The 50,986-nt window shown below is 42.5% G+C and carries 45 protein-coding genes and 1 pseudogene; 6 read left to right on the forward strand and 40 right to left on the reverse strand.

The genetic code is table 11. The annotated features are described in order from the left end of the window. Positions 1-67 precede the first annotated feature (67 nt). From G5B11_RS12590 to G5B11_RS12670, 17 genes are all read right to left on the reverse strand, one after another. Positions 68-466: an AAA family ATPase gene (locus G5B11_RS12590; RefSeq protein WP_244093009.1), complete on the reverse strand. Its 399-nt coding sequence runs from the start codon at positions 464-466 to the stop codon at positions 68-70. Between the two features lie 11 nt (positions 467-477). Beyond that, entirely contained in the window at positions 478-645 is a 168-nt protein-coding gene (locus tag G5B11_RS12595) for a DUF3970 family protein (RefSeq protein WP_118608518.1), read from the reverse strand. A gap of 19 nt (positions 646-664) precedes the next feature. Further along, positions 665-1,099 carry a DUF6075 family protein gene (locus tag G5B11_RS12600; RefSeq protein ID WP_118608517.1) on the reverse strand — a complete coding sequence of 145 codons (435 nt, stop codon included), beginning with the start codon at positions 1,097-1,099 and terminating at the stop codon, positions 665-667. Positions 1,100-1,438: 339 nt separating this feature from the next. After that, positions 1,439-2,377: a translation elongation factor Ts gene (gene tsf, locus G5B11_RS12605; RefSeq protein WP_173728454.1), complete on the reverse strand. Its 939-nt coding sequence runs from the start codon at positions 2,375-2,377 to the stop codon at positions 1,439-1,441. Between the two features lie 55 nt (positions 2,378-2,432). After that, entirely contained in the window at positions 2,433-3,188 is a 756-nt protein-coding gene (gene rpsB / locus G5B11_RS12610; RefSeq protein WP_158422230.1) for a 30S ribosomal protein S2, read from the reverse strand. A gap of 181 nt (positions 3,189-3,369) precedes the next feature. Further along, on the reverse strand, positions 3,370-4,116 hold the full coding sequence (locus tag G5B11_RS12615) for a pseudouridine synthase (protein WP_173728456.1): 747 nt from the start codon (positions 4,114-4,116) through the stop codon (positions 3,370-3,372). Then, positions 4,109-6,307: a DUF6449 domain-containing protein gene (locus tag G5B11_RS12620; RefSeq protein ID WP_173728458.1), complete on the reverse strand. Its 2,199-nt coding sequence runs from the start codon at positions 6,305-6,307 to the stop codon at positions 4,109-4,111. The genes G5B11_RS12615 and G5B11_RS12620 overlap by 8 nt, the downstream gene beginning before the upstream one ends. Further along, positions 6,282-7,184 carry an ABC transporter ATP-binding protein gene (locus tag G5B11_RS12625; RefSeq protein ID WP_158422234.1) on the reverse strand — a complete coding sequence of 301 codons (903 nt, stop codon included), beginning with the start codon at positions 7,182-7,184 and terminating at the stop codon, positions 6,282-6,284. The genes G5B11_RS12620 and G5B11_RS12625 overlap by 26 nt, the downstream gene beginning before the upstream one ends. Next, complete coding sequence (locus G5B11_RS12630) at positions 7,181-7,552, reverse strand: GntR family transcriptional regulator (protein ID WP_158422235.1); 372 nt, start codon at positions 7,550-7,552, stop codon at positions 7,181-7,183. Before G5B11_RS12630 ends, G5B11_RS12625 begins: the two co-directional genes overlap by 4 nt. A gap of 16 nt (positions 7,553-7,568) precedes the next feature. Further along, positions 7,569-7,823, reverse strand: a complete 255-nt coding sequence (locus tag G5B11_RS12635) for a hypothetical protein (RefSeq protein WP_158422236.1) — start codon at positions 7,821-7,823, stop codon at positions 7,569-7,571. Positions 7,824-7,896: 73 nt separating this feature from the next. Continuing rightward, positions 7,897-8,718 (reverse strand): CPBP family intramembrane glutamic endopeptidase, encoded by an 822-nt coding sequence (locus G5B11_RS12640; RefSeq protein ID WP_244093010.1) that lies wholly within the window; start codon positions 8,716-8,718, stop codon positions 7,897-7,899. Between the two features lie 20 nt (positions 8,719-8,738). Next, positions 8,739-9,386: an HAD hydrolase-like protein gene (locus tag G5B11_RS12645; protein ID WP_173728459.1), complete on the reverse strand. Its 648-nt coding sequence runs from the start codon at positions 9,384-9,386 to the stop codon at positions 8,739-8,741. A gap of 135 nt (positions 9,387-9,521) precedes the next feature. After that, positions 9,522-10,514 carry a hypothetical protein gene (locus tag G5B11_RS12650; protein WP_173728461.1) on the reverse strand — a complete coding sequence of 331 codons (993 nt, stop codon included), beginning with the start codon at positions 10,512-10,514 and terminating at the stop codon, positions 9,522-9,524. Then, positions 10,511-11,569, reverse strand: coding sequence for a serine/threonine protein kinase (locus G5B11_RS12655; RefSeq protein WP_173728463.1), 1,059 nt, complete (start codon positions 11,567-11,569; stop codon positions 10,511-10,513). Before G5B11_RS12655 ends, G5B11_RS12650 begins: the two co-directional genes overlap by 4 nt. A gap of 547 nt (positions 11,570-12,116) precedes the next feature. Continuing rightward, entirely contained in the window at positions 12,117-13,883 is a 1,767-nt protein-coding gene (argS, locus tag G5B11_RS12660; protein WP_158422240.1) for an arginine--tRNA ligase, read from the reverse strand. Positions 13,884-13,894: 11 nt separating this feature from the next. Further along, positions 13,895-14,707 carry a transglutaminase domain-containing protein gene (locus tag G5B11_RS12665; RefSeq protein ID WP_173728465.1) on the reverse strand — a complete coding sequence of 271 codons (813 nt, stop codon included), beginning with the start codon at positions 14,705-14,707 and terminating at the stop codon, positions 13,895-13,897. A gap of 34 nt (positions 14,708-14,741) precedes the next feature. Beyond that, positions 14,742-15,551, reverse strand: a complete 810-nt coding sequence (locus G5B11_RS12670) for a hypothetical protein (protein ID WP_173728467.1) — start codon at positions 15,549-15,551, stop codon at positions 14,742-14,744. A gap of 370 nt (positions 15,552-15,921) precedes the next feature. Here G5B11_RS12670 and G5B11_RS12675 point away from each other — a divergent pair, with 370 nt between their 5' ends. Beyond that, the gene (locus tag G5B11_RS12675) at positions 15,922-16,557 is read left to right on the forward strand and encodes a lactate utilization protein (protein ID WP_173728469.1); all 636 of its coding nucleotides are present in this window, start codon (positions 15,922-15,924) and stop codon (positions 16,555-16,557) included. A gap of 5 nt (positions 16,558-16,562) precedes the next feature. Here G5B11_RS12675 and ptsP read toward each other — a convergent pair whose 3' ends face one another. From ptsP to G5B11_RS12700, 5 genes are all read right to left on the reverse strand, one after another. Then, entirely contained in the window at positions 16,563-18,182 is a 1,620-nt protein-coding gene (gene ptsP, locus G5B11_RS12680; RefSeq protein ID WP_173728472.1) for a phosphoenolpyruvate--protein phosphotransferase, read from the reverse strand. Positions 18,183-18,327: 145 nt separating this feature from the next. Further along, positions 18,328-19,587, reverse strand: a complete 1,260-nt coding sequence (locus tag G5B11_RS12685; RefSeq protein ID WP_173728473.1) for an ABC transporter permease — start codon at positions 19,585-19,587, stop codon at positions 18,328-18,330. Beyond that, positions 19,584-21,638, reverse strand: a complete 2,055-nt coding sequence (locus G5B11_RS12690; protein ID WP_173728475.1) for a hypothetical protein — start codon at positions 21,636-21,638, stop codon at positions 19,584-19,586. Before G5B11_RS12690 ends, G5B11_RS12685 begins: the two co-directional genes overlap by 4 nt. 4 nt (positions 21,639-21,642) lie before the next feature. Beyond that, positions 21,643-22,314: an ABC transporter ATP-binding protein gene (locus G5B11_RS12695; RefSeq protein ID WP_158422247.1), complete on the reverse strand. Its 672-nt coding sequence runs from the start codon at positions 22,312-22,314 to the stop codon at positions 21,643-21,645. Further along, entirely contained in the window at positions 22,311-23,876 is a 1,566-nt protein-coding gene (locus tag G5B11_RS12700; protein WP_173728477.1) for an efflux RND transporter periplasmic adaptor subunit, read from the reverse strand. Before G5B11_RS12700 ends, G5B11_RS12695 begins: the two co-directional genes overlap by 4 nt. 239 nt (positions 23,877-24,115) lie before the next feature. On the opposite strand from G5B11_RS12700, the gene G5B11_RS12705 reads away from it, so the two are divergent. Then, positions 24,116-25,240: a hypothetical protein gene (locus G5B11_RS12705; protein ID WP_173728479.1), complete on the forward strand. Its 1,125-nt coding sequence runs from the start codon at positions 24,116-24,118 to the stop codon at positions 25,238-25,240. Positions 25,241-25,336: 96 nt separating this feature from the next. Here the strand turns inward: G5B11_RS12705 and aspS are convergent, their stop codons facing one another. The 13 genes from aspS to G5B11_RS12770 all read right to left on the reverse strand — a co-directional run bounded on the left by aspS (position 25,337) and on the right by G5B11_RS12770 (position 42,282). Further along, positions 25,337-27,127, reverse strand: coding sequence for an aspartate--tRNA ligase (gene aspS, locus G5B11_RS12710; protein WP_158422250.1), 1,791 nt, complete (start codon positions 27,125-27,127; stop codon positions 25,337-25,339). Positions 27,128-27,148: 21 nt separating this feature from the next. After that, positions 27,149-28,405 carry a histidine--tRNA ligase gene (hisS, locus tag G5B11_RS12715; protein ID WP_158422251.1) on the reverse strand — a complete coding sequence of 419 codons (1,257 nt, stop codon included), beginning with the start codon at positions 28,403-28,405 and terminating at the stop codon, positions 27,149-27,151. Continuing rightward, positions 28,314-28,973: an HD-GYP domain-containing protein gene (locus G5B11_RS12720; RefSeq protein ID WP_173728481.1), complete on the reverse strand. Its 660-nt coding sequence runs from the start codon at positions 28,971-28,973 to the stop codon at positions 28,314-28,316. Before G5B11_RS12720 ends, hisS begins: the two co-directional genes overlap by 92 nt. Next, on the reverse strand, positions 28,970-30,475 hold the full coding sequence (gene hemZ, locus G5B11_RS12725; protein WP_158422253.1) for a coproporphyrinogen dehydrogenase HemZ: 1,506 nt from the start codon (positions 30,473-30,475) through the stop codon (positions 28,970-28,972). The genes G5B11_RS12720 and hemZ overlap by 4 nt, the downstream gene beginning before the upstream one ends. Further along, entirely contained in the window at positions 30,447-31,076 is a 630-nt protein-coding gene (locus tag G5B11_RS12730; RefSeq protein ID WP_158422254.1) for an MBL fold metallo-hydrolase, read from the reverse strand. Before G5B11_RS12730 ends, hemZ begins: the two co-directional genes overlap by 29 nt. A 30-nt stretch (positions 31,077-31,106) precedes the next feature. Beyond that, a complete protein-coding gene (locus tag G5B11_RS12735; RefSeq protein WP_173728483.1) occupies positions 31,107-33,434 on the reverse strand; it encodes a RelA/SpoT family protein in 2,328 nt (775 codons plus the stop codon). A 35-nt stretch (positions 33,435-33,469) separates the two neighbouring features. Then, a complete protein-coding gene (locus G5B11_RS12740; protein WP_158422255.1) occupies positions 33,470-33,994 on the reverse strand; it encodes an adenine phosphoribosyltransferase in 525 nt (174 codons plus the stop codon). A gap of 159 nt (positions 33,995-34,153) precedes the next feature. Further along, the gene (gene recJ / locus G5B11_RS12745; RefSeq protein ID WP_173728485.1) at positions 34,154-35,866 is read right to left on the reverse strand and encodes a single-stranded-DNA-specific exonuclease RecJ; all 1,713 of its coding nucleotides are present in this window, start codon (positions 35,864-35,866) and stop codon (positions 34,154-34,156) included. Positions 35,867-35,929: 63 nt separating this feature from the next. Beyond that, positions 35,930-38,353: a protein translocase subunit SecD gene (gene secD, locus G5B11_RS12750; RefSeq protein ID WP_173728487.1), complete on the reverse strand. Its 2,424-nt coding sequence runs from the start codon at positions 38,351-38,353 to the stop codon at positions 35,930-35,932. A 55-nt stretch (positions 38,354-38,408) separates the two neighbouring features. Beyond that, complete coding sequence (gene scfB / locus G5B11_RS12755; protein WP_173728489.1) at positions 38,409-39,776, reverse strand: thioether cross-link-forming SCIFF peptide maturase; 1,368 nt, start codon at positions 39,774-39,776, stop codon at positions 38,409-38,411. A gap of 157 nt (positions 39,777-39,933) precedes the next feature. Then, the gene (gene scfA, locus G5B11_RS12760; protein ID WP_015524633.1) at positions 39,934-40,074 is read right to left on the reverse strand and encodes a six-cysteine ranthipeptide SCIFF; all 141 of its coding nucleotides are present in this window, start codon (positions 40,072-40,074) and stop codon (positions 39,934-39,936) included. Between the two features lie 99 nt (positions 40,075-40,173). After that, positions 40,174-40,524, reverse strand: coding sequence for a TIGR04086 family membrane protein (locus tag G5B11_RS12765; protein ID WP_173728490.1), 351 nt, complete (start codon positions 40,522-40,524; stop codon positions 40,174-40,176). A 51-nt stretch (positions 40,525-40,575) separates the two neighbouring features. Next, positions 40,576-42,282, reverse strand: a complete 1,707-nt coding sequence (locus tag G5B11_RS12770) for a hypothetical protein (RefSeq protein WP_173728492.1) — start codon at positions 42,280-42,282, stop codon at positions 40,576-40,578. A gap of 416 nt (positions 42,283-42,698) precedes the next feature. On the opposite strand from G5B11_RS12770, the gene G5B11_RS12775 reads away from it, so the two are divergent. Beyond that, the gene (locus G5B11_RS12775) at positions 42,699-44,003 is read left to right on the forward strand and encodes an HlyC/CorC family transporter (protein ID WP_173728494.1); all 1,305 of its coding nucleotides are present in this window, start codon (positions 42,699-42,701) and stop codon (positions 44,001-44,003) included. 64 nt (positions 44,004-44,067) lie between these two features. Here the strand turns inward: G5B11_RS12775 and G5B11_RS12780 are convergent, their stop codons facing one another. After that, positions 44,068-44,691 (reverse strand): YdcF family protein, encoded by a 624-nt coding sequence (locus tag G5B11_RS12780; RefSeq protein WP_330603135.1) that lies wholly within the window; start codon positions 44,689-44,691, stop codon positions 44,068-44,070. Between the two features lie 53 nt (positions 44,692-44,744). Then, the gene (locus G5B11_RS12785) at positions 44,745-45,509 is read right to left on the reverse strand and encodes an N-acetylmuramoyl-L-alanine amidase (RefSeq protein ID WP_173728496.1); all 765 of its coding nucleotides are present in this window, start codon (positions 45,507-45,509) and stop codon (positions 44,745-44,747) included. 353 nt (positions 45,510-45,862) lie between these two features. Between G5B11_RS12785 and G5B11_RS12790 the strand changes: the two genes are divergently transcribed. From G5B11_RS12790 to G5B11_RS12800, 3 genes are all read left to right on the forward strand, one after another. Beyond that, positions 45,863-46,834 carry an ABC transporter substrate-binding protein gene (locus G5B11_RS12790; protein WP_173728498.1) on the forward strand — a complete coding sequence of 324 codons (972 nt, stop codon included), beginning with the start codon at positions 45,863-45,865 and terminating at the stop codon, positions 46,832-46,834. A gap of 113 nt (positions 46,835-46,947) precedes the next feature. Continuing rightward, entirely contained in the window at positions 46,948-47,871 is a 924-nt protein-coding gene (locus G5B11_RS12795) for an ABC transporter permease (RefSeq protein ID WP_173728500.1), read from the forward strand. Continuing rightward, positions 47,864-48,658 (forward strand): ABC transporter ATP-binding protein, encoded by a 795-nt coding sequence (locus G5B11_RS12800; protein WP_158422788.1) that lies wholly within the window; start codon positions 47,864-47,866, stop codon positions 48,656-48,658. The genes G5B11_RS12795 and G5B11_RS12800 overlap by 8 nt, the downstream gene beginning before the upstream one ends. A 112-nt stretch (positions 48,659-48,770) precedes the next feature. On the opposite strand, the gene G5B11_RS12805 is transcribed toward G5B11_RS12800, so the two are convergent. From G5B11_RS12805 to G5B11_RS12815, 3 genes and pseudogenes are all read right to left on the reverse strand, one after another. After that, positions 48,771-49,715 (reverse strand): DUF5688 family protein, encoded by a 945-nt coding sequence (locus tag G5B11_RS12805; RefSeq protein WP_173728502.1) that lies wholly within the window; start codon positions 49,713-49,715, stop codon positions 48,771-48,773. A 207-nt stretch (positions 49,716-49,922) separates the two neighbouring features. After that, positions 49,923-50,405: a low molecular weight protein-tyrosine-phosphatase gene (locus G5B11_RS12810; protein ID WP_173728504.1), complete on the reverse strand. Its 483-nt coding sequence runs from the start codon at positions 50,403-50,405 to the stop codon at positions 49,923-49,925. A 163-nt stretch (positions 50,406-50,568) separates the two neighbouring features. Continuing rightward, positions 50,569-50,742 (reverse strand): annotated as a pseudogene (locus G5B11_RS12815) (tyrosine-type recombinase/integrase); the annotation flags it as partial. Positions 50,743-50,986 lie beyond the last annotated feature (244 nt).

Below are 50,986 nucleotides of genomic sequence, written 5' to 3' on the forward strand. Positions count from 1 at the left end.
ATAAATATGGGGTATTTCAAAAGTTAATCAGCATAATAATTTACTCCGCATTAGATTGTTTATGTGGTTAACCACATAAACAGTCAATTAAAATATAGTCATACTCCTGTTCCAGAAGTTCCAAATACTCCTTTAAAACTTTTTCTCTGTCCTCTACTGTGAACAATGACATATCCATTCCCGAAAGTAGTTTGTTAGATGGAATCACATCTATTCCTTCCGCATGATGTAAAACGGCCTCCTTGGGATCAAACTCTAATCCCATGATAATATTTTCCATCATTGTTTTCAGTGTCACTCTCAAATTCTTTGGAAATCCAAGCCCCATTGTCAAATGCCCCTGTGGATCTGCGTCAACCAGTACAACTTTCTTTCCTTCCTTGGCCAGTCCTACTCCAAGATTGATAGTGGTAGTGGTCTTTGCCACTCCACCTTTCTGATTTGCGATTGCGATTACTCTGCACATAACTTTTCCTCCTAATGTCTGATTCTTTCGACGTCTACATACACACGAAAATATTTGTTTGTTCCCTTATTTGCATAAGGCTCTGATATACTTAAAATTTCAAAGTTACTATTCTTTTCCAATATTTTTCGAAACCATTTCAGTTCATTTGTTGTTCCCTGTAATCTGATTTTCAGCATTTTTGACCTCCAATCATTTTTAGGAGCAATACTCCGGATAACGTATCTTTATTGCCTCCCAAAAGAATTTTGCATACCCACAGCAAAACAGATCTTCTACTGTATAACAGCTGCACTCCGATAACTGCTTTTCCGCATCTTCATAGTCATAGACACTGGGTGTACCGTTGCAGTAGAGATTAAATGCCATGCGTACAACTCTGACACTACCACTTGTCTGCCATCCTTCCTGCAGACATTCTGGCTTCACACTGCCATTTTTAAAATCATAAATTCTGTTAACGTGTTTTCGTGTATCTCTGTCGATTCCAAGACAATATACCAATGCTTTGTGATATACATCTTTCCATCTGCATTTTGGCAGATATTCCAAATAGAACTCCTTATGTTCTTTGTTCATAAAAGTTATTGTGCGAGCATCCTCGCCAGCTGCGCCTATCGCTGTACTTGCCATACTGATCTCCTCCTTATAAAATTGGTTTTTAAGTTTATAATTTGTTTTTTGAAAATTATGGTGATCTGATGAAACCGCTGATAATTTGAGTAACTTCGCTGAAGATTGCAAGCCTTTGCTTTTACTCAGTTTTTCCTTACTCAATACTCAATTTTAGAAGATTCTTGGTGATTTCCAGCGATGCTTGGCGGTATTTAGGACTTTTTTAGAAAAATATAGAAAAAAGCCCCGAAAACCTTATAATCACTGTGAAACGTAGTGTTTATAAGGCTTTCAGGGCCTTTAAATACTTAAATTTAGACTTATTAAAATAATATAATGAAAACTTAAGCTAATGGATTACTTACCCATCTGTTTTGCAACTTCCTCTGCAAAGTTCTCTTCTTTCTTCTCGATACCTTCACCAGTCTCGTAACGAACAAAGCTCTTGATTGTGATCTTAGCGCCGTTCTCTTTAGCAACCTGTGCTACATAATTGCCAACAGTCTGCTTTCCATCCTCTGCTTTTACGTATACCTGGTCAAGAAGGCAGATTTCTTTCAGCTCTTTCTTGATACGTCCCTGGATCATACCCTGGATAACCTTCTCAGGCTTCTGGGATTCCTTCGGGTCGTTCTGGATCTGAGCCAGAAGAATCTCTTTTTCATGCTCGATATAGTCAGCGCTTACTTCGCTGTCGCTTGTGTAAAGCGGTTTAAGAGCTGCAACCTGCATTGCAACATTTTTAGCCATTTCTTTGATGGCATCGTTAACAACATCTGTCTCAACATCAACAAGAACTCCGATCTTACCACCCATGTGAATGTAGGAAGCAACGAAACCATTGTCCTCTTTTACCTGAGCGAATCTACGGATGTTCATGTTCTCACCAATAACAGCGATCTGAGCTGCAAGAGCTTCTTTTACAGATTTTGTGGTATCAAGTGTCCATGGCTCTGCCAGGAAAGCATCAATATCAGCAGCTTCTGTATTCAGTGCCTGTGCTGCAACATCAGCAACGTAGCCCTGGAATTTCTCATTCTTTGCAACAAAGTCTGTCTCAGCATTAACCTCAACAACAACTGCTTTCTTGCCATCCTCTGCAACAAGAGCCTTGCAAAGACCCTCTGCTGCAACACGGCTTGCCTTTTTCTGAGCGGTAGCAAGACCTTTCTCGCGAAGGAACTCTACTGCTTTATCCATATCGCCTTCTGTAGCTGTAAGAGCTTTCTTACAATCCATCATTCCGGCGCCGGTCATTTCTCTTAACTCTTTTACCTGTGCTGCTGTAATAGCCATTGTATTTTCCTCCTGTTATTCGATCATCTGTCTTTGCCGTTCCCCGGCCTGACAATTATTCCTCTGTTGCTGCTTCCTCAGCTGCAAACTCCTCAGACTCTGCCTGGATCTCTCCGTCAACATCTGCCTGTCCCTGATTAGCCTCGATAACAGCGTCTGCCATCTTGGAAACGATTAATTTGACAGCACGGATAGCATCATCATTACCTGGAATTACATAGTCAAGTTCTTCCGGATCACAGTTTGTATCGCAGATACCGATCAGCGGGATTCCTAATGTATGTGCTTCCTGAATGCAGATTCTTTCTTTCTTCGGGTCAACTACGAAGATTGCATCCGGGATTCTCTTCATCTCTTTGATACCGCCAAGGTTCTTCTGTAATTTATCAAGTTCTTTTCTTAAAGCGATAACTTCTTTCTTTGGAAGAACATCAAATGTTCCGTCAGACTCCATTGTCTCGATCTCTTTCAGTCTTGCAATACGGCTCTGGATAGTCTTGAAGTTGGTAAGCATACCACCTAACCATCTCTCGTTTACATAGAACTGTCCGCAACGCTCAGCCTCAGTCTTGATCGCATCCTGAGCCTGTTTCTTTGTACCAACGAACAGAATGTTTCCGCCATTAGCTACGATATCAGCAACTGCATTGTATGCATCATCAACCATGCCTACAGACTGCTGTAAGTCAATGATATAGATACCGTTTCTCTCTGTGTAGATGTACGGAGCCATTTTAGGGTTCCATCTTCTTGTCTGATGTCCGAAATGAACACCTGCTTCCAAAAGCTGTTTCATTGAAATAACGCTCATTGTTGTAATCTCCTTTTTTGGTTTTTTCTTCCGCACAGGTCGCCTTCCGTCCGGACCCAACCACACACCGTAGGGCACCATCCATGAGAATCACCGTGCGTGTTTAATTTTAACAACCGTTGTATTATAACATAAGAAAAACGCTGGTGTAAAGAGGATTTTTCAAAATTTTATGCTGTTTTTACAGTCTTTTGAGGATTTTGCGTTCTTCTGTAGTAAGCATACGCCACTGGCCGATGGGAAGATCTTCTGGAAGAACCAGTCCACCCATGGAAAGACGTTTCAGGTATACCACTGTTTTGCCTACTGCTTCCATCATCCGCTTTACCTGATGAAACTTCCCTTCACGGATAGTCAGAAGAATCTCTGAGTATTCCCCGTCTGTATTCAGGATTTCCAGTTTTGCCGGCATGGTAAGCTTTGCTTCCCCAATGTCCACACCATTTTTTACAGCCTCCTGATCCTCTTTTGTGACCACTCCTTTCACTTTTGCATAATAGGTTTTATCCACGTGTTTTGCCGGAGAAAGCAACTCATGTGCCAGCGCTCCGTCATCTGTGATCAGAAGCAGGCCTTCTGTATCCTTGTCCAGTCGTCCTACTGGAAAAAGATTTCTCCTTGCGATCTTCGGAAGCAGATCCATAACGGTTTTATCTTTTGAATCTTCTGTAGCGCTGATATAACCAGCCGGTTTATTCAGAATGTAATATAAGAAATTCGGTGCTTCCGTCTGCTCCTTTCCATCCAGCAAAACTCTGTCCAGATCCGGGCTGATTTTCTGTTCCGGACCGGATGCTGGCTGATCATTCACCAGCACCCTGCCTTTTTGTATCATTTTTTTGACTTCACTGCGGGTTCCTGCCCCTGCATCTGCAAGGAAACGATCCAAACGTACTTGTGTTTTTTCAGACTTTTTACTTTTACTCATAAATATCCATTACCTCAGTATCTGTTGTATCTTCCAGATTCGTTGTCAGATCAGTACTGTCCTCGCTTTCATTCTCCCCCAGGATACCCTCCTGGGCACGCTCCTGATCTAATAAGATAAATTCCGGAGTCTTCTCTCCTGGACGGATAGCCCATCCCTCCACAGCCTCTTTACCGCGAATGTTTAGTGTAAGGTCTGCCCATGGAGAATTAAAGGTTTCCCATTCCGGAACCAGTTCTGGTGGAATCAGTATATTCTTTAATTCTGTCAATTCTTCTTTTCCTGTATACTGTACCGGATCAGATAAAACGGTGGCATCTTCTGAAAGGTCAAATACCACATCGGCACTTTCAACATCAACATCCTGAAGGGATATGGAAAGATCCTCCTCTTCTTCAAGAAGCGCCAGACTACGGCTGAACTGGGGGAACATATAGACCATGCCTCCTGCACCGCTTAAAAATTCTCTTCCATCCGGCACCATATTATCAGGGGTTCTCTCCTGGGGAATCTGTCCAAAGCTCAGATAAAGTTTTCCGCAAGGCTGTCCTGTCAGAATTTCTGCATCTGCCTCCAGGATGTCCTGCCGCAATGCCTCCAGAAACTCTGTTCTTTTTTCTTTATCCCTTTCCCAAAGGGTAGTATAAACACCATCTCCGAATATACCGGTAATACTGAACAGATACTTAGAATCAATGTTCAAAATGGAATACCTGTCCTTTTTATAGTCGCCTTCCCGGTATGCCGCCTGTAAAATATCCTTAAGGATCTGACTGTCTACAATATAATTCCGGTAAATGGTTGTACCGGACTTCATGGTAAACCCGAAAGTTACCATTCTTCCTGACTCTTCCAGGTCTTCTTTACCAACATTATTCTTTATATTTTTATAAGTACGATCTGCTGCTTTTTTCACTGCCTGCAGCAGATCCTCAGAATTCCCCAGATCAATCATGGCCTCCACGTTATTAGTACCAATCACATAACGACCATCTGCTTTTTCTTCCGCATAATCGCTGGACTCCATATTAACACCATTCCAGCTGATCATTTCTACCTGTCCGCTTTTCGGAAAATACCTGTCATACCTGATTACATCTGTTTTAAATCCTGCTGCCATCAGAATCGCCAAAACCCCACACAGGATCAATTGTACCCAATGGACATATATTTTCCGAAAATCCATCTGATAAACGATTTCAAGAAGACTGTAGGACAATATTACTCCTACCAGCAATCCAAAAATCTCCCAGGCATCCCTGGATGAAGTGTTTTCCGGAAACAGGGAAAAGAACAGTCCGGTGCCAAGACCAGTGGGGATCACCACCAGAATACGGATCACCACCTGTGTAAAAGGATAGATCAAAGCTTCACCAGTACGTTCAGACGGTCTTTTTATGTAAGCAAAAAAGGACGCAGCTGTCAAAACCAGTACCACGCACAAAACAGGAAACAGAAATCCTTTCAGTTCACCCTGGCTGTATTTATCTACCAGTTCATTTCCCAGAAAAAGTGGCGATACATCTCTTTTTAAAACCTTGCACACTCCGTATAACATTCGGGCATAGGTTCTGAAATAGGTTTCTTCATATCCCGTGATCAGACTTGAAAGCACAGTTCCATACAGAAAAACTCCAACAAAGCAAAGCCCGCCCATAAGAAAATTACCAGTAATACAGATCACCAGTACAATAGCAAAATATATCAGCAGATAACAGATCAAATGTATCAGGAACATATAAAATGCCAGCTTCATTAAATGTAAGCTGAAACACCCTCGCATTGCGCCAATACATACTGTAAGAAATTCCATCAGCAAATATGGTCCTGCAAAGAATATGATCCCTGTAAACATTCTAGAAAAGAACATCCTGGATCTTTTCACAGGAATGGAATGGTAAAAATCCACTTTCTTTGATGAATAAAGATACCAGAATTCACTGACGCTGTTCAGCAATGCAGCAATCACCGTAATTGCAAAGCCTGTCCTGAGGAACCCGTCTTTCCACAGGTTTTCATAAAGGATCTGGAGCTGATCATAAGTGTAATTCATACCAAACCAATTACCCATCATCAGAAGTTCGGCTACAGGAAAAGCCAGAAAAAAACCGATCAGCAGGATCACTGGGATCCATACTTGCTCTTTTATATTCATTTTAATCTGTTTACCAGAATATATTTTTAATTTCATAGCCTGCAACCTCCGTTTCACTGATAAAAATCTCTTCCAGGGTTAAAGGCAAAATCTCACAGAAAAGCGGTTTTTTTGCCTGGATCCTTTCCATAATTTCTGTGCGTGTTCCCCTTGCTGTGATCAGAAGAAGCGATCCCTGATGCTGGATACTCAATACGTCCAGTTCTTTCGCCAGTTCTTTTTCTTTCTGCGAATCGGAAAGGACACATTGAACTTTATGTATATGGAATTTCAGTTCTTCAAGATCCTGTGACAAAAGAATCCCTCCCTGGTGCAGAAGCCCTACATGATCACAGATATCTTCTAATTCCCGTAAATTATGGGAAGCAATCACCGGTGAAAAATCCCGGTTCATGATTTCTGCTGCAAATAGGCTTTTGACAGCCTGCCGCATCACCGGATCCAGTCCATCGAAGGTCTCATCACACAACATGTACTTAGTGCCTGCAGCAATCCCCAGGATCACAAGCAATTGTTTCTTCATTCCTTTTGAAAACCTGTTGATCTTTCCTCTTTCATCCAGATGAAACTGCTTCATCAACTTCTCATACTTCTGCATCCGGAATGAAGGATAGACATTTTTGTAATAAACAGCCATCTCCCTTGGTGTAAAATTAGCCGGAAAATAACTGTCATCTGCAATATAAAATATGCTGCTTTTGGCTTTCTCATTTTCGTAAACGTCTGTACCATCTACCAGAATATTCCCTTCATCCCCACGTATGATCCCTGCCATCATACGCAGCAAGGTACTTTTCCCGGCTCCATTGCTTCCCACCAGACCAAAGACCTCTCTGTTTCCGATCTGAAGGGATACCTTATTGACAGCCTGAAGCATGCCAAATTTCTTGCTGCATTGATTCACTTCTATCATTTTATTCCCTCCTTGTAACAGACCCGAACTAATTCTGTCAATTCTTCTTCGTCATAGCCCAGCGTCTGTCCTTTATAGATCAGTTCACGCATCTCCTGGGTGTAAGCCTTCTTGCTGATCCGCTTGATACTGGTACTGTCTGCAATAAAGTTCCCCTTTCCTTTTACTGGATAGACCAGCCCTTCCTGCTCCAGCTGCATGTAAGCCCTCTGGATCGTATTAGGATTAATGGACAATTCCATAGCAAGCTGCCGCACGGATGGAAGACGGCTTCCTGCTGTCAGCGCCCCACTTAAAATGAGCTGTCTGAATCTTTCTGTGACCTGTTCATAGATTGGCCGCCGGTCATGATAATCAAGTACGATCATAGGCAACTCCTTTCTACTACAAATTAACTCCCATCACTGATATTGATTCTATTGCTAGTGTGTTAATCGTCTTAATACACTTATGATACCATTCTGCCATTCCTAACACAAGGCTTCGCCTTATTAAAATTTTATAAAAAAAATCTAAAAAAACGTTTCCAGAAGGAACACCTCTATCATCAGGTTCTTTCTGCAAAAAGATCTCCAGAGAAAAACTGCTGCCAGATATGTACTCTAAAACATACCTGACAGCAGTTCTATTACCTGTCAATCTGGAAATCTCCTTCTCTTTTGCAAGTCAATTTCGCTTTCCTTTTCACATTCCTTCAGCTTTCGGATATTCCCTATATCTCTCTTATCCTATTTCGTCCTGTATACTTCTTATAAAAATATCGCATTCCAAAAACAGTCAGAATCAACAATCCTAAAGCCAGCATGCCCCATGCCATGATTCTTTCCTCATTTTCCATAATATAGGCTGCTGCAGTTCCACTTATAAGACTCCAGATATTGGCTCCCATATGAAGGAGTACACTTCCCCATAAGCTGCCGCTCCACTCCAGTAGAAGTGCAAACACAGTACCAAGAATGCTGGCATAAATCCCCTGTACCAGATTGCCATGATAAATTCCAAACATAACACCTGATAATATAGCAGCTGTGATCAACCGTAGATTATCACGAAATCTTAAGAATACCAGCCATCGGAAAATAGCCTCCTCTGCCAAAGGAGCCACAATACCAATCCACAGGATCATTGAAAGTAAAGTCTTTCCACCTGTCATCCTTTCCACTGTATTTTGATATTTCATACTGGCATCAGACCCCATAAGGAGAATATTTACAATCATGTTAATGTATTGAGCAAGGGCACCTCCCATGAAGAACAATAAAATGCCTTCCCAAAATCCAAGCTTTCTTGTTCTTTTTTCCTTAAGGATTCCTCCATACTTTCTCGCTGCCAGGTCTTTTTTATAAAAAAACAAAGTAGGAATCAAAGCCAGAAGACCGGTAAGGCCGGTAAGCATCATTACCTGTCCATAATAAGCATCTTTATTTCCCCCGTTTCGTAATACAAGGAAATACAAGCCTGCATAAGCCACGATCTGTGATATTCCAAAATGAATCCCCATGGGATAAATTGCTCTCCAGATCTGCATCGGCATTTTTAGTTTCCTGCGGGGGCTTATTCGAAAAAATCCAGCACCTCTTCTGCAGAGCCTGCAATTTTCAAAGGTCCTGCTTTTGTCAGTTCTTCCACGGAACCATAGCCATAAGATACTGCAAGGCAGTCAAGCCCTGCCTCTCTTGCTCCTAACACATCGTATTCCCTGTCTCCAACAAGGATCACCTGATCTCTGTGATTCTCCAGATGGAAGCGCCGCAACACTTCTTCCACAACCTGCGATTTTTTGGATCTTCCACCATTCAGTTCACTGCCCACCATCTGATCAAAATATACATCCAGTTCAAAATGCTCCAGTACCTGCTTCACGAAATATTCAGGCTTAGAAGAGGCAACTCCCAGAAGATATCCTTTCTTTTTCAGCTGCACCAGCATATCCTTGATCCCCGGATATACTTTATTCTCAAAAACACCTATTGGTGCATATCTTTCTCTGTAATAGGTCACTCCCTGCCGTGCAGCTTCTTCATCAACGCCTGCATATTCCATAAATTCTTCCATCAGTGGAGGGCCTACAAACACCCGTAATTTTTCCAGATCATCTTCCGGCTTTCCCAGCTTTTCCAGTGCATACTGCACACTTTTCATGATCCCTTCCCCAGAATCTGTTAATGTTCCATCCAGATCAAATAAAATGGCTTTGTACATATGTTCCTCCGTTAGTATTTCATACATTTATTAACAGACATGATTATACCATTCTTTCTCTACATTTCCAACAGATAAGTTAATGCAGCTGATACAGATAAGCTGCTTAAACATATTCTCCGGATATTTAATTCTCTAGTCACATGTAAAAATCCAGGGCGCCATGCCTCTGACCTGCCCATCTTCCAGAAAGAATCGCACTTCTACTTTGTTTTTCCCCTGTTCCGGTCTGTCTTCCAGCACTATACGGCTCCCTTCCCTGTTCCATCTGCACTCCTTTCCGTTTAGCCGTACAGACAGGATCTGATGGATGTTCAGCCTGGTTACAGTGAGATATAGAATGTCCTTTTTGTCTGCCTGTTTCTTATGAAAAAATGTCATATCTTTTGTTCTTCGGAAATTCACAGCCCGATCCTGCTCTTTTGCTTTTTGTCTTTCTTCTTGACTGACATAAACTTTTGGTTCTAATTCCCCTTCAGCGATTTTTCCAGTTTCTTTTGATTCTGGTATTTTGGGTTCTCCTGATTTTTCTTCTGATAGTCTTTGTATCAGTGATTGCTGCTTGTGAGCTGGCTGCACACTGTCCTGTCCATCATTCTCCTGACGATTGCTTCTCTGCTTAGTACTGTTCTGGTTATTATTCTGATTATTATTATTCATCTTATTATTCTGATTGTTACTGCTTCGATTGTTATTTTCCTGATTGTTACTGTTCTGATAGTTACTTTCCTGATGGTTACTTTCCTGATTATTACTTTCCTGATTGTTATTGCCCCGATCGTTAATGTCCTGATCGTTGCTATTCTGCAGATTGTTTTGCTGCTGATTATTTTGCTGTATACTTTCTGCTGTAGATGAAAATATATCCTCACTTTCTCCAACAGAATTTTCTATCTTATTGCCCTGGGCAAATGATTCGTTTTCCGACTCTGCAGTACTTTTGGTATCCGCCTCTTCTTCCCATCCAGAAGTATTTTCCTGCCAATTGTCCGGTAACGACCAGTTTTCCCCTTCTGAAACACTTACATCAAAGCCTCCCAAATCTTCTGCCTGTGTCCAGACTGTACCAAACATTTTTCCTATAAACAATATTGCAGCTATGCTTAACCATATCCTGTAGCTTTTCATTGACCTCCACCTTCCTGTCCCTTTTCTGATTCCAAAAGTTCCAACAATTCCTCATTTGCCCGGAGCATTTGCAACACATGCTCCTGCTCGTCTTTTTTTGTATATAATGTAAGCATTTCCTGCAGCTGATCTCTGACTTTCTTCACTGCTTCTGTTCTTTTGTTCCTGGTTTCATTTTGAAATTCCATCTGATAATATACATCTGTTACCTGTGTTAATCGCTCCCTGAACTCTGGAATTTTCGATTCCCCAGTCAGCAAAATTCCAAAAGCAACAAGTCCAAGGACTGTAATACCGGCTACTGCCATGGCATATCTGCCTTTTCCTTTTTTCTTTTGGATTCTCTTCAATACTTTTTCCACTTCCTGCATATTTTTATATCTGTAGATTTCTTTTTTTCTGCAACAGCGAAAAAGGAACCATAGAAACAACGGATCATACATGATATATTTCGCCAGATTCGCAGTAAGCAATGCCTGTAATGTTTTCCCCATGGTAAAAATATCGCTTTTTTCACAGATCTGTCCCTTCATCTGCTCTGGCGAAGCATAACCCATGGTTCCCCAGCACTCTTTTTGCTGCCTGCAATAACTCTGGACAGCACTTCCAAAATCCACCAGATACAGCTTCCCGTTCTCTGTCAGCATCAGGTTTCCAGGCTTCAGATCCCCGTAATATACAGGTGGCTTCCGACTATGCAGATATCCCAACACCTGTGCGATCATTATGCCAAAAGACAAAAGCTCTTCCTCTGAAAAACGACGTCCTTCTTTTATCCATTCTTCCAACGATTTTCCCTGTATAAATTCCATCACAAGATAGCAATAGTCTTCTTTTTCAATATAATCGATCATCCTTGGCATATATGGATGCTCCAACAGTCGCAAAAGCTTTGCTTCTTTCTTATGTGAAACAGGTATTTCCTTAACTGCCCACAAGCAGCCAAGTTCCAGATCCCGCGCCAGATAGAGAGTTCCTTCCCCTCCGGCACGTATCTGCTCAAGAATACAATATCTTCCCTTCAAAATAAGTCCTGTAAGTCTTATGTCAGTCACTTCCTTCACAATGATAAAAAGAAACTATTCAGCATGTAGCATCCCATAAGGAAATTACGGTGAAATACCGTATACGATGATTACTAGCACAGTGAATATTAAGTAACCGCCATATTGACTTGCCTTAATTTTCACTGTACTAGCTTGTCAGTTCAAGAATGCCTCGGCATTCTTGCTGCGAGGTGCGCGTCATGCAATTGCATGACATACTTCTCCTGCGCACCTCTGCAATCCTGCCGGAGGCTATATCAGCTGGGGGATTGACTCCCAGCTGATATAATATATAGAAGTGGGAGTTTTCTCGCCTGAGATAAATATAGCATAAATCTGCTGCCCGAAAAAGCAGCTTTACAGATATTTAAGAAAAATACAGAAGTATAAAAATCCTAATAAAAATAGAAAAAAATACAGTAAAAATATCCTTCGCATGCAGGAATAAAATTACCATGCAAGATATTTTTACTGTATTTCAGATGTCTTTACTGTACTTTAAATGTCTTTACGGAGTTTTAAAGCTCCAGATTCCAGACATAAGGCCAATACGATTTTACATCTTATCCGGTGCTGTAAATCCAAGAAGGTCAATGCTAGTCTCCAGAACTCTTTTGGCCAGTGTAATTAAACGGATATATGACTGCTTCCGCATCGGATCTTCTTCGCTTAAGATCTTTGTCTCATGGTAAAAGCTGTTAAATGCATTGGATACCTCATAAATATAAGCACAGATCTTATGAGGTGCCTTCTCTTCAAAAGCATTTTCAATCGTAGCCCCAAATCCGGCAAGCTGAAGCATCAAATTCTTCTCACTGATTCCCACTGCCGGAAGCAATGTACCTGCCTCAAGATCTCCTCCGTTTTCTTTAAAACGGCTGAGAATGGATTTGATACGTACAATCGTATACAAAATATATGGGCCTGTATTTCCCTCAAAAGAAGTAAACCGGTCAATATCAAAAATATAATCTTTGGTAGCCTGGTTGGACAAATCTCCATATTTGATAGCAGAAAGTCCAACAATCTTAGCAGTTTCCTGGGCATCCTTATCCTTTACACTGCGATTCTCTACGATCTTGTGGAACATCTCTTCATCAATCTCAGAGATCAGATTCTCCAGTCGCATAACCCCGCCTTCTCTTGTCTTGAAAGGCTTGCCATCTTTGCCATTCATAGTACCAAATCCAAGGAAGGAAAGCTTTGTATCTTCCTTTACCAGCCCAGTCTTTCTGGCACACCGGAATACCTGTATAAAATGAAGCTCCTGACGCTTGTCAACTACATAAAGGATCTCATCCGGGTTAAACAGCTTCATACGTTCCACAATCGTTGCCAGGTCTGTAGTTGTATAAAGGGAAGCACCGTCTGACTTCAAAAGAATACATGGCGGAATCTCTTTAGTATCGGATTCTTCTTTTACATCCACAACAAGAGCACCCTGGTCCTCATAAGCATATCCTTCATCCTTCATGTGCTGAACCATCTCAGGAATGTAAGGCTGTGCATCTGATTCTTTTTTCCACAGGTCAAAAGAAACATCCAGATTTGCGTAATTTCTCTTCAGGTCTGTTACAGAAACGTTCAGGATATGATTCCATAATGCAGTATACCCTGGATTGCCCTGCTGAAGAAGATGGGTAGCTTCCAGAGCCTCCTTGCGATACTCTTCATCTTCTTTTGATTTGGCACTGGCGCAAGGATAGATCTCCTCCAGTTCGCCTATGGTAAATGGTGCCTCAGATGGATATTCTCCTGTATAAGTCTCATCAAAATAAACAAGCTCCGGCTGTCTGTGCTTCAATTCAGTGATGATCAATCCCATCTGAAGTCCCCAGTCTCCCAAATGCACATCTCCGATCATCTTATGTCCAACAAAACGGCCGATCCTCTTAATGCTCTCGCCGATAATAGCAGAGCGAAGATGACCTACATGAAGAGGCTTTGCCACATTTGGTCCGCCATAATCAATAATGATGGTCTTTGGCTGCTCAGCAGTATTTACAGAAAGCTTTTCATGGGTAGCCATTTCATTCAGCCAGGAAGCTAAATAACTTTCATCAAGCTTCAGGTTAATAAATCCCGGCTTTACTACTTCCACCATGGAAAAGATCCTGCTGTCTTTCAACTGGTCAGCTACCTGGTCAGCAATGATAAATGGTGCTTTTTTGTATGCCTTCGCGCCAGCCATTGCACCGTTACACTGATATTCGCACAGATCCGGACGACTGGATACTGTTACCCTTCCATATGCCGGATCATAGCCTGCTTTTTCAAATGCTGCGGAAAGCTCTTCCGCCATTAATTCCATAATTTTTTTCATTTTCTAACTCCTTATAACGCTATATGAAGAATCGGTGAAAGCTTGTATACGCCATAAGGCACACCATAATTAGCACTGTAACTTTTTGCTTCAGCGAACAAAGGATCATACGCAAGACCTCCGATCTCTGTCCATGCATGTCCGCTTCCGTTTCTTCCTGTACTGTCTACGCATACGTAAACCTGCTTATATCCAACGGCTTTTGCCAGATATGCAAAAGCTGCTGCATCTGACATACAATTGCCGCGGCCTCTCTGGAAATGATCCATAGCATAAACTGCCGGCCATCCACTGAAATTGCTGAATGTACGCCAGGTCCAGTATGGCTTCTTGATCACCCAGTCAAAGCACACCTTCAGCTTCTGTGCAGACGTCATAGATGAATTCGTTATCTGTGCGACGATCTCCTTCGCAGTCTGAAGAGTGGCAAAATCCTGTGCATCTACATCTGACATCTTCTTTCCATTGGCATAAAAATACCTGTTTCCCAGTTTCTTAACCTGCAGAACCCCTTTGTCATTCAGATAATACACCTTATTCTTGATCTTCTGAGTACCTGTCAGCATAACTCCCCGTTTACTAAAAAGATAGGTTTTGTTGCGAACCTTTTTCAATCCGGTAAGGTATTTCCCATTTTTATAGTATCTTTTTCTGCCACTTGGAAATGTATACCAGCCATTTACCGGCTTCTTTGCTTTGGTAACTGTAGTAGTTTTCTTTACAGCAGCTTTAACCGGCTGTGCAGTCTGGGTACCTGCAAGCATAATGCCGAAAAACAGACAGAATGCCAGAATCAGGCCTTTTGCAAAATTTTTTTTCTTCATGCTCATCTTACTCCTCTATCGTTCATCAACAAAATTACTTTGCAGACACACCAAGTACAATGGTTTTTCCTGTGCCGCTAAATTTAAAAATATCTGCAAAATAATTATCATAATAATAATACATCTCTGTACCATCTCCATAACAGGTATTTTCCAGTACCTGGACCTTCTTCGGATTGCCGATCAGCGAAAGCAATGTGGATGCTTCCTTTTCATATCCAGCCGCTGCCCGAAGCTTTTTGGAAAGACTTGCATTATAAACGCCATTTTTACCAAAGACATAGAATTTGCCGCCTTTTACCCATGTACCTTTTACCATATTGCCATTTAAATTAAATCCATAGTATTTGCCTTTGATCTTTTTAACTGCGATTTCAGCAGTGCCATAAGACTTCTTGCCTGCATAAGCCGCACCATTCGCTCCGAAATAATAACGGTATGTAAAAGTCTTTTTGCCTTTTTTCAGCTTTACATTACAGAAAGTATTGGTTCTTGCCCTTCCAAGGCTGTTAAATCCATAGTATTTTCCACGAATCTTCTTAACCAGTGTTTTCTGCTTAGGAGTTGCAGCATAAGCAGCTCCGTTGGCTCCGAAATAATATCGATATGTTACAGATTGACCATTACTCTTAGTGGTGGTAACATTCTGCCAGCCCTTCTGCATCTTTCCATCTACATAATAGTAATATTTGCCATTCTCTTTCACAAGACCTTTTAAAACATCAGTATCCTGTACTGTGGCCTCTGCCGCTGCAACAGAATAAACAGGCATACTGCAAACTGCTGGAGCCTCAACCATAAACAGACTTAATACACCGGCAAGTGCCATCTTCCATTTTCTCATTGTACATTCCTCTCCTTACTAAAATAAATCTTATTGTTTCAATTCATAATCGGTATTGAAAAATACCTTGAATTGCATTTTACTCTTTATTATACCCTGCATTCCTGCCTGTGGCAATTGTTTTATTTTCACTTGTATTATTTTTCTATTGTTCTATTGTTTTGAGTTTTTGTTTGGATTTTTATTTTAGTATTTATTTAATTTTTTATTTGGACTGTTTTATTGTCATGTATTTTACTTAAAACCGGTTCATGTTATAATCTGTTTGTAACTGTTCAGCACCACAAAAACACCTGGCAGGATACTTTCTGCTGAATAGTTACTTCTGTTCATTTTTTCAGGACAAATCTAACAATCAGGAGGGCTGACAATGTCTTATGTAAGCGAACACCACAAACTTGTGGCAGAAACACTAAAGAAAAATTTTTCCAGACGTGGAATGGATGCATATTACTGCGAAACTGCCGAAGAGGCAAAGGCGCAGATCCTGTCCATGATCCCTGAAGGTGCATCTGTTACCTGGGGCGGCACTGAATCCATGAATGAAGCTGGCGTCTGTCAGGCTGTTGAAGATGGAAATTATGAATTTATCGACAGGAAAAACGCCGCTACTCCTGAGGAAGCTCGTGCACTGTACGGAAAGATCGTATGTGCAGATTATTTCCTCACAAGCACCAACGCATTCACCAAAGCCGGAGAACTGGTTAATATTGATGGTGCAAGCAACCGTGTAGCATGTATCGCCCATGGTCCGGAGCATGTGATCGTCTTAGCCAGCATGAATAAGCTATGTGATAACGTAGAGGATGCCATTCGCAGAGTGCGTACTTTGGCAGCTCCGCCCAATGCATTACGTGTACATGCGTCTACACCCTGTGCCAAAACCGGCATGTGTGCAGACTGTGTAAGCCCAGATTGCATCTGCTGCCAGATCCTGGTTACTCGTTTTTCCAGGAAGCCAGGACGTATTTCTGTAGTTCTCTGTGGAGAGGAACTGGGCTTTTAATTCTGTCAGATTTCATCTATACTACGGATCAGACGACGAAGGGGCAGGATCCTGGATGGGGATACAGAAAGTTCATCTATCCCCATTTTCACAAATTCTTCAGTGAATCTTGTGTCTGCCCCAAGTTCGCCGCAGATACCGGCCCAGATACCAGCTTTATGAGCGTTCTCTATTACCATACGGATCAATCGCAGAACCGCTTCATGCCCTGGTTCATAAAAGCTTTCCAGCTTTTCATTCTGCCTGTCCATTGCCAGCGTATATTGTGTCAGGTCATTTGTTCCGATACTGAAAAAATCCACTTTCTTTGCAAGCAGATCACTGATCATAGCGGCGGCAGGTGTTTCCACCATAATCCCCTGCTCCAGATCTTTGTACTGCTTTCCCTCTTCCTGAAGTTCCTGCTTCGCTATCTGCAGGATCTCCCCAATCTTCCCAAGTTCTCCTATAGAAGTGATCATGGGATACATGATAGACAGATTTCCGTACATTCCTGCACGTAAAATTGCCTTCAACTGAGATTTGAAAGCCTTGGGATGTTCCAGACACAGCCGGATTCCTCTGCAGCCCATAGCCGGATTCTCTTCTTTTTCCATTGGAAAGCAGGGTGCCTGCTTGTCTGCTCCAAGATCCAATGTACGTATAATTACCTTTTTGTCACCCATCCGCTTGGCAACATCCTTGTATATCTGAAACTGTTCTTCTTCTGACGGAAGCTGTTCTTTTCCAAGATACAGAAATTCACTTCTGAAAAGACCTATTCCCTCTCCGTCATTCTCCAGAACTGCATCTACGTCCTCACCACTACCTATATTGGCAAACAATTCAATCCTTCTGCCGCCTTTTGTAACGGTTTCTTTTCCCTTAAGCTGGTTCAAAATCTTCTGTTTTTCCTGCTCTGCATTCTGTTCTTTTGTATATTTCTCAAGAAAATCCTGATCAGGATCCAGGAACAGTTTTCCCTTATCTCCATCTACAATGGCCATGCTGCCTTCCATATCATCTGAGAAAGGCACCTGGATCAATGCAGGAATATTCATTGCTCTTGCAAGAATAGCAGTATGAGAATTGACCGACCCTTTCTTTAGCACAAATGCCAAGATCATGCTTTTGTCTAGCAAAATGGTATCACTTGGAGACAGGTTCTGTGCTGCAAGTATCACAGGCTCCTGTATAATATTTCTATTCTGTTTCTCACCTGACAGAACTCGTACCAGCCGTTTGGTAATATCCAGAATATCAGCCGCACGTTCTTTCATGTATTCATTATCCATCTTGCGGAACATATCTGCAAAATATTCACCTGCAGCAGTGGCAGCATATTCTGCATTCACACTCTCTGTACGGATCCTGTTCCTTATCGCTTCTATATATTCTCCTTCGTCCAGCATCATCTGGTGTACTTCAAAAATCTCCGCCTCAGAGCTGCCTGCCTCTATTTCTGCTTTCTGATGCAATTCCTTTAATTCTACAATGGCTTTCTCTTTAGCCTCATCCAAACGACGCAACTCCTGATTTCGATCCGGGACATGGACACGCTTCACTTGATCCCATTCTTCCATCCATACCTGAATCTTGCCAATGGCAATGCCTGGAAATACAGATTTTCCTTCCAATATTTTCAATGCTTTTTCCTCCGTAAAGTAAGGCTGTTGTTTCCGTTAGTATACCACGGTTTTCAATAATTACACACAAAAAAGAGACAAATCCATTTAGTACAATGAATCTATCTCTTTTGTATCACTGATATTCTACTCGCATGAACTACTCTTATTCACTTCTTAGTGCATCAATAGGATTCAGATTTGCTGCCTTTACAGAAGGAAGAAGGCCAAAAATAATACCGATCAGCATAGAAAATACCACAGATCCTACAATGGCAGGAACGCTGATGGCTGTAGGTGAACCGGCCACCTTGGATACTACCTTCGACAGGGCAATGCCCAGAACTACACCGATAATACCACCTATACTTGTAAGTACAGCTGCTTCTGTAAGGAACTGATTCAGAATGGTCTTCTTTCTTGCCCCGATAGCCTTCTTAAGACCAATCTCTTTAGTTCTCTCTGTAACTGAGACAAGCATGATATTCATAACTCCAATACCGCCTACCAGCAAAGAGATGCTTGCGATCCAGATCAGCTGCTGATTGGTGCTTTCACTAAGTTTCTGAAGATTCTTAACCTTCTGCATTACATCCTTGGCTCTATACTCAAACTTGGTCGAACTGTCTGCAGCCTTAATCTCATTATTCAAAGCCTTGGCAACTCCATTGCCTGCCTCACTCATGTTGTCTGTACTGTCGGCCCGGATCACAATATTCTCCGGTTCATCAAACTGAAAAGAAATTGGCCAGCACTTGCTGGGGATCATAACTGTGCCCATAACACTCTGAAAATACTCGTAAAACTGATTGATATTCTCGATGTTTGGCATAGAATCTTCATCCTGATTCACAACTCCGACTACCGTATATGGCTCTTCTCCTATTTCAATGATCTTCCCCACAGGATCTTCTCCCGGAAAGATATTCTCGGCGGCATTGGAATCCACCAGTGCCACTTTCCGGTAATTGTCATAATCCGACTGTACAAAAGCTCTTCCGGAACGCAAAGCATAGCCACAGGTATCCAGATAATTCACATCAATACCGTATATCTGCCCTCCCTGGAAGCTTGTATTTTGGTAATATACATTGCTGCTGTAGGATCTGTTATAAAAGAAAGTTGCGTTCTCAACATGATTTACTTTTCTGACTTCTTCTTTCTGATTCTCGGAAAGAAGGGGAGGCGTTGCATTGCTGTCCCCGTATTCAGCACTGTATGTACTGTCTCCATAATACAGATTCACAGAAACTGTGTTATTCCCGGATCCGATCAGATCTTCTTTGATCTGTTCACTGGTACCCTTGATGGTAGAAACAATTGCAATAATAGACGCAATACCAATAATAATACCCAGCATAGTAAGGAAAGAACGCATCTTATGAGACCATATTCCCTGAAAGGCCAGCCTGATATTTTCTATCATTCAAAATCACCTCCGTTGTCACTGTAATCGTCTTCACCATACATCTTGGATGAGGAAACTGTCTTGGTCTTAGCTCCTTCAGCCACATCCTTGCCATATGGAAATGCGATCTTGTCATCCCTGGTGATCCCGCCTGTGATCAGGACACTGTACCCATTATCAACATTACCTCCGATAGAAAGATATTGTTTCTTCAACACACCCTTATCGTCCTTATATACATAAGAATTACCATTATCAGACCGAACAAAAGCTTTGGAGAGTACGATCCCTTTGGCTTTGGTTTCTTCGGTCAGCTGAATGTTCAGATAATCTCCATCCCGCACTTTTACAGATTTATCCGGGATCACAGCTGTGAACTGATATTCAGATACATTCGGATTGCCGTCACCATAATAATAGCTGCTGTCAGAAGAAACAGGATACTCAGACACATCCATAACTTCTGCTTCAAACTGGCTGGTGCTTTCTTCTCCATCATCATAGTAAGTGTAATTGGTGCACTGAAGAATGGTTCCCTCTTTTACAGAGTCCAGAAGAAGCTCACCAACCTTGCCAACAACATAATATCCGTCTTTATTCTTTACACTCATAAATACACTGCTGTCATCTTCAGGAGTGCCTGTTACAGGATCTCCTACAGTGGTAACTGTACCGTCCAGTTTACTGTAAATGATCTGACGGTTCATCTTTTTCTCCAGCTGTGAGATCTTAATCTCACTTTCCTGGATATCCAGCTTCAGAGTTGCAATCCGGTTCTCATATAACTTGATGGCATCACTTCTGGAAATATTCACAGAAGAGCTTCCCCCATCACCTGGAATATCCGGTTCTTCTGGTTCTTCCGGCTCATAATGGCTGGCCTCCTCTACTGTCAGCTCCAGAGACGCAGAAGGATCCACTGTTTTCTTCAGCTTATGTCCATTCACCAGATAATATCCAATACAGGACTGGGTTCTGTCTGTATAATCTGCAATGGTATCATTCTGATGGAACTCCAACAAATACCAATATCCTTTCTTATGAAGCACTTCTGTCCCATCTTCATTATATCCTGCCATACGGTTCAGAAAACCGCCGGTCAGCTCTACCTTTCCTTTGGCATTACTGCAAAGAAAAACATATGGGTCATCCTTAGTACCGCTGCCCACAAATGGCTCTGTGTCATAGTCCAAGGTCTGATAAAACTTCTCATCCCCATCTGTAAGATCCGGTTCTTCAGGATTGGTAGTGCCATCCACAAAATCAACTTCTTCATCCAAGACAGGGGTAGGTGTAGGTTCCGGTGTGATCGGATAGATATTATCCTCTCCTGAAGTAAACTGATTATCTGAGGAGTCCTGACCTGCCTGATCACCGAACTGGCCGGATTCATTTGCATCATATACATCATCTGCTGCAACCGAAGAACCATCCTCCTGCACATCGCTTTCTTCAGAATCATCCCCGCTTCCAACTGCATCTGTAAAAGCCTCCAGTAAAATAGGGTTGATAGCCAGCGCAAGATAATTACCGCCCACATCTGTAAGGCTATTGTCCTGTCCTGCCATAGCCATATCATCCCCAGACAGGCTATCCATATCAGAATCGCCGCTGTCATCTGTGGAATCGTCTATATTATCTGCGGAACCGCCTGCATCTTCTTCTGTAAGAGCTCCACCGTTTTTCAGGGCTTTCAATCTACGTTCTGATTTTGCCAGATCCTGTTCCTGTTTTTCTTTTTTCAGTCTGGCAATATTAAGCTCCATCTCCACAAGGGTCATGTCAAAAGAGACCAGCTTATCACCTTTGCTTACAGAATCTCCTTTATTAACATAAACCTGTTGAATGATCATATCTTTATCTACTGTAATATTCTGAGATACACTGCTGGTCACATTGGCTTCCAGATTGGTGGTCGGAGAATAATAATCACTGGCCAGATCCCCTACAGATGCCACCTGTACCACTGTCTCGTTGTTCTTCCGCATATAGGTCAGACCCTTGGCTGCTCCTGTAACAACCAAAGCTACGATCACCAGAACTATGATCACTTTCTTTATCCTGCTCATGCTATCACCTCTTTTCCCACACTTCGCCGTCCCGGATCATAACCATTCGCTTGGCATGGGCAGCAATCTCTGCATCATGGGTAATCATAAGCACAGATACCCCTTCGTCATTCAGCTTCTGGAACAGCTCCATAACCTGAGCCCCAGACTTACTGTCAAGGGCTCCTGTAGGCTCATCTGCCAGAAGGAGCTTAGGATTATTCACAATAGCTCTTGCAATTGCAACTCTCTGCATCTGCCCGCCGGAAAGCTGATTTGGCAGAAAATCCACCCTGTCGGCAAGCCCCACACGCTCCAGAGCCTGAAAAGCCCTCTCACGGCGTTCTTTCTTAGGAACCTTTGCATAATTCAGCGGAAGTTCTACATTGGTAAGTGCTGACTGTCTGGGAAGCAGATGGAAGCTCTGAAATACAAATCCGATCTTACGCAGCCGGATATCAGACATCTGATTCTCGGTGCATTTACTTACATCCTCCCCATCCAGGAAAAACTGTCCCTGAGTAGGCTGATCCAAGCATCCGATAATATTCATCAGTGTAGTTTTTCCGGAACCGGAAGGTCCCATAATAGCAACGTATTCACCTTCCTCCATGGAAAAATCCACATTCTTCAGAACCGGCACACTCATCTTTCCCTGTATATATTCTTTGTATATGTTCTTTAATTCAAGGATCATCCTGCTGCCTCCGTATCATCAGCCCCATACTGTACATCACTATTCATATCATCCGTATAATCCTGGGTATAGGCATCAAAATCCTCATCCATACTATCGGCTCCGCCGATCACATCCCCATCGCCCAGCTCTTCATCCGGCTGCATATCTTCATCTGAATAATCATCCATATATCCATCACCGGAGCTTTCGTCCATAATTGGATCTGCATCTTCTTCACCGTCATAACTCTGGGAATCATCCGCATCATCGGATCCTTCCAAATTGTCGGTTCCATCTGAACTATCCGTGCTGTCCTCACCATAATACATGCTTGCACCTGCAGGCATCGATGCTGCATCTGCTGTATTCAATCCCTCTGTCAGAGCCTCTGTAGGAAATGCAATGCTGTCGTCCTCAGTAAGGCCATCTGCAATCTCATACTCCATCAGCCCTTCATCATACTGGCCAAGAACAACCTTGCGCTTCTTTAGCTTCCCATCTTCATCGGCAGCCCATACATATGGATCCTGGGAATCTGCATCCACAATATAAAAATCACTGAGCCATACGCCTTCTTTTTTATCTTCCTGACCCTCATCCTTCTCTATGTAAACATGCTGACCAAGCATCAGTCCATCAGATGTCTCCAAATCCACATAAAAGGGGTAGGTACTGGAAGTGGTATCTGAATCACCGCTTGAATCCACCATACCATAATAGCCATTGTTTGAAGAAGAATTGCTGCTCTGCTCATCAATAGCCCCCATAGTCCCATGCCAGATCTGCTGATCATCTACACGGGAGCGAACGATCACAGGCTCTCCCTGAACAATAGAATAGCGATTCATCTCATTGACTTTACCTTTGATACGATAGGCTCCTGTACTGAGAATGGTGATAAATGCGCTGTTGTCACTGCTATCAGAGCTATAATCCATACCTGCAGAATCATCGTCCAATGTATCTCCGTCATCTGAACTAAGCTTGGTGGTATCAATCTTCTGGATCACTCCATCGATCTCACTGCGTACCTCTGTATTGGTGGTCGCACTCTGAAGCTTGTCAATCTCCGCCTGCTTGCTTTCCTGACTATACTCATTTTTCTTAAGGTTCATCTTATTTGTCTCAATCTCAATGGTATAGGAAAGCTGCTGATCCTTGGATGCTTTCTTTTTTTCTTTTTCCAGGGTAGCGATCTGCTGATCCAGGCTGATGGCTTCATTTTTCAGACGGTCCAGATCCAGCTGTGCCTGCTTCAGGCTGTCCTGGATACTGCTCAAGTCATACTCAAACAGCAGCTGGCCTTTCTTAACTTCGTCACCAGTCTTGACCTGGACTTCTTTAACCTTTCGTCCGCTTTCAATGTTGACTTTCACTGTTTCCTGGGCTTCCACTACTCCTGCAAAACGGTTCTGTGTGCCTGAATTATCTACATTCAGGTCACTGATCTTTGTAACATATACCACATCGCCATCTGCAGATGCTGTAGTGCTGTTATTCTTATAATAATACCAGCCTCCTGCACCAACTGCACCGGCAATGACAATAATCCCCCCAATGACAATACCGCGTTTCTTCATAATGACCTCCTTGTCCATTCTCTGGACATAATGGCATCCCCGCCGGGCTGCCCCATCTTTTATCTTTCCTATCATAGCAGATTCATTTACAAAAATAAAGTAAATCAGAGTACTAATACAAATTTCACAATTTTTTCATTCTTTTTTTATAAAAATCGTATAGATTTTAAGCTTTTTTGACTTTTTTAAAGAAATCTGGTAAAATAGGCCTATATTATTTCGGAAAGGAACTAGGGTTTATGAAAACAGCAAAGCGGCTGATTCCATTGCTGGTTGTCATCCTTGCCATTATGGCATTCGGATGTTTTCACAGCGAAAAACGAGCAGTGAAAAAGGCTATCAAAAATGATCTGGATCTTCTAAAAAATCTGGATTCTGATACTGCCAGTAAGTATTTTTCCTATAAGGAACTGTTCCCGGATATAAAAGATGACCAGAAGCAATCAAATGAAATAAAAGATGTATTTCCTCTCTTTTTTCAGGATTTTGATTATAAGATCCTGGATGTTGATGTTGACAAGGACAAACAGACAGCTTCTGCTTCCCTTCGGCTGGTAACATTGGATGCCAATGCTCTTGCAAAGGATTTTACTGCTGCCAAGCTACAGCGTGAGATCCAGAGTGCAGCCAACATGGAAAATGACCAGGATTCCAAGTCCTCTTCCCTTTCACTGACAGATCTTTATCTGATCATGAAGGAGCTGCTTGCATCTGATGATTATGATTCCATTGAACGTAACTGCACCATTGAACTGGCAATGAATGATCATAATGCTTGGGAGATCAAGCGAACCTATGCCCTGGAAAATGACCTTGTCGGCGGTCTTATGACTTATCTGTCTGATCCGGATATTCTTTCCCCTGAAGACACTCTGACAGTCTACCTTGATTCCCTGACAGAAATGAATACCGAAGAAATGAGCAGCTTTCTTGGTGTGGAAAGTATTCTGAACACCTCAGATACTACCCGGAATGCCATTGCCTCCGCCCTTGTCACCCAGGTACATAATACTTTTAATTATGAATTTAAGGACAGCAAGATCAACGGTTACCAGGCTGTGGTTACTACGAAGATCACCACCTTCGACAGTGAAGCCATTCTTACTTCTTACCAGAAAAAACTTAATGAATACCTTGCGTCTCCAGATGCTGTAATTGACGGTCTTGAAAAAAGGCTTGATAAATCTTATGACATGCTGCTTGATTGTATCACCGCCAACACTGCTACAAAGACTGCAGATGCCAGTCTGTGCCTGATCAATGATGGTGTTTCCTGGAAGCTGGATGACAGCAATGGTGAGCTTGGAAATGCTATTTTCGGCACATTGACTACCAGTCCGGTAGATGATACCGTCACCGAATAACCTGCAATAAAAAAAGCTGCCCCACACTGTACGTTCTGCATTTCACAGTTTGTACAGCGCTCAGGCAGCTTTTTATTTTCTTATTGATTCTTTTTATTATTCTTCTTCCGGAGCAACTTCCAATCCCAGTTCTTTCAGCTGTGCCTCGCTGACTCTCTGTGGTGCTTTTGTCATCAGACAGGATGCATCCTTTACCTTCGGGAATGCAATCACATCACGAATACTGTCTACCTTTGCCATCAGCATTACCAGACGGTCAAGGCCATAAGCCAGTCCTGCGTGTGGCGGAACACCATACTTAAATGCATCCAGAAGGAATCCAAACTGCTCATACGCAGCTTCCTGCGTAAAGCCCAGTTCTTTGAACATTCTTTCCTGAATATCATCCTGATGGATACGGACACTTCCTCCACCAATCTCATTGCCGTTCAGTACAATATCATAAGCCTTTGCGCGAACCTTTCCAGGATCTGTATCCAGAAGAGGGATATCCTCCTCCATCGGCATTGTAAATGGATGATGCATAGCTGTATAGCGATTCTCTTCCTCACTCCACTCAAGCAGCGGGAACTCTGTTACCCATACAAACCTATACTCATTCTTATCAAGAAGTTCCATTTGTCTTGCCATTTCCAGACGAAGTGCTCCCAGAACATCATATACAAGCTTTTTCTTATCTGCCGCAAACAGAAGCAGATCTCCTGGCTTTCCATCCATTGCCTGAACCAGGGCATCCATTTCCTGCTCTGTCATAAATTTGGCAAAGCTTGACTTTCTTGTACCATCCTTTGCAATGGCAATATAAGCAAGACCCTTTGCCCCATAGCCCTTCGCAAATTCTACCAGCTTGTCGATCTTCTTTCTTGGCATTTCGCCCTGGCCTTCTGCGTTAATACCGCGAACGCTGCCGCCGTTTTCAAGAGCAGAAGTAAATACGGAAAATCCGCAGTCCTTCACAATATCACTTACATCATGAAGTTCCATTCCAAAACGCATATCCGGCTTGTCAGATCCGAAACGATCCATTGCCTCCTGCCATGTGATCCGTTGGATCGGAAGCTTCACATCCAGATCAAGTACCTGTTTAAACAAATAGGAAAGAAATCTTTCATTCACATCGATCACATCATCAACATCCACAAAAGAAAGCTCCATATCGATCTGTGTAAATTCCGGCTGGCGATCCGCACGAAGATCCTCATCACGGAAACATCTTGCAATCTGAATATAGCGATCATATCCTGAACACATTAGCAGCTGCTTGTAAAGCTGCGGAGACTGGGGAAGGCCATAGAAGCTTCCCGGATGGATACGGGACGGAACAAGATAATCTCTGGCACCCTCCGGTGTGCTCTTTCCAAGCATTGGTGTTTCAATCTCCAAAAATCCTTCATTTGCAAAGAACTGTCTGGTAAGCATCATTACTTTGCTTTTTAACATAAGATTCTTCTGAAGATCTGGTCTTCTAAGATCCAGATATCTGTATTTCAGACGCACTTCATCTTTTGTCTTGCTGTTTTCTTCTACCGGGAAAGGAGGTACTTCTGATTCAGAAAGGACTCTTAAGGATCTTACCTGAACCTCCATGGTACCGGTTGCCAGGTTTGCATTTACTGCACCACCTCTTTTTGCCACTGTTCCAACAACTGCGATCACATATTCGCTGCGCAGCTTTCCGGCTTTTGCAAATCCCTCTTCATCAATGATCCCGTTTTCAAAAATAAGCTGCATGATCCCGGAACGGTCACGAAGGTCAACAAATATAATACCACCTTTGTCTCTTGCCTTCTGCACCCATCCCATCAGAGTCACTTCACTGCCAATCATTTCTTTCGTCACTTCTGCACATCTGCATGTTCTGTGCAGTCCCTGCATGCTCTCAGCCATGTCTATTGCTCCTCCTGCTTATTATCTCTTTTCCTTGAAAAACTCAACAAACTCTGTATATCCTTCAGTTGTCATCTGGTCCTTCTGGAATTTTTTATTCTTTTTCATAATGGAAATATTAACCTGCGTTCCTTCTTTTCTTTCCTGGTCAGCCTGTGCAAAAATCTGTGCAAGACGATCTGCAGGCATGTTTTTCTCAATCAGGTATGCTTTCTTTGCACCCTGTCCAGGAATCTGATAGCCTCTTTCCAGAAGCAGCATAACAATTCTCTCAAATCCAATAGAAAAACCACAGGCACTGGTATTGCTGCCTGTAAACTTACCGATCATCTCATCATAACGGCCGCCACCGCCAACGCTTCCGCCGAATTCATCCATAGCGATCTCAAAAATCGGGCCTGTATAATAAGACATTCCCCTTACAAGAGTAGGATCAAAACTCATTTTGAAATCTGCAGTCTTTACAGAGTCAACAGTAGAAATAATGGTTTCCAGATCCTCTGCCACCTTAGGATCAAGCACATCCTTCAGCTTTTCTTTTATAAAGCGAACGCCTTCCACATCGTTTGTGATCTCCTTAAACATTCCAAGGTAGGTGTCAATGCTTTCTTTTGTGAAGCCTTCCTTTTCCAGTTCCTCAGCCACTCCATCCAGTCCGATCTTATCCATCTTATCCAGGATGATAAATACCGTATCAAAACTATCTGCCGGAAAACCACTATACTGTGCCATAGCCTTCAGGATCTTCCTGTCATTGATACGGATAGTAAAATTGTGGAAATCCAGTTTGCCAAGAAGGGTGGTGGTAGCAAGCACCAACTCAATCTCAGCCATATAAGTAGCCTCACCCAGAATATCAATATCGCACTGCATAAACTGACGGAAACGACCTCTCTGTGGCCTGTCAGCTCTCCATACATATCCCATCTGCAAAGCCTTAAAAGGAGCCGGCAGATCATTGGAATTGTTGGAATAATAACGGGAAAGGGGAAGTGTCAGGTCATAACGAAGTCCGGAATCCACCAGATCTCCTTCTTCCTTTGCACTTTCCAGCTTCAGCTTTTCGCCTCTTTTCAGGATCTTAAAGATAAGCTTTTCATTCTCTCCGCCCTGCTTGCTGCAAAGATTCTCAATATGCTCCACGCAGGGAGTCTCTATAGATGTAAAACCAAAAGATGCATATGTTTCACGGATGATGCTGGTCACATAATTCCGTATTTCCATTTCCCTGGGAAGAATATCCTTCATCCCTGTTACCGGTTTCTTCTTTAATGCCATCGTGTTCCTCCTTATGAACTACCCGCTGAAAAGCGAGAAAAATTTCCATGTCAAAATTCTTTACTTCATCGATCATCAGTCCAACTACTGTCTTTCTGTCAAAAGCCCTGCGATAAGGTCTGTCTGAGCTCAAAGCACAGAAAACATCACAAACTCTCAGGATCCTGGCTCCAATGGGAATCTCTTCCCCACATTTATTGGATGGATATCCGGTACCATCAAAATTCTCATGATGATACAAAATACTTTCCAGAATAAAATCAGAATACCCCTGATCTTTCAGTTCTTCATATCCAAGTGCAGAATGCATTCGCACATATTTCAATTCCTCGATCACAAGAGGATTATTTTCCTGTCCATTAATGTAGCTGCGCAGTTTCAGCTTACCAATGTCATGAAGCACACCGGCCACTGCCAGCTGGTAACACTGATCCTCGGGCAGTCCAACTTCCTTTGCGACTGCATACGCCAGATTGCTTACTGCAATGCCATGTTTTAATTCTGTAGACAGGTCAAATTCCAGCAGTCTGTCCTGTGAGGCAGGATTCTTCTCCTTGGTTCTGCTCACGAATCCTCCCTCCAATCACGCAGCCATCTGGTAATCCCGGTCTGTTTTCTCTGGATCATTTCGTCAATACGTGAAATATAATTGGTAACATCTTTTACATTTTCCACACGTTCGATCCGTCTTTCGTGATCAAAAACCAGCTTGGAAGAACCACCAGCACCAAGAGCAATAATAGGCTGTTTTTCTTCCATAATCAGTATATTGTAAATTCCTGCTTTGTCAACCTTGGCATAGCCTACATTTTCAAAATTTCCCTTCATATTCTTCTGTCTGTACAGATAATACGGGCTCATTTCCATTTCGTAGGCTGTTTTCATGGTAAGCTCCATGATTTCCTGATTATTCTCAAAGGTCATTTCCTGATACTGATCCCTGAAGATATTCAACCTTGCTGCGCGTTTTACTGCAAGAGAATGTACAGTAAGACTGTCCGGATCCAGTGCCTTTACCTGTTCCAGTGTATACTCTACCATGGCATAATCCTCGCCAGGAAGGCCTACGATCAGATCCATGTTAATATTGTCAAATCCCTGCTCTCTTGCCAGCTCAAATGCCTTCTTTGTATCTTCTACAGAATGCTTCCTGCCGATCAGATTCAAAGTGGTTTGATTCATAGTCTGTGGATTTACAGAAATCCTGGTAACAGGAAATCTATGGATCGATGCAAGTTTTTCTTTTGTAATGCTATCCGGCCGGCCTGCTTCCACAGTAAATTCAAGAAGTCCATCATATCCAAATTGACGGCTCAGACAATCCAACAGCCTCTCCAACTGATAAGGCTCCAGTGTAGTAGGTGTTCCTCCGCCAATATAAATCGTATCCAGCTTCCTGCCAAGGCTTTTCATAAGGCTGGCCACAGCTTCAGCTTCTTTGCACAGCGCATCCAGATATTCGTCAGTTCTTGATGCCCAAAGCTTCAATGGATACGAGCTGAAAGAACAATAAAGACAGATACTTGGGCAAAACGGAATCCCTACATAAAGGCTATACCCTTTATCATAATCAATATCCTTCAGGATATCTTTTTCCCGGTTGGCAATGGCAACAGCCAGTGCTGTTTTCTTAGGGCTGACCAGATACCGATCCCGCATCTCCTGTGCTGTCTGTACATTGGTAAGGCCTGTATCCAGCATCCCCATAGCCAGCTTTACCGGACGGATACCGGTAAGATTCCCCCAGGGTAACGTGCGTCCTGTCAGCTTAACCAGCACATCCTGATAAAGGGCATATTTCAGGTGGTCTTTATTCTCCCTGCGGCTTTCACTTTCTTTAATACTGATCTGCCCGCTTTTTCCTTCTCCCTCATACCGGATCAGATAACTTCCTTCTGCTTTTGAAGACACAAACAGCAGATCACAGAAATGCGTTTCCTCTGCTTCATAAGTCATACGGATCTCTGCTTCCGGATAAAAAGCTTTGATCAGCTCATATATATCATGTTCAAAATCTTTATCAAGAAAACAAATCTCTATCTTATACAAAAGGGTTGTACCTCTTTTCATAACCAATGGTAGTTGATGTATCATGTCCTGGATATACCACCGTATCTTCCGGAAGCGCATCTACCAGCCTGTGCAGGCTTTCCACAATCTGTGCCGAACTCCCTCCCGGAAAATCCGTCCTGCCTACAGAACCGTGGAACAGGGTATCTCCGGAAAAAAGTACATCTTCATCTTTAAAATAATAGCAACAGCTGCCTTTTGTATGTCCTGGTGTAAAGATCATCTGAACTTTAAACCCGGCTGCTTCAAAAACTTCCAGATCTGAGGGCATTTTGTCGGCCTTCATGGAAACCGGTCTGCCATAATACTGGGTCATATTCACAGATGGCTCCCAAAGCATCTCTGTCTCCAGAGGACAGGCATAAACAGGGATATCATATCTGTCTCTCACTGCTTCTGCTGCAGAGATATGGTCAAAATGGCCATGAGTAAGAAGGACAGCTACAGGAGTCCCTTCCATCTGGGCTACCTTTTGAAAGATCCGCTCTGGCTGATCTGCTGGATCAATGATCAGCAATTCTTTTGTCTCCTGGTTTAATGCGAAATAACAATTTGTACTTACCGGTCCTAAAACCAGCTGTTCTACCTTTAATCTTCCCATGTTGTCCTTTCCACCTTCGGGTATAAAAAATCAGCCTGTAGTACGTTCCACATCGATCACGCTGTCGATCTGGCGTATCTTCTCAATCAGTGAATTCAGTTCTTCTTTACTACTCACATTAAAATTCATGGAAATCGTAGCCTTTTCCTGCTTGTTAGTACGGCTGTTAATACTTCTCACATCGATCTTACGCTCAGTAAAGATCTTGGAAATGTCTACCAAAAGACCGGTCCTGTTATTGGCATATACATTGATCTCTGCCATATACTGCTCGGATGCCCTGTTATCCTGCTGCCATTCAGCCTCGATCAGGCGGCTTCTGTCCATCTCTGACATATTCATCACATTCACACAGTCTGTCCTGTGAATGGTGATACCGCGGCCTCTTGTAACAAAACCTACGATTTCATCTCCCGGGATCGGATTACAACATTTTGAAAAGCGCACTGCCACATCATGAATGCCCTTAACCACAATACCGCTTTTACCCTTAGCTACATGGATTCGCTCCGGTGCTTCCTGTGCAGCCTCCAAGACCTGCTCGTCTGTAAGATTCTTTTTGTTTTCTTTATCATAAGCTTCTGCCAGCTTATTAAAAACCTGCCCTTCTTTCAGACCTCCATGTCCGATGGCCGCCAGCACGGAATCCCAGTCACGGAATCCATATTTTCTCAGAACAGCCTCCAGATACTGTGGCTTGGTGTAATTGCCGATCTTAAATCCCTTGGACTTGGCATACTGAGTCAGCATGTCTTTTCCTTTCAGGATATTATCTTCTTTCAGTTCTTTCTTAAACCACTGGTTGATCTTGTTCTTTGCCTGTGTGCTCTTTACAACATTCAGCCAATCACGGCTTGGTCCCTGGGAATTCTGGGATGTGATGATCTCAATCCGGTCACCATTTTGAATCCGGTATTCTATAGGTACAAGCTTCCCATTGACCCTGGCTCCTACCATCTTATTCCCTACTGCGCTGTGTACACTATAAGCAAAGTCAATAGGAGTGGAGCCATTTGGCAGTGTTTTCACATCGCCCTGGGGAGTAAAACAATATACACTATCTGCAAAAAGATCCAGGTCATTTTTCAGAAGACTCATAAACTCTTTATTGTCCGACATATCCCTCTGCCATTCCAGAATCTGTCTTAACCAGTTTAATTTTTCTTCTTCACTTTTACCAACCGGCTTCTTGCCATCTGCTGATTCTTTATATTTCCAGTGTGCTGCAATACCATATTCAGCTGTTTTGTGCATTTCAAAAGTACGTATCTGGATTTCAAATGGCTGACCGTTAGGCCCAATCAGCGTGGTATGAAGAGACTGATACATATTTGGCTTTGGCATTGCAATATAATCCTTAAATCTTCCGGGAATAGGCTTGTACATTTCATGAATCACGCCAAGAGCAGCATAGCAGTCCTTCACTGTGTCTACCAGGATACGTACAGCAAAAAGATCATATATCTGGTCTATAGTCTTGTGCTGATTCACCATCTTCTTGTAGATACTGAAGAAGTGCTTTACCCTGCCATCTACCTGAGCCTTAATATTGGCATCCACCATATGCTGTTTGACCTGATTAACGATCTTCCCAACAAATTCCTCACGCACACTTTTTCGCAATGCAACCTTTTCAACCAGATCATAATACACCTCTGGTTTAAGGTACTTCAGAGACAGGTCGTCCAACTCCACCTTGATCTTGGAAATACCAAGACGCTGTGCGATAGGTGCGTAAATATCCATTGTCTCACGGGCCTTTTCCTGTTGCTTGGCAGGAGTCATATACTGAAGTGTACGCATATTATGAAGCCGGTCTGCCAGCTTGATCATAATAACCCTGATATCCTTAGCCATGGCAAGAAACATCTTACGCAGGCTTTCTGCCTGCATTTCAACCTTATCAGAGGAATAGGATAACTGGCCGATCTTCGTCACTCCATCAACAAGAAGAGCCACCTCTCCGCCAAATTCCTTTTCCACTTCTTCATATGTCATCCATGTATCTTCCACTGCATCATGAAGCAGTCCTGCTACAATGGTCTCTTTGTCCAGTTCCAGATCAGCCAGTATGATCGCTACACACAGAGGATGAATGATATAGGGCTCTCCGGATTTTCTTTTCTGATCCTTATGTGCTTCACTGGCAACCTTATAAGCTTTCTCAATCATGGAGATATCTGTGGACGGATGATATTTCCGGACACTGCTGATCAATTCCTGATACAGCACTTCCGGGCTGGTAAAGTCGCTCATTGTCTTTACAGCTGCATCTGCCTTTTTTACAGAAGCCAACTTCTCTGCTTCGATCTGGGATGCCTGATCCAAGGCATCTGTGACTGTATTTACTTCTGCCATCTCTTATCACCTACCCTGTACAAAGTCTGACTGTTTTACTTTCCTTCATAGCGGATCACAGACGCTACATCATACCCTTTCAGCTTTTCACGGCCTTTCAATCCGGCAAGTTCCATCAGGAAAAGGATCTTTACAACTTCTCCGCCAAGCTCTTCGATCAACTTCACGGCAGCTTCCATGGTACCGCCTGTAGCAATCAGGTCATCTACGATCACTACTTTCTGTCCCGGCTTAATGGCATCCTTATGGATCTCGATCTCTGCCTGTCCGTATTCCAGGTCATAGCTTTGGGAAATCGTCTCACAGGGAAGTTTTCCTTTCTTTCTTACCGGTACAAATGGTTTGTGGAGGTTATATGCCATAGGCATTCCGAAAATAAAACCTCTGGACTCAGCGCCTACGATCACATCCACATCTACATCTTTGATCAGATCCTGAAGCGAATCTATGGCAAGGTGAAGTCCATCTGCATCCTGCAAAATACTGGTAATATCTCTGAAAATAATCCCCGGCTCCGGGAAATCCGGAATACTTCTGACATATTCTTCTATTTTTTTCATATTATTGTTTCCTCCTCAAACATTTTCTCAACCATGTTTTTTGTCAATAGATTTAAGTATATCACCTTTTTTATTTATAATCAATCAAAAACCCCATAGATACAGCATATTCTGCCATCTCCGGTTACTGATTGCTCCATTCACAGCAGCCATCTCCGGTCAACAATAATTCTGAATGATCACCTGAAGTGTTTCCCTGCCCTGATACCGATTGATCTCAGGATAATAAGTAACAGATATCTTATCTCTTGCAGACAGGAAATCCATAAACTCAGGGATATTGCCGAAATAAACCGCTTCTATCACATAGCCCTGTTCATCCATCAGCTGAAGCTTTGTCACATTATGATTCTTCCCGATTACACGTGAATTTATTGCCTTCACATTTTTCTGGGCAAACAATGGCTTTGTATTTCCTTTTCCAAAAGGTTCCAACAAAGACAGCTGTTCTACCAGCTTCGTGGAAATATACGAAATCGGCATTGGCACATCAATGATAACCTTAGGAATCAGATCCTCCTCTTTCAGATTACACTGTTCATTCAACCTTTTTCGCAGCAAAGAAATATTTTCCTCTGGAAGAGACAGACCTGCTGCCATAGGATGTCCTCCATATTGATCCAGCAGATCCCCACATTTCACTAATTCCTCAAACATTGAATACTGCTGGATTGACCGTCCGCTGCCCTTTACTCCTTTTTCACCCTTTGTAAGTACAAAAACCGGCCGGTTATATTTTTCCCGAATCCTCCCTGCAATGATTCCTGCCAGGCTTTCATGGCATTCCGGCAGATATACTACAAGTACAGGATCATTTTTCAGATCTGTATTTTCGATCAGCTGTATCGCCGCATCCTTCCCTTTTTCTGTTAATGCCTTCCGGCTGTCATTTAATGCCTTCAAATCTCCAGCCAGCCTGGCTGCCTCGCCTGCATCCTCGCATTGAAGCAGTCGTAAGGATCTGGCTGCTGTATCAAGCCTGCCGCTGGCATTAATGCAGGGGCCAAGCACAAACCCAATGTGATAAGAAGAAATCCTGCTTCCTTCTAGTCCTGTTACACGGATCAATGCCTGAAGGCCTTTGTTTTTCGTATATGGAAGCCGTTTCAGTCCTTCCTTCACCAAAATCCTGTTCTCACCCTGAAGATCCATTACGTCTCCAACCGTAGCAATAGCTGCCAGTTCCAGAAACTCTTCTTTTTCAGTTTCCGGAATATGACTGTCATCATATAAAGCCCAGATCAGCTTCATGGCAACCACAGCGCCGCACAAATTCTTATTCGGATAGGGGCACCCTGGCTGTTTCGTATTGATCACAGCATCTGCCGGTGGAAGAATATAGGTTCTTTCTCCATTGTCTTCAATAAAAGGGACCTCATGATGATCCGTAACAATCACCGTCAAGCCTTTTTCTTTTGCAAAGCCAATCTCCTTTGACGCTGCAATCCCATTATCGCAGGTAACGATGGTATCAACCCCGTCCTCCAGTGCCTTGTAGATCAACGGCATATGGATCCCATAACCATCCGTGATACGGTCAGGAATATAAGTATCCGCCCTTGCCCCCAATCGTTCCAGGCCTTTGATCAAGATATACGTAGCAGTCACTCCGTCAATATCATAATCGCCGATAATACGGATTTTCTTTTTTTCCCTGATCTTTTGCTTCAATATGGAAGTTGCCTCTTTCATTCCTTTTAAAAGTTCTGGTCCCGGAATATCCTGAATGGTTCCCCGCAAATATTCCTGTATGGCTTTTGCACCAGTTACATCTCGGTTGCGGATCAGCCGGGCGATCACAGGATCAATATCGAATTGTCTTCCGATTTCCTTAAAATCTGCTTTTTTCGCAGAAACAAACCATTTTTCCATGTAACTTCTCCTGCACATAAGAAAACGGGGCAGACCCAAAGGCCTGTCCCGAACTTTCTCTATTTATTCATTCTTATTGCTTTCCTGCGCATTATTAGCCGCTTCCTGAGCTGCCAGACGTTCCTGGACTCTCTTACGGTTTTTCTTTTTAGGCTGTGCAGGATCAGCTTTTGGTGGTTCCTGTTTGGAAGGCTTTTTCGCTGTAGTTTTCTTAGGTGCTGATACCTTGGAAGCTGTTACAGCTGCAGACTGAACCTTTGCCTTTCTCCAGTGTCCTTTCATTGTCAGCCACAGAGATCCTGTAATACATACAGAAGAATATGCTCCACAAAGGATACCAACCATTAACGGTGCTGCAAATTCTTTCACAGAAGAAACACCCATCATATAAAGCACTGCTACCATGATAAATGTGGTAAGGGAAGTATAGATACTTCTTGTAAGGGTCTGGGTAATACTTCTGTTAACAACCTCTTCAATATGATCCGGATTCTTGCTTCCGTGAAGATTCTCACGGATACGGTCAAAAATAACGATGGTTGCATTAATGGAATAACCAACAATAGTCAGCATGCAGGCAATAAAAGTATTACCTACAGATGTTCTGGAAATTGCATAGAAAGTAAGTACAACCAGCACATCATGAATCAATGCAAGTACCGCACTGCCTGCAAAGCAGATATCCTTAAATCTGAACCAGATATACAGAAGCATCAGAATCGCAGCAACAATGACGGAAACGATGGCATCTCTTCTCATCTCATTGCTGACAGTTGCTGAGATGCTCTCTGCAGAGATCAGAGAATCATCAACACCGAATTTATCTACAAGTGCTTTATTTAATGCTTCACGCTCTTCAAGATTCAGGGAACGTGTTTTGATCGTTACCTGATTAGTACCAACAACCTTGGTAGGCTGAACATTCTTGTCACCTGTAACCTCCTCTACTACCGGAGTCACTTCAGAATCGATCTGGCTGATATCCATATCCTCGTTAAAGGTTACAGTAGTAGAAGTACCGCCTGAGAATTCAAGGCTGTAATTTAAAGCCTTGTGGGAAGTTTTGCTGAAAATAAACATTGCAACAAAACCTGCTAAAATAATAACCAGTGAAATTGTAAAGAAAAGCTTTTTCTTTCCAACAAAATTGATCGGCTTCTTTTCCATGGTCTGTCCATAGAATTTGGGATTATGAATACCAACTGCGTATAATGCATTGATCACGATCCTTGAAACAACCAAAGCCGTAAACATGGAAATTACAATACCAAGCGCCAGTGTATAAGCAAAGCCCTTAACTGTACCTGTACCAAGCTTCATCAGCACCAGTGCTGCAAGAAGTGTGGTAATGTTACCGTCAAAGATGGCAGAAAATGCTTTGGAGAAACCAGCCTTAATAGCACTTCTGACGGATGTTCCGGCACCGATCTCTTCACGGATACGGGCATAAATGATAACATTGGCATCCACTGCCATACCTATACCAAGAATAATACCTGCAATACCCGGAAGCGTAAGAGTGATATCAAAGGCATTTAATGTAATAAGCATTGCTGCGGTATAGAATACAAGGGCAATACCAGCTACCAAACCTGGGATCCTATATGCAAGGATCATAAACAGGATAACGATCACAAGACCAATGGCACCTGCGATCACACTGGTAGAAATCGCTTTCTCACCAAGCTGTGCTGCAACCACGCTGGATTTCATCTCTTCCAGCTCCAGGCTAAGGGAACCGATACGGATGTAAGAAGCAAGCTCCTGTGCCTCTTCTACGCTCTTCTGTCCATTGATCTCTGCCTTACCACCAGTAATGGCCTCGTTTACAGTTGGTGCACTTAAGATCCCATTATCATAAACAATAGCGATCTGTTTGCCTACGTTTGCTTCTGTAGCATCTGCAAACTTTTTCTTTCCTTCATCTGTAAGGGTCAGGTTTACAACATATTCCTTTGTTCCTGTATTCTGACGCTGAATAGCACCACCAGTAGCATCAGCTATATCTGTTCCCTCAAGAACAACACCATTCTGCTTCCGGATCTCATCCAGATCTCTTGTCAGGCTGTATCCGGTATCACTGTTAGCATCATACTGGAAGTTATTTTCCCCGTCATCACCAGTCTGCTGGATAAAACAAAGAGAACCTGGCTTGCCCAGTTCTTCCAGAATTGCATTGGCATCTGTAACACCAGGGATCTCAACATTGATACGGTCGCTGCCTTCCTGGTATACCTGTGCCTCTGTACTGTACTGTTCCACACGTTTCTGCAGCTTATAAACAGTATCGTTCATATCTTCGCTGCTTGGGTTGCTTTCTTTTGCTTTGTATGTAATGCTGACACCGCCTGCCAGATCAAGACCAGTCTTGATATTCTTGGCTGAACCGGTTCCTGTAGGTCCAAATCCAACAGCTGCTGTAAAACAGAACAGTCCTGTCAGGATAGCTACAAGAATCAGCACTACAACGCCTCTTGATTTCTTCATTGTTCCTGTCCCTTCTTAATTTAATTTTGTAGCTGTCGTATAGGTCTGCAAAAGATCATTCTTCTGCAAGGGCAGCCTTTATCATGATAGCGCACTCCACACGCTTCCTCTGGAGCTGGCATCCGATTTCATAATTACCATTAATGTCTTTCTGGAAATGATAGGCATTTGCTGCACATCCGCCACTGCAGTAAAATCTGGCAAAACAGTCTTTACATGCTGGCTTTGTATATACATTGCATTTAGAAAAATCCTTCTGGATCTGTGGCTTTACAATGCCCTCATCCACATTACCCATCAGATATTCTTCTTCACCTACAAACTGATGGCACGGATAGAAATCTCCCCAAGGTGTGACTGCAAGGTACTCAGTACCTGAACCACAGCCTGAAAGCCGTTTATACACGCAGGGGCCTCCTGTAAGGTCGATCATAAAGTGGAAGAAGTTAAATCCTTTTCCTTCTTTTTCCCTTTTTATCATTTCCTTTGCAAGAAGATCATACTCTTCCATGATCTGTGGCACATCCTCCGGGCGGATAGCATAATCCTCATCCTGAGCTGCCACTACAGGCTCCACAGAAATCTGCTTAAAGCCCAAATCTGCCAGATGAAGTACATCCTTGGAAAAATCCAGATTATAATGGGTAAATGTACCTCGGACATAATACTTGTCCTGATTTCTTGATTCTGCAAACTTTATAAACTTGGGAATCACCAGATCATAGCTGCCAGCTCCCTTGCGGAAAGGTCGCATATGGTCGTGGACTTCTTTTCTTCCATCCACACTCAGTACCACATTGCCCATTTCCTTGTTGCAAAACTCCATAACCTCATCATTCAGCAGTACACCGTTGGTGGTAAGAGTAAAGCGGAATTTCTTGTTATAAAGAGCTTCCTGCTCTCTGCCGTACTTCACCAGATCCTTCACTACCTGCCAGTTCATTAGCGGTTCACCGCCAAAGAAATCCACTTCCAGATTACGTCTGGATCCTGAATTGGCAATAAGGAAATCCAGGGCCTTTTTCCCTACTTCAAATGACATAAGTGCCCTGCGTCCGTGGTATTCTCCCTCTTCAGCAAAGCAGTAACGACAGGCCAGATTACAGTCATGTGCAATATGAAGGCAAAGTGCCTTTACTACAGTCTGTCTGTTATTGGTAAATTCATCAATTACATTTTCATAAATATCCTTTGTGAAAAGCATGCCTTCTTTCTGAAGCTTCTCACACTCAGCAACCGATGTGCGGATCTGTTCCTCAGGAAAGCGGTCATTCAGCTTCTCACTGATCTGATCTGCATTCATCCCCTGCTCCAGATAAGGTAATACTTCATAAGTAACCTGATCTACAACATGAATGCATCCGCTGTTGATATCTAATACAATATTGTAACCGTTGCTTTGATAACGGTGAATCAGACTCATTTTTCTGACGTCCTTTCTATTTTTATCCACACATTGTCAGCACAAGCAGGAATAAGCAGCGGAAATCATCCCGCTGCTTACTTTCACTTTCACAGCAAACTGCTATGGCATCCAATGTGATCTGCTGCCTGTACAGCTTCTCATAATACGCCAGATCTTATTTATGCTCGCAGCTCTGATTTCCTACTGTACAGGAAGTCTTACATGCAGACTGACAGGAAGTCTGGCACTCTCCACAGCCACCCTTTTTTACAGTATTCTGAAGATTCTTTGTATTTAATGTTTTAATATGCTCCATCATAGGATCCTCCTTATGTAAATTCTCTGGTAAGTATAGCATAGATTCATACATTTTAAAAGTCTTTTTTTGTAAGGTTTTCAATTGTCCACTACAGGGTCAGGACAACATCCCTCCAAGAGTTCCGCCGCCCAGGCACAGAAAAAACGTAGTGATCATATGTTTCATTGTCATATCTGGTTTCCCACCTGCCAGGACAGAGACCATCAAAAGCAAAAAGAAATAACAGCTTCCTACCAACAGTCCCCACAGATATTTTTCTTTTCTCAGCATTTTTCCAGCCCCATATCCACCGGTCAGGCAGGCTAATATGTACGCTGCAAGGATTCCTGCCCGAACTGCTTTTTCTGACAGGTCAAACGAAAAAAGTGCCAGTGCAAGAAACAATAAAAAAACACCTGTAATACTGTAAGCAATCAGCAATGATTTTAAAACAGCCTTCATTTTCATAAAAACAGCCCTCCCATGAACATTATATGGAAGGGCTGTGCAGAATATTATTTAATTGTTCTTCTTTTTCTTCAAAACAACAATAAGAATCACCACGACCGCTGCTACAACAACCAGGATCACAAATGTACCTACCGGTGTATTATCGCCGGTACGTACCACCCCAGTTCCATTTACAGAACCGGAACTATTCTGACTGATGGACTGTCCTGATGCAGCCGGGCTGTTATTCCCTGTTGCAGAACTGTTATCTGTGGAGGTGCTATTATTTACAGTTGTATTTGATGTATTACTGCCGGTATTCACCCCACTGCCTGTGGTACTTGCAGCAGCCTTGGTAGGAACAGCTGTTGATGCAGGCTTAGGCGTGGAGGTAACAGATATCGTACCTCCGGAATAACCGTCTTCTGCAATATTCTCTCCAATCAAAGGCTTGCTTCCTGCAATTCCAAATGGACTGAAAGAATGAGTACTGAAGATCATAGTACTTCCGTCAACACTTGGCACAATGGTCTCCATGGCTCCATTGTCAAGAAGATGCTCAATGGTATATTCGTATCCTGCTTTAACAGGAACTGTTACACTGATGTACTGTCCATCCGGAATCTCATACTTAGAATCTGTTTTAAGATTCCACAACTCAAACTCATAGGATCTGAAAATGGCAGCCTCATCTTCGTTAGTAAACTGATAGGAATCACCACTGGTAGCCCTGAACTGTACATACCAGGGAAGCTCAATACCTGAAACAGAGATGCCTGCGCAGCTATGGTTCTGTACAGCACGCTCTGCCTGCTCCTCCGGCGTCAGCGTATCCTCTGCCTCGCTGGGACGATCATCCTGTATAGGCTCATTGATCTGGTCAAAAATATTATCTGCATCCTGATCCTGTGAAGGCTGGCTGTCCGGTGCTGCCGGATCAATGGTATCCGGTGCAATAGAAGGAACCGTATCCGGTGCTGCCGGATCAACATTCCCCGGTGTCACAGAAGGAATAGTATCTGGTGCTGCCGGGGCAACAGTTCCCTCCTGTACTCCTGGTTCTGTGGGCTGTGAAGCATCAGGTGCTATTGTCACTTCCGGTACTACGGAAGGATCCTGTTCAGGCAATACTGCAGGAGCTGTGGGTTGCTGCTCTGCAGAAGGGATCTGAGTTGGCAGTGTTTCCTGTCCCGCCTCTCCTTCCGGCGTTACAGAAGGAACTGTACCCGGCTCTCCAGGTGTATCCGTTGCTGCCGGTGTCTGGCTTACCTGTGGATCATTAGAAGCTGCTTCTCCTTCTGTATATCCAGGATCTTCTTGTTCGCCATTATCCTGTCCGCACTCTGTATTCTCCTGATAGCCTTCATAATCTTCGTAATCGTTCTCTTCATCTCCGGTATAATCCTCCCCGGAAATACTGCTGACTACAACAGTAACCTTTCCTTTTAAAACTCCGTCTTCCTCATCCCAACCGGACATATAAGACAGATCAACAGAATCATATGGTTCAAACTCTACCTTACAGCTCTGAGTCCGCTTGGTAGGAACAAAAGAATCATCTACCCAGTATAAAGTTCCATATTCGCTGGATGGTAAGGAAACATTAGAAAGCTCTGTAGGTTCATCTATAGTCACATTGTCAGGGATCAAACTGCTCTTCTTAATTGAAGATGACTGATATCCAGCATATACAGAATAAATCTGCCCACCTGCCAGTGACATCGAAATCGCTGCCGCAGCTAAAATAGCAATACTTTTTCTTTTCATTTTTTTCATTTCAGCACCTCTGTTATTATTTATATATCAAATTTTCATTCTTTTGTAATGTTTGTGTAATAATTTGTTTTAAATTTTATCAGCATGATTATATCACAATTCTTCTTTTTTCGACACCCCCTATTTATATTTTTTTCCTCATCCACTTTTCCTTGCTTTTTTCATAAAAATACTGTATATTTCTTTTCAAGTCAAAATCGTACTCCCACTGAGTTCAAGAATGCCTCGGCATTCTTGCTGCGAGGTGTGCGTCATGCAATTGCATGACATACTTCTCCTGCGCACCTCTGCAATCCTGCCGGAGGCTATATCAGCTGGGGGATTGACTCCCAGCTGATATATTTCTTATCACTCACCATGATAGAAGCGGGAGTCTTCTCGACTGTGATCAAAATTTAAAGGAGCGTGAATATATTTTGGATTCTGGTGTCCCTATACAGATAACTGCAATCATAATTCTGATTGTACTGTCTGCCTTTTTTTCATCAGCAGAAACAGCAATGACAACAGTAAATAAGATTCGTATCCACTCCCTTGCCGAACAAGGGAATCGACGGGCGGTCACATTAGAAAAGGTGATTGCCGACACAGGCAAACTGCTTACCACTGTTTTAATAGGAAATAATATTGTTAATATTTCCACCTCTTCATTGGTGACTACTTTAACGATCCGCGTTTTCGGAAATATCTATGTGGGCATTGCTACCGGTATCCTGACTCTGGTGATTCTGCTTTTTGGTGAGATCACGCCAAAAACACTGGCTACTCTACATAACGAGAAGCTTGCCCTGGCCTATGCCCGTCCTATTTTTTTTCTGATGATCGTTCTGACACCGATTGTTTATGTAGTAGGCAAGCTAGCCGCAGGGATCATGTTTCTTCTCAGAGTAGATCCAGATGCAAAACCACAGCAGATGACTGAGCATGAGCTGCGTACTCTGGTAAATGTAGGCCAAGAGGCTGGTGTGATTGAAAATGAAGAAAAACAGATGATCTATAATGTGTTTGATTTTGGGGATTCCACAGCCAAAGATGTTATGATTCCCAGAATTGATATGACCTTTGTGGATGTAAATGCATCCTATGATGAATTAATGGATATCTTCAAGAAGGATATGCACACACGCTTTCCAGTTTATGAAGACAATACAGACAATGTGATCGGTATTATTAATGTAAAGGACCTGATCCTTTACCCAAAGAAAGATGATTTTTCTGTTCGTGAGCTTCTTCGTGAGCCTTACTTTACTTATGAATATAAAGGAACTGCCGATCTGATGCTGGAAATGCGTAAGGCATCTGTGAATCTTGCCATTGTACTTGATGAATACGGTTCTACTGCCGGGCTTGTCACACTGGAGGACCTGTTGGAGGAAATTGTTGGTGAGATTCGTGATGAATATGATGAAGATGAAGAAGAAGATCTGAAAGAACTTCAGCCAGGTCGTGAATACGTAGCTTCCGGCTCAGCCAAGCTGGATGATATCAATGAAACCCTTAACACTCAAATGGTATCTGAAGATTATGATTCCATTGGTGGTTATATTATTGAACAGTTGGACAGCCTTCCAACAGAAGGACAGTCCGTCACATTGGACAGCGGCATCCGTCTGGTAGTTGACAAATTAGATAAGAACCGTATTGAGCTGGTCCATATCTGGCTTCCCCCAGCTTCCTCTAAAGATACTGATCCTTCAGAAGCCGAATCCCTTTTACATTAAAATCCAATTCAATACGAAAGTCCCCTGCCCTGGTTGTAAAACCATAAGCATGGGGACTTTTTATTTAAACCATAAGCTGGAACTGCAATATGATCCGAGTCACTTCTCCAGTGACTGCCCGGATCCCTTCTTCAGTCTCTTTCCAGTTTTTCCGAGTGATCCCATCCGGACAATCTGCACATACATAAAACTTTGTATCCGGATACAGCATTTGATAATACATCAAAGCTCTTCTTGCATGATAACTTTTACAGCAAAGAATTGCTTTTCTTATTGTAAGGCCAAGTCCATCTGTTACCTTTCTGGAATAAATGGCATTTTCATAAGTATAAGTAGCTTTATCTTCCTTAAGGATTGCATGATCCGGAACATGATTATGCATCAGCACATCCTTCAGAAATTCCCATTCAGTATCATACTTCCTGTTATAGTCCTGTTTTGAGGACAACACTCCTGAAAAATGCCCCATCACAACGCTGTACTTTCCGCTTGGCAGTATATACGGTGCATATCCTTCCATGTAAAGTCCGGCTGCATGTTCTGCCATTTCCGGATATCCGTTACCTGGAATAAAAATAATATCTGCTTTTTCTGGAATATCTTCTGCAAAAACAAAATCTCCTATCGTTTTTATAAATTCATCCAACATAACTGTACCTTTCTGTTCATTTGTATTTGTAGGTATCATGGCCGGGGACTGTACCCTGCACATCATTTATAAAGATTATACCATTTTTCAGTTCATTTCGTCACGATCAATGTACTATAGCCATCCTCCCTCAGCCGCTGTTCCATACGGATGGCATTTCCAAGCTGTTGATATGCTCCCACCTGTACCTTAAAAAGATCTCCATCCCACAGTATATATGCAGGATAACCACGGTCTAATAATTGGTACAGTAATCTATCTGCATTTTCACGGTTTCGAAATGCTCCTGTCTGTACCCGGTAATATAACGGATTTTCTGCGTCTGTTTCATCCAGCGTTCCAAGTATGGCATCTGCAATTGCCTGTGGGATATCCTGCTTCTTTTCATCATAAAGGGTATTGTCTTTTTCTGAATTAATAAAACCTGTTTCTATCAAAAGTGCGGGCATCTTTGTTTTTCTGAGTACGACCAGTCCCGGCCGCTTTTGAACACCAATCTCCCGAAAGCCCAATTCTCCTAAAGCGCCTACAATATTCTGTGCCATCTTATACTTTATACCGCTTTTATTATATACCAGAACCTCCACTCCCTGATATTGATTAGCTTGGGGACTGCTATTCCTGTGAAAAGAAATAAAATAATCCACATCCGCTTCATTTGCCTGTTTTGCCCGTTCAAACGGCGTAAGATATTCATCCTCTGTTCTTGTATATAAAACCTTTACCCCGTTCTTTTCCAGGATTTCTCCTACTGCCTTTGTAAGTGAAAGATTATCATCCTTTTCCTGTCTGCCTTTATAAACTGCGCCAGGGTCTGAACCTCCATGACCGGCGTCCAACATGATCGAATAAGCCATTTCTTTTCTGTCCTTTTATCTTCTCTCTATAAAATATGCAGAAATTGCCATCAGGCCACATGTCCGTTGAAATGGAAAATTCATGTATAATCCTTATTTCTTGCATATGTAATTTTTTATTCTCCATATATATTTTTTATTTCCCGCCTTGACTTTGCAACTTTAAAGCGTTATACTGCTACATTATAAATAAACACTCTCCTTATATCAATTTCGTAACAATTCAGTACCCTCACGGATAATTCCTACTGAATAGTTACTTAATTTCTGAAAATGCAAATGCAGTATCAAAACCAGTACATTTTCAAATAGGAGAATATAGTTTAAATACAATTCGAGGAGGATACAAAGTTATGAAAAAACAGGTTTTAGCCGTGTCACTGGCCAGCTTAATGTCAATCGGAACCATAGGCAGTGTTACCGCTGTCAACGCAGAAGAAAGTGACAAAACATACACCGTAGGTATTTGCCAGCTTGTTCAGCACGAAGCATTAGATGCAGCAACACAGGGATTTAAGGACGCCCTTACAGACGCTCTTGGCGATGCCATAACTTTTGAAGAAAAAAATGCACAGGGTGATTCCAATACTTGTTCTACGATTATCAATGGTCTGGTATCAGACAATGTAGACCTGATCCTTGCCAATGCAACTGCGTCCCTGCAGGCTGCCGCAGCAGGCACTACTGATATCCCGATTCTTGGAACCGCTGTTACAGATTACGGCGTTGCTCTTGAAATTGATGATTTTGACGGTACAGTAGGTGGAAATATTTCCGGTACGTCTGATCTTGCTCCGCTGGATCAGCAGGCAGCTATGCTGAATGAACTTTTCCCGGATGCAAAAACTGTAGGACTGCTGTACTGTTCTGCAGAAGCAAACTCCCAGTATCAGGTTGATACAGTAAAAGCAGCCCTTGAAGATCTTGGTTATACATGCTCTGATTATGCATTCTCTGATTCCAACGACCTTGCTTCTGTCGCTACATCTGCCGCATCTGACAGTGATGTGATCTATGTTCCAACAGATAACACAGTAGCTTCTAATACAGAGATCATCAACAATATCTGCAGTGCAGAAAAGGTTCCTGTAATCGCAGGTGAAGAAGGTATCTGCCAGGGATGTGGTGTTGCTACTCTTTCTATCAGCTACTATGATCTTGGAAAAGCTACTGGCGAAATGGCGGTTCGTATCCTGAAGGACGGTGAAGACATTTCTACTATGCCAATCGAATATGCACCGAACTTTACAAAAGAATACAATCCAACCATCTGTAAAGACCTTGGCATTGAAATTCCGGATGATTACAAAGCAATTGAAGAATGATCAGAAAATAACTTAAATTCAAGAATAATATTAATTTCATGCACTATCAGCGGACAGCGGGAAAGGGAAATGCCTCTCTCGCTTTTCGCTGTATTAACAGGAGGAATACAATCATGCAAATTATGAACTTAATCCAGGCTCTCCCCGGAGCTGCTGCCCAGGGACTGATCTGGGGAATCATGGCAATTGGCGTTTATCTTACCTTTCGGGTACTTGACATTGCCGACCTGACTGTAGACGGTACCATGTGTACCGGAGGAGCCGTATGTATTATGATGATGCTGAACGGCCACAACGTATGGATTTCCCTTCTTGTTGCCACTCTTGCAGGTATGGCAGCCGGTTTGCTTACAGGTGTTTTCCATACATTTATGGGTATTCCTGCAATCCTTGCTGGAATCCTTACACAGCTTTCCCTTTATTCTGTCAACTTAAAGATCATGGGAAAAGCCAATCAGGCAATCAATGTTGACAAATATAACATTCTTGTTTCCCTTCGCCGGATCAAAAATGTTCCTATCACCCAGAATACAATTCTGATCGTTGCCCTTTTTATTATCGTTGTGATCGCTGTATTGTACTGGTTTTTCGGAACTGAGCTTGGATGCTCTCTTCGCGCTACCGGCTGCAATGCCAATATGTCCCGGGCACAGGGAATCAATACTAATTTCTGCAAGGTACTTGGACTGATGATTTCAAACGGACTGGTTGCACTTTCCAGTGCCCTTCTTGCTCAGTATCAGGGATTTGCAGATGTAAATATGGGACGTGGTGCCATCGTTATCGGTCTTGCAGCTGTTATTATCGGCGAAGCCATTTTCAGCCGTATTTTTCGTAACTTTGCACTGAAGCTTTTAAGCGTGGCATTTGGTTCTATTTTATATTACCTGGTGCTGCAGACAGTAATCTGGATGGGTATTGATACAGACCTGCTGAAACTGCTGTCCGCTTTTGTCGTTGCTATTTTCCTGGCGATCCCATACTGGAAAGGAAAATTTACAAAAGCAGCAAAACATGGAGGAAATCACAATGCTTGAAGTTAAAAATATTTATAAAACATTCAATCCTGGTACCATCAATGAAAAAATCGCTTTAAACGGACTTTCCCTGAAATTAAATGAAGGAGATTTTGTTACTGTAATCGGTGGAAATGGAGCAGGAAAATCTACCCTTCTAAATGCAGTTGCTGGTGTATGGCCAGTTGACGAAGGACAGATCGTTATTGACGGCACTGATGTAACAAAGCTTTCCGAGCATAAACGCGCCGCTTATCTTGGCCGTGTATTTCAGGATCCGATGACAGGTACTGCTGCCACAATGGGAATCGAAGAAAATCTTGCACTTGCCAGACGAAGAGGTACCAAACGCGGACTTCGCAAAGGTATCACCCAGCAGGAACGTGAAGAATACAAGGAACTTCTTAAAGTTCTTGGCCTAGGTCTTGAAAACAGACTCACCTCCAAAGTTGGCCTGCTTTCTGGTGGACAGCGCCAGGCTCTGACCCTTTTAATGGCCACCCTAAAAAAGCCAAAGCTGCTTCTTCTGGATGAGCATACAGCTGCCCTCGATCCCAAAACAGCCTCAAAAGTCCTTGAAATCACAGACATGATCGTAAACCGTGACCATCTTACAACCCTAATGATCACCCACAATATGAAAGACGCGATTGCCCATGGTAATCGTCTGATCATGCTTATGGACGGAAAAGTAATCCTGGACATCCAGGGTGAAGAGAAGAAAAAACTGACTGTGAAGAATCTGTTGGACAAATTTGAACAGGCCAGTGGCGAAGAATTTTCCAATGACGCTGCTATTCTTGGTTGATACTTTACATTCCTGTTAATGAATCCTAATACAGCGTTATAAGTAAATTAGATGAGTGTCCTTATGAGTCCACGCCTCCACCCAATGTGGACCCATAGCGGCACTCTTTTATCTAATCCTCATCCTCTGAAACGCAGATAATGCTATCTGTTGACCTGCAATATCTATATATTCTTATTGAAAGAAAATCCTCCTCCGGTGTTGTTTCCTTCACTGTTTCACTGACCACATCCTCTAATTCTTCCGGGTAAACCTGTCTTGCATCATGTACCATTACTTCATGTACACTGGTAAATGCCAGATACAGATCCTGTCCCAGCAATTCTGCCATACGTTTTGCAACACCTGGCATAAAAATTGCTGCCGCCCCATTAGTACGCTTTGTTGTACTTAAGCAAATCCCCAATGATTTTCTGGAAATTTCTACATCACTATTCTCTTTACCCATAAAATCCTCACCATCATATTCAGGGTCAAAAATAAGCTTTTCCCAACAGTAAATCCTTGGGGGTGTCATTTTCATCGTATTTATCAATGCTTCCTCAAGAATCTTTTCCCTGGAAATCCCCCATTCCTCAAGATACTCCTTCCGTATCTTCATACTGGTGATCCCATCTGCAGATTCTGAAATTCTCATATAAAGAACAACAGCAATATCACCAATACACCTGTATACAGCATGTACCAATTCATCCTTATTTCGATTCAGATTTAAAAGCCTAATAAATAAATCCTTTTTAATCATTTCATAATCAGTAAGATTCTTAGTTTTGTCAAAAAATTCAGCATGATTTACTTTTTTTAACTCTGTTAATATCATCGTTCCCAGTTCATTCAATTCTTTTCCCCGTTCATAGTCTTCAAACAATTCTTGCACATGTACCCCACATATTTCTTTCATACCATCTTCTTCTGCACACACCAAAAATAGCCTGTCTCCATTTTCCGCCATCTTCTCTCCCTTTTTTCGGAAATAAATCTTATCCTCTGTATATCCAGTTTCATTAAGTAAAAAAAGGCGCAATTCACCTATAAACTCTTCATAGTTTTTATTCATATATATGGTTCCTTTCATACACTAATAGCGGTTTGATTTCTAATACTTTAAGAGATAATTGGACGATATGTCCAATGATAAAGCCGTTTTCCCAAACGGTTATAAAAAGAAAGGGAGCATCTGCTCCCCATTGAGTTGCTGTGAAATCAGTATAGCCAATCTCGCCCCACTTGTAAAGAAGAAAAAAACGAGAAAATCCAGCAAATTTCACCCATTTATCTTTCCATTTTCCTTCAGATACTGCAAAAATCCTTTGCAACCCTCCTCTATATCCAAATATGTAAGTTGGAAATCCCCTGTATACCAGGGATCCGCAATATCTCCGCTTCTCCCTGTCATTTCAAGCAACAGTCTTATCTTCCCCTCTGGATCTCCCCCAAAAATTCTCAGCATATTCCGTATATTTCTCTGATCCATTCCCAAAATATAATCATATTTTCCATAATCTTTTTTTGTTACCTGCACTGCTCTCTTCCCCTCACAGGAAATCCCATGTTTCCGCAATATCTCCCGTGCTGGCGGATATACCGAATTGCCAATCCCGTTCCAGATTTCCTCTGTGCTGGTAGCCGCAGACCGAATCAAGAACAGATCTGCGATACCCTTCTGCTGAACCATATCCTTCAAAATAAATTCTGCCATAGGCGAACGGCAGATATTGCCGTGGCAAATAAATAATACTCTAATCATCTATGTAAAACTCCTTGAATTTACTGTATTTCCTTGATGTATCGGCATTTTCTTTCGCTTGCTGTTTCCTCTCATTCGTGGCATATCGTAGCATAAATTAGCACATCTTTTACCTCAAAAGTAGTACAAAAAGTAGTAAATTAAGGGCTGAATACTCATTTTACTACTCGCCATTTACTACCCGTTTCAGTTCCTCTTTCGCGTCGTCATAGCCTATATGTGTATAAGTATTTAACGTGACGCTAATATCAGAATGTCCCATGAGGTACTGTAAAGTTTTAGGGTTCATGCCGCTTTTAGCCATATTAGAACAAAAAGTGTGACGGCAAACGTGTGGATGTGTCAAGTATAGGACAAAAAAAATTTTATTTTTTTCTGCCGAAGACTATCTGACGCTTCCATCAGGTAGTCCCAGCACCTTTATTATCTTCTGGTAAGTCATTCTTGTCCTGCTCAAGTTACCTCTATTCTGAAAAAATATCGTCAAAATTCCATTCGATTTCGATTTCATCCTGACTATGAACACGGATCACCTTGATAATCTCACGCAGCTTCTCTGTATCGAACTTCTGAATTCCCAA

Origin of the sequence: Blautia glucerasea, from assembly GCF_013304385.1 — a bacterium.
In the GTDB taxonomy this organism is placed as follows: Bacteria; Bacillota; Clostridia; order Lachnospirales; family Lachnospiraceae; genus Blautia_A; species Blautia_A ammoniilytica.

Bases quoted from the DNA above. Each gene is read 5' to 3' on its own strand.
- G5B11_RS12730 (WP_158422254.1), bottom strand. From the start codon at position 31,076: ATGGGAAGATTAAAGGTAGAACAGCTGGTTTTAGGACCGGTAAGTACA.
- G5B11_RS12785 (WP_173728496.1), bottom strand. From the start codon at position 45,509: ATGGCTTATTCGATCATGTTGGACGCCGGTCATGGAGGTTCAGACCCT.
- tsf (WP_173728454.1), bottom strand. From the start codon at position 2,377: ATGGCTATTACAGCAGCACAGGTAAAAGAGTTAAGAGAAATGACCGGC.
- G5B11_RS12705 (WP_173728479.1), top strand. From the start codon at position 24,116: ATGAAAACAGCAAAGCGGCTGATTCCATTGCTGGTTGTCATCCTTGCC.
- G5B11_RS12740 (WP_158422255.1), bottom strand. From the start codon at position 33,994: ATGAAAAAAATAGAAGAATATGTCAGAAGTATTCCGGATTTCCCGGAG.
- secD (WP_173728487.1), bottom strand. From the start codon at position 38,353: ATGAAGAAATCAAGAGGCGTTGTAGTGCTGATTCTTGTAGCTATCCTG.
- G5B11_RS12810 (WP_173728504.1), bottom strand. From the start codon at position 50,405: ATGATTAGAGTATTATTTATTTGCCACGGCAATATCTGCCGTTCGCCT.
- G5B11_RS12665 (WP_173728465.1), bottom strand. From the start codon at position 14,707: ATGAAGAAAAAAAATTTTGCAAAAGGCCTGATTCTGGCATTCTGTCTG.
- G5B11_RS12805 (WP_173728502.1), bottom strand. From the start codon at position 49,715: ATGAATAAAAACTATGAAGAGTTTATAGGTGAATTGCGCCTTTTTTTA.
- G5B11_RS12675 (WP_173728469.1), top strand. From the start codon at position 15,922: ATGTCTTATGTAAGCGAACACCACAAACTTGTGGCAGAAACACTAAAG.
- G5B11_RS12690 (WP_173728475.1), bottom strand. From the start codon at position 21,638: ATGAGCAGGATAAAGAAAGTGATCATAGTTCTGGTGATCGTAGCTTTG.
- G5B11_RS12735 (WP_173728483.1), bottom strand. From the start codon at position 33,434: ATGGCAGAAGTAAATACAGTCACAGATGCCTTGGATCAGGCATCCCAG.
- hemZ (WP_158422253.1), bottom strand. From the start codon at position 30,475: ATGAAAAGAGGTACAACCCTTTTGTATAAGATAGAGATTTGTTTTCTT.
- G5B11_RS12595 (WP_118608518.1), bottom strand. From the start codon at position 645: ATGCTGAAAATCAGATTACAGGGAACAACAAATGAACTGAAATGGTTT.
- G5B11_RS12625 (WP_158422234.1), bottom strand. From the start codon at position 7,184: ATGATAGAAGTGAATCAATGCAGCAAGAAATTTGGCATGCTTCAGGCT.
- G5B11_RS12590 (WP_244093009.1), bottom strand. From the start codon at position 466: ATGTGCAGAGTAATCGCAATCGCAAATCAGAAAGGTGGAGTGGCAAAG.
- G5B11_RS12640 (WP_244093010.1), bottom strand. From the start codon at position 8,718: ATGCCGATGCAGATCTGGAGAGCAATTTATCCCATGGGGATTCATTTT.
- G5B11_RS12800 (WP_158422788.1), top strand. From the start codon at position 47,864: ATGCTTGAAGTTAAAAATATTTATAAAACATTCAATCCTGGTACCATC.
- G5B11_RS12650 (WP_173728461.1), bottom strand. From the start codon at position 10,514: ATGAAAAGCTACAGGATATGGTTAAGCATAGCTGCAATATTGTTTATA.
- G5B11_RS12620 (WP_173728458.1), bottom strand. From the start codon at position 6,307: ATGAAATTAAAAATATATTCTGGTAAACAGATTAAAATGAATATAAAA.
- G5B11_RS12695 (WP_158422247.1), bottom strand. From the start codon at position 22,314: ATGATCCTTGAATTAAAGAACATATACAAAGAATATATACAGGGAAAG.
- G5B11_RS12765 (WP_173728490.1), bottom strand. From the start codon at position 40,524: ATGAAAATGAAGGCTGTTTTAAAATCATTGCTGATTGCTTACAGTATT.
- G5B11_RS12685 (WP_173728473.1), bottom strand. From the start codon at position 19,587: ATGATAGAAAATATCAGGCTGGCCTTTCAGGGAATATGGTCTCATAAG.
- G5B11_RS12630 (WP_158422235.1), bottom strand. From the start codon at position 7,552: ATGATCGTACTTGATTATCATGACCGGCGGCCAATCTATGAACAGGTC.
- argS (WP_158422240.1), bottom strand. From the start codon at position 13,883: ATGAAAAAAATTATGGAATTAATGGCGGAAGAGCTTTCCGCAGCATTT.
- scfB (WP_173728489.1), bottom strand. From the start codon at position 39,776: ATGAGTCTGATTCACCGTTATCAAAGCAACGGTTACAATATTGTATTA.
- G5B11_RS12645 (WP_173728459.1), bottom strand. From the start codon at position 9,386: ATGTACAAAGCCATTTTATTTGATCTGGATGGAACATTAACAGATTCT.
- G5B11_RS12780 (WP_330603135.1), bottom strand. From the start codon at position 44,691: ATGATACCTACAAATACAAATGAACAGAAAGGTACAGTTATGTTGGAT.
- G5B11_RS12795 (WP_173728500.1), top strand. From the start codon at position 46,948: ATGCAAATTATGAACTTAATCCAGGCTCTCCCCGGAGCTGCTGCCCAG.
- G5B11_RS12670 (WP_173728467.1), bottom strand. From the start codon at position 15,551: ATGAGAAAATGGAAGATGGCACTTGCCGGTGTATTAAGTCTGTTTATG.
- G5B11_RS12615 (WP_173728456.1), bottom strand. From the start codon at position 4,116: ATGAGTAAAAGTAAAAAGTCTGAAAAAACACAAGTACGTTTGGATCGT.
- rpsB (WP_158422230.1), bottom strand. From the start codon at position 3,188: ATGAGCGTTATTTCAATGAAACAGCTTTTGGAAGCAGGTGTTCATTTC.
- G5B11_RS12700 (WP_173728477.1), bottom strand. From the start codon at position 23,876: ATGAAGAAACGCGGTATTGTCATTGGGGGGATTATTGTCATTGCCGGT.
- recJ (WP_173728485.1), bottom strand. From the start codon at position 35,866: ATGGAAAAATGGTTTGTTTCTGCGAAAAAAGCAGATTTTAAGGAAATC.
- G5B11_RS12600 (WP_118608517.1), bottom strand. From the start codon at position 1,099: ATGGCAAGTACAGCGATAGGCGCAGCTGGCGAGGATGCTCGCACAATA.
- aspS (WP_158422250.1), bottom strand. From the start codon at position 27,127: ATGGCTGAGAGCATGCAGGGACTGCACAGAACATGCAGATGTGCAGAA.
- hisS (WP_158422251.1), bottom strand. From the start codon at position 28,405: ATGGCATTAAAGAAGAAACCGGTAACAGGGATGAAGGATATTCTTCCC.
- G5B11_RS12770 (WP_173728492.1), bottom strand. From the start codon at position 42,282: ATGAAAAAAATGAAAAGAAAAAGTATTGCTATTTTAGCTGCGGCAGCG.
- scfA (WP_015524633.1), bottom strand. From the start codon at position 40,074: ATGGAGCATATTAAAACATTAAATACAAAGAATCTTCAGAATACTGTA.
- G5B11_RS12790 (WP_173728498.1), top strand. From the start codon at position 45,863: ATGAAAAAACAGGTTTTAGCCGTGTCACTGGCCAGCTTAATGTCAATC.